The organism is Laspinema palackyanum D2c, from assembly GCF_025370875.1.
Classification (GTDB): Bacteria; Cyanobacteriota; Cyanobacteriia; order Cyanobacteriales; family Laspinemataceae; genus Laspinema; species Laspinema palackyanum.
The window spans coordinates 115,343-155,862 of sequence record NZ_JAMXFD010000014.1 but is presented as its reverse complement, the minus strand read 5'-3'; the positions used below and the strand labels follow the sequence as shown (position 1 = coordinate 155,862).

Here is a 40,520-nt window from a genome sequence, read left to right as displayed (position 1 = left end):
TGGGCTTCAGCTTCTAATCTGGTACGTCGGACTCCTCATTCATTAGATAAATTTATCACCACAAGTCCTGAAGAGCCTGGAAAATTTCGTTCCCCCCAGTTATTTAGAAAAAATTTGCATCATTATTAATGAAGCAGATAACCTCGCCCAAGACCGGGGAAGCGAAGCCGCGCAACACAGTAATAAAACTGAACATATCCTGAGTTTACTCGATGGCACTTTATATCAAAGCGTTTTAGATGTAGAGGGTATCAACGCTCAACAAAAATTGGTGTTTTTAATGACTTGTAACACAACCGAACGATTGGATCCGGCTGTCTTAAGAAAAGGGAGAATTGACTTAATCTCTGAATTTACCCATCCTTTTGTTTAAGGGATTGGCGTTGAACCCGGCCCTGAAAAAGTGGGGCCTTACTTGCCCTAAGCAAGCCAGACCCCACTCCCTCTAAATTCCCCAATCTCTAACCCTTTCTACGGGTTTTTATCCGGGTGTTACTTATTTTGGAGAAACCGTGATAGCAGGATTCTTGCAAAAATCTACTGCCTCAGCGAAGCCTTCTGTTCCATCTTCACTACGGGTAAAAACATCATAAAGACAAGGGTCTCCTTCAACCCAATCTTCATCGGCCCAATAAAATGGAGCCGTCTCCCCCGGATCGATGGGTGAATCACCTAAGATACTGTCGCCCCAATCGGCCTGCTCCGTATCATCAACATAAAGTTCGGTAATCGGGCTACCTGTATTATTGGTAACCGTAAATTCATATTGAGGGCTGGTTTCAGCGTGGACGGCTGTAGCAACTACAGGGAGAGAAGAGACCACACCAACCCATAAAAACCGCAAGAACTTATGAACCGTTAAATTTGAGGTCATTTACACCCTCCTTGAGGGCATTCTAAAAGTGGATTAAACGATATCCTATCATTCTTTTTCCATTTGTCAACCCCCTTTTTTTAAAGCAGTCAGGCTGGAAACAAACCATTTGGATCCTGTCCTGAGTTAAACCCTCAAATCAGAAACGTGCCTAAGTGGGCCTGGGAAGAGTTCTCGATAGGAACCTTATCCCCGTAAAAACCAGTAGACTATCTGGAAAATGCAGTTTATGCAGAAATTCCCCAGAATTTCTCTACTACCCTTCTAACCTCCAGGGAACTTTGATGAGCGAAACTTCTCACCTAATTAAACTCAGTAAATATCTCAGCTATCACTTAAGACACAATCCCGGGGAAATCGGATTAAAACTCGAACCCGGGGGATGGGTGGCGGTGGAAGCTTTATTAGCAGCCGCACAAGCTCACCAGTTCCCTCTCACCCGATCGCAACTGGATTTAGTCGTAGAAACCAACAATAAACAGCGGTTTTCCTTCGATGCCACCAGAACTCGAATTCGAGCCAATCAAGGCCATAGTATTCCCATAGATTTGCAACTGGAACCCCGTTGTCCCCCGGATATTCTCTATCATGGCACGGGACATCACGCCGTTGAGTCAATTCTGGCCCAGGGATTACAAAAAAGAGCGCGCCATCATGTTCATTTATCCCCCAATCTTGACACAGCAAGACAGGTAGGAATGCGCCAGGGTAAACCTGTAATTTTCACCATTAAATCTGCCGAAATGCACCAAAATGGATATTTATTTTACTCTTCTGATAATGGGGTTTGGCTGGTGGATGAAGTGCCGCCAGAGTATCTAATTTTGGGAAAAAACAAACCTCAATGAAATAGAGAAAACAGTGAAAGATTATCGCTCTCTATTACATCGTTAACTCAATAAAATTTCCGGTAAATCATTAAAGTTGTTTTGAAAACCATCCATGAAAAATATTCGTAACCTGCTCAAAGAATTGGCCATTCAAGAGGCTCAATTGCCGGGAAAACAGTTTCTCGCTCCAGCGGTGCAGGGGGGACGAGTTCGGCTGCGAATGGCGGGAATCATTTACACCTTTGAAATTGAGCCCAGAGGGTTTGAAGGGTGGGGAATTTTTGAGGCGACTGCACCGGGAAAAGCCCAGCTCATCGAACCCGCAGAGTTCTTGCAAATTGCTGAATATTTGGAGCAATTTCCCCAAGCGCGGTTATGGTTGGCTTATCCGTTGCGCGGTCAAACTTGGTTGGCTTATCCGATGAATGAATCAGACTGGATTCAACGCACAGGAACGGTGAAACCTGTGGTGGTTCATTTGGTGGGAGAAGGGGGAAAGTTTGACCCGGTTGTGGTGCGGTGGGATGGCAAAAATGGCTGGTTTGAAGCCTGCGATCGCCGTGCCGACCCATTCCCCACGGAACAGCTTAGAACCGAGTTAAAGCGCTTAACCCAGCCCAAAGACTTGAGCTTTAAAGGACTGACGCCAGAAATGCGAACCGTTTATGAACAAGTCTGCGGAAAAATCGCCGAGTTTAATCCTAAATGGCAACATTACCAGGATGAAAAACGGTTGCAAGCGGCGTTAAAAATGGGCGGAGGTGAGTTACAGAGCTTTCAGGAAACGGGGGATGAGTATTGGACTGTTCACTGGACAACCCGGAACGGGGAACAGCATACTTCGGCCATTTCTAAACAAGATTTAACGGTGTTTAGTTCTGGGATTTGTTTGAGTGGAAAAGACCGCGATTTTGATTTACAGTCCCTGATTGGGGTGATTGAAAATCGGGATGAATGGTTTGACTAATTTGATTCAAGTGTTTTTTTGTAGAGTGATTTAAACCATGTCGATGTATTTTCATGAACAACTGTATAGAACACCGGAAGTCATGGCGAAACTTCAGGGCTTTCCGGTGACGATTTGTGGGGCGGGTGCTTTGGGGGCGAATCTGACTGAAAGTTTAGCCCGCAGTGGTTGCCAAGGGTTGACGGTGATTGATCGCGATCGCATTGAGGAGCGCAATCTTTCCACCCAGCCTTATTATCGGTCCGATATTGGCGCATTTAAAGCGAAGATTTTAGCCAACAGTCTCTATCGGGCGGTGGGAATTAAACTGGAGGTTCAAACGAAAGAATTGACCGCCGAAAATGCCAGCAAACTCATCGAAAATCACAGCGGCTTAGTGATTGATACCTTTGACAATAGTGGGTCTCGAAAAGCCGTGGCAGATTACTGTGCCACTCAGGAAATCCCCTGTCTTCATGTAGGACTGGCTACGGATTATGCAGAAATTATATGGAACGAACTGTATCGCATTCCTTCCCCGGTTCAGGATGATATTTGCGATTATCCCTTGGCGAGAAATTTAGTCATCCTCACCGTGGCTGTTGCTTGTGAGGTGATTATTGAGTTTGCGATCGCCCAAGTGCGTTCTAGCTATACAGTCACCCTGGGAGATTTTGCAATTCAACCGTTTACAGTTTGAGAGTCAGCCTCGTTTAGGGACTTTACCTCAATCACCCAGATAGCACCATCCCCAGTCCCCGAAAAACCGGACTTAAGCCCCTGTTACCACCCCGATCCAAGCGGGGAGATAGGGGGGTAACGCGCTCATTGTGGCAACAGGGTGAATGATGATGGCCATCGACTGACCGCTTCAACAGCGTTTGTAATCTCTTAATCCAGATAACCCATTAACTCCGATTCCTTCGCCGGGTTATTATTGGCGGCGATCGGACGACCGTGAGGGCCCGGGGCTAATTTAGTGATTTGGCTCCCGGGATTTGTGCTATCCTGAACGCTCTGAGTTTGGGTATCCTTATCCTGCGCTTTAGGCACGTTTAGACTCCTCTTTGACTGTATTGATTTACTATTTTAGGCGATTTTAGACAACCCTGAATAAAAATCGGGTAAACTAAAGGACAGAAGTAAAACTAAAATCCGAAGTTGTGGGAGGTCACAGAAAAACCACCCCGATCCGGGTTGATGTTGCGCCATCCGCTCATCTCGATGAACAGTTCAGGGGAAATTCAGTCAAACTGACTCGGTTGAATTGGGTCAGTTTGCTGTCAAGTCAGGGTCGCAGCGCTCATCCATACAGGGATGATTTATTAAGAAGCCGACACCGGAAAATAGATGAGTTTATCGAGGGCAAAACATGAGTTTTTCAGGGTTCTGATTGAGTTCTTTACAGTTGGCTAACGGGCTATGGGAGCTATTTTTTCCAGATTTCGACTAAAAATTCCCCTGCAACTCGTATTAAATGTCCCCCTTGTCCTGCTATTAGTTTTGACGGTAGGACTGACCAATTCTCTATTTTTGCATCGAACTCATGAGGCAACGGATATGATTGCCCACGAGTTAATGATGAAAGCCGGGGCTAGGGTAGATTTGTACCTGGATAACTATTTTGGTCTAGCCGAACAGATTAATCGCAGTAATGTGAATGCCGTGGCATTTGAACGCCTCGATCCCCAGAATTTAGAGGAGATAGAACGCCAACTCATCTGGGAAATTTCCAGTTTCAATCAGATTCCCTATATTCTGTATGCCAATGAACAAGGGGATGTCAGAATTGCCCGTAATTTTGAGGGGAAGACGACCCTAGGGGTGATCAATCATTCTCCGAGTCAGACTTTTGATGAATATGAGATTGATGCTAATGGTCAACGCAGCCTAGAACCGCTACAACGAGAAGTGCTCTCGTCGGATTGGGATATTCGAGAACGTCCCTGGTATCTGGCCGCTAAACAGCAGCAAGGACCAGTCTGGACTCCTCCCTTTCAACTTTGGAATACCCAAGAGTTCGCGATTAATGCGAGTTGGCCGATTACGGACCCGGTTAGTCACACCCTGACCGGAGTTTTTGGGATTAATTTACCTCTGAGCCAGGTCAATCAGTTTTTACAACAAATTAAATTAGGGGAGTCGGGGATTATTTTCATCCTGGAACCGGATGGAAAATTAATTGCAAGTTCTGCCGGGGAATCCCCTTTAATTCAAAGTGTTCAAGCACTCATTCAGTGGAAAGAAGGCAGGGAAAGTTCTCCTCATTTTTGGCGATCAACCCGGGACTATTGGCTCTCGAAACTTCCGAATTGGAGTCAACATAAGTTACTGGAACAATGGGATTTTATGGAGCAAGGTCAACATTATTTTGCTCATAGCCAGCCCTATCAAAATGGAGAGAATAGCCTGGAGTGGCAGATTGTAACGGTGATCCCGGAAGTGGATTTAATGGGACCGTTAAATGAATCCTTTAAACAGAGCATGGGGTTGGGAGTATTCGCCGTCATGATAGCCGTGGCCTTGGGGACCTGGTTGACTCATTGGATTGCTCGTCCGATTGTGATCCTCAGTCAAACTGCCGCTACTTTAGCTCAGGGCGATTTGCAGCGAAATCTGGATGAAAATTTACCCATTCAGGAAATGGCGGGAATGGCGCGATCGTTCAATCAGATGTCGGCACAATTGCGGGAGGCATTTGCGCGTCTTCAGAGCAATTTGCGCGAGTCTGAAGCCCGATATGCTACGATTTTCCGTCACAGTCCCGATCCGATTATCATTACTCATCTCCAAAGTAGACGCTTGCTCGATGTTAATAAGGCTTTTTTAGAATTAGCAGGGTATGAATATGACGAAGTGATTAATCGCGGCTGGAGAGAGCTTAATCTGATTGTTAACCCGGAGGAATCTGATATCATGCGGCAACAACTGCAGGAAACCGGGGTGGTTAAAAATCAAGAATTGCACTGGCGTACCAAATCCGGAGAGATTAAATTTTCTCTGGTTTCTTGTGAAGTCATTCACCTGGATGGAGATCCGGTTATTCTTTCCATTTTGAAAGATATGACTGAACGCCAAGCCATTGAAACAGCCCTGCGCGAAAGTGAAAAACGATTTCGGGAGATTGTCCAGACGATTGGCCAGATGTTTTTCGTGCGATCGGCCACCACGGGAGAGTTTATTTATATTAGTCCGGCTTACGAAGAAATCTGGGGACGAAGCTGTGAAAGTTTGTATCAAGATGCTAACTCCTGGAAGGAATCCATTTATCCAGAAGACCGCCCCTTGGTGGAGGCTTCTCTCGCTGAACAATTTACCGGGAAGCCGGTGGAAAGAGAATATCGGATCCGGCGACCGGATGGGGAAATTCGCTGGATTTATGCTCAAATTAACCTATTGCACGATGCCGTGGGTAACCCGGATCGATTCATCGGGTTTGGGGAAGATATCACCTCTCGCAAAGCCTTAGAACTGGCACTGACGGCTTCTGAACAAAAGTTAAATGATATTCTTAATAGCTCGATCGCCGCGATCGTGCGAACTAAAATCTTGAGTAATCAAGAGTGGGAAATAGATTATTTATCTGCCGGATGTGAAATTGTCTTTGGCTATACTCCAGAAGAATTTTTGCAGGACAAATACATTTGGATGGCTCGCATCGTCCCGGAGGATATAAAGCAGGTAATTTTACCCTTATTTAATAGAATTTCTCAAGAAACAAGCAGCAGTTTTGAGTATCGCTTCCGGCACAAAGGGGGTAGTGTGCGCTACTTATCGACCCGATATACTTCCCGATTTGAACCCCAGGAAAACTGCTGGTTTGTCACTCAGGTCACCGTGGATATTACCGATCGCAAGCAGGCGGAAGCGGCCCTCAAACAGAGTGAAGAACAATATCGCCGGATTGTGGAAACGGCTAATGAGGGAATTTGGAGCATTGATGCCCAAGATTGTACCAATTTTGTCAATCCCAAAATGGCGGAAATCCTCGGATATACCCCGGAAGAAATGCTGGGAAAATCCCTCCTTGATTTTATGGATGAAGCGGGAAAACAAGAGGCCAGAGAAAAATTAGAACGGCGTAAACAAGGAATCATCGAGCAGCATGACTTCCTATTTTACGGCAAACAGGGCTCACCCCTTTGGACCCTGCTCTCGGCAACGCCAATTTTTAATGAAGCGGGAGAGTATGTGGGGAGTTTGGCAATGGTGACGGATATCAGCACCCGTAAACAAGCTGAACAGGCCCTAGCTCGCAAAACCCAGCAGGAACACCTCTTAAATCAGGTGATTCAAGCCATCCATCAATCTCTAGATTTAAGCACCATCTTCTCCACTGCCACTATGGGGATTGCCCAACTGGTGGACTTTGAACGGGCTTCAATCGTGCATTATATCCCGGAACAGGGAGTCTGGACTCATCTATATTCCTATAATAAATACTCGGAATTACCGGAAGAAGTCGCTGAAGATATCCCGGATGAAGGCAATCCTTTTGCCGCACAACTCCAACAACTGCAAGTGGTGGTGGTGGATACCCGGACCATTGAGGACCCGATTAATGAAGAAGTGGCTCGCGATCGCCAAGGGCTTTGGTTATTAGTTCCCATCGCCGTGAACGGCAGAATCTGGGGTTCTCTAAGTTTATGGACTCCCAAATACCTCCGGTGGCAAGAGGACGAAATCGAACTGACTCGTCGAGTCGTAGAGCCCTTGGGCATCGCCATTCATCAAGCCAATCTCTATCAGGAAAGCCAAGCTGCTCAGGCCGCTTTCCGAAACAGTGAATCGCGATTACGGTTAGCCCTAGAAGTTTCCAATACCATTGCTTGGGAACGAGACCTTAAAACTAATCAAATCGTCTTTTCGGCCACAACCTTTGATTCGCTTCCTCAAGTCATGTCCTACGCCGAATACCTCGCCCTAGTCCATCCCGAAGATCGAGAAGAATTGGATCAGCTAAATGAAGAAGCCATTCGCCACGAGGGAGGGTTTAAAACGGAATATCGCATTTGTTTTCCCCCGAGGGATCTAGGATGGCGGTGGATTCAGGTCCATGCTCAGGTTGTCCCTGATGTGACCGGAATCTCCAATCGCATGATCGGAATGTCCATTGATATGACCGATCGCAAGCAGTCTGAAGAAGTCTTAAAAATCACTTTTAATCGCCTGCAAAATCTGGCTAGAGCAGTACCGGGTAATATTTATTCCCTCGTTCAACATCCGGATCACTCCTTAGAATTTGAATATATTAATCAGGCGATTGAGGAAATTATAGAAATTCCCTTGCATCAAGTCTTTCAAAATGTAGAAAGCGCCATTATTGATGTAATTCATCCGGACGACAAAGCCGGATATTTTGCAGCGGTTCAAGCCTCCAGCGAAACCTTAAAAGTATTTAAACATGAATGGCGAATTATTACGCATTCGGGAAAAATTAAATGGCTCCAAGGGAACTCGCAACCAGAGCAGCGAGAAAATGGAGATATGGTCTGGCATGGAATTATTTTAGATGTTAGCGATCGCAAATTAGTCGAGGAAAAACTCCACCAGAGTCAAAATGCGTTAGTAGAAGCCCAACGCATCGCTCATTTAGGAAACTGGTCCTTGAATCTGCTCACTCAAAAGCTAATCGGATCTAAGGAAACCTTTCGGATTCTCGGATTTGAATCCGAACCCAATGACCCCACTTATCGAGAATTCTTACAGCGAATTCACCCCGAGGATTTACCCCAATTTCCCCAGAATTTTCCCGACATCCTTGCTCAAGAGTTCCCCCTCGAACATGAATTCCGGGTTCTTTTACCCGATGGCAGGGTCCGCTATATCCTCAGCAAAGGACAGCCGGTTTTCAATGAATTTGGAGAAAAAGTTGAACTTTTTGGCACATTCCAAGACATCACTGATGCTAAACTGGCAGAGCAGGAATTAAGGGAAAGTGAAGAAAAATTCCGACAAATTGCTGAAAATATTCGAGAAGTTTTCTTTATCCTGACCCAATCCGGCGAGATGATTTATATCAGTCCGGCTTATGAAGAAATTTGGGGGAGGAGTTGCGAGAGTTTATATCACAATCCCCAGGATTGGTTAGAATCGGTTCACCCCGAGGATCGCGAGGATATGCGAGACAGCTTAATTCGCCAAATTAGCGAAGGAACCGATTTCGATGAAACCTACCGCATCGTCCAACCCCACGGAGAAATCCGCTGGATTCGATCGCGGTCCTTTCCCATACTCAATCCCTCTGGGGAATCCTACCGCTTTGTCGGAATTGCCGAAGATATCACCGATCGCAAACAGGCAGAGGAAGCGATACAGTGGAGCGAATCTACCCTGCGGAGCTTCTTTAACAGTGCTTCGATGCTGATGGGAATTGTCGAACTCTATCCCAATGATATTCGGCATTTGACCGACAATCTAACCAGCGCCCAATTTTTTGGCACAACCACCGAAGCGATGAAAAATCGCTTCGCCAGGGAGATGGGTGTTCCCGAAGCGTCTCTGGAGATGTGGTTGAGTCACTACCGCGCCGCGCAAGACACAGGAATGCCCGTTAAATTTGAGTACAAGCATCTCACTCCCGGGGGTGAAAAATGGCTATCTGCCAGCGTTTGTCCCATTTTCGGAATCACGAGCGCTCACCCGAGATTTTCCTATATTGTCGAGGATATCACCGATCGCAAACAAGCTGAGTTCGCCCTCCAAGAACGAGAAAGGATTCTGCGAACCCTCGGGGACAATCTTGATAAAGGGCTGATTTATCAGTTGGTCCGAGAACTCGATGGACGCTATCATTTTACTTATATCAGTGCCGGAATTAAACGGTTAGTTGGACTGGAACCGGAGGCAATTATAGCGGACCCCGCCTTATTGCACAGCCGAATTTTTCCCGAAGATCAACCGTTAAACGCCCAGCTTACGGAAGAATCTTTTCAAAATTTGTCTCCCTTCCAAATACAGATGAGAAAGTACAACCATGAGGGAAAAATTCAGTGGTCACAACTGCGGTCAGTGCCGCGTCAGATGGAGGATGGACGCACCATTTGGGATGGCATTGAAATGGATATCACGGATCTCAAACAGATCGAAGATGAACTGCAACAGGCCAAAGAAAAAGCGGAATCGGCCAACCAAGCAAAAAGCGAGTTTTTGGCCAACATGAGCCACGAAATTCGGACGCCGATGAATGCCATCTTAGGATTTTGTGAATTACTTAAGGGGATGATGAACGAGCCACAACAGCAGTCGTATCTTCAGACTATTGCTACAAGTGGCCAAACCTTACTGGCCCTCATTAACGATATCCTGGATCTGTCTAAAATTGAGTCAGGGAAGCTGGAATTAAACTATGAACCCGTCTTAATTCGAGCGTTAGTGAGGGATATTCAACAGATTTTTTCCCAGAAGGCAGAAGCCAAGGGTCTGGGGATATTTATTGAAATTAGTGAATCGGTTCCGGAGGGGATTATCTTTGATGAAGTCCGCTTGCGGCAAATCCTCTTTAATGTGGTGGGGAATGCCCTGAAATTTACGGAACAGGGGTTCGTGACGATTCATGTGAATGCTGATTTTTCCAAGACCCGTGACCCGTTCCATTTGAGTTTAGAGTTGGCTGTGTCTGATACAGGGATTGGGGTAGCATCCGATCGCCAAGAGCATATTTTTGAGGCGTTTATCCAAAACGATGGTAAAACCACTCGTAAGTATGGGGGCACTGGGTTGGGGTTAGCCATTACCAAACGACTTACGGAAATGCTGGGAGGAACGATTGATTTAAGGAGTGAACTCCATTGCGGCAGTACCTTTATCTTTGTTTTTCCCGAGGTAGAAATTGCCAAGACCGAGATTGGCCAGTTCGAGTCGGCACCTGTAGATGAAAATTTAGAGCAGTTCCAACCGGGGACGATTTTAATCGTGGATGATGTCCCGTCGAATTTGGAGTTAATTGCGGGTTATTTTGGCCAAACAAAGCATCAACTGCTATTTGCGCGGGATGGCCGCGAAGCCATCGAACAGGCGATCGCCTCCCAACCTGATCTAATTTTACTGGATTTGTGGATGCCTGAGTTCAACGGCATCGAAGTGGCGCAATTTCTCAAGAACAACCCGGAAACCCAGCAGATACCGATTGTGGTGGTCACCGCTTCTTCGCGAGCCAGTGATGAGGCCGTTGTCAAATCGTTATGCCAGGGGTTTCTACGCAAACCGCTGATGCGCTCGGAACTGGTTTCCTTGTTAAAGAGTGTTTTACCCCAGGAAGAAGGGGAGAAAGCCCTGAGGCTTTGTTCCCCGAACAGGTCACTTTTGGAACCTCAACAACCCCTTGAACGGAAAGTGGTAGGAGAATTGCCAGTATTACTTGAACAACTGCGTCAGGAAGAAGAAACAACCTGGCCCATGTTGTCTCAAACCATGAAACGGCGTGACTTAAGAAACTTTAGCGATCGCTTGCACGATTGGGGGTTAGAATATCAGTGTCAGGCACTCTTAGACTATGCGACGACTCTCCAAACCCAGATAGCCGCCTTTGACTGGGAACGCCTGCCTAAAACCCTAGAAAAATTTCCCGAGGTTAGACGCTCATTATTATGAGGCAATCTTCTTAAGGGGCGGATTGTGAAGAGTGGAAAAATCGGGTCTTGGGGAATCGATTCCCCAAGGCTTGTTGAGGGGAGTCCTCCAAACCGAAACGGCATCCAGTCCGTTGTCTTCCCTAAACCAAAACTCCACTTGTTTAAGGGACTCCAAAGCCCAACCTCCCTCTAACTTTCCCCGATGATATGGCACCGCTTGGATGAGTGCCTTTCTTGTTTAATTCTTAACCGTAAAATCCCCAACTTTTATGTTGTTATTCCAACCCGAAGATTGTTTAATTTTAGTGGTAGATGATGTCAGGCAAAATCTCCAGGTCATTGGGGAAATATTAGAAGTGGCGGGGTATGAAACTACTTTTGCCCCAAGCGGTCAACAAGCTTTAGAGCGGGTGGAAAGCGCCCATCCGGATCTGATTCTTCTGGATTTGATGATGCCAGAAATGAGCGGATTAGAAGTCTGTGAAATTTTAAAAAATACTCCTAAATTTAGCGAAATCCCTATAATATTTTTAACTGCCAGTAATGAAGTCGAAAATTTACTCCAAGCCTTCAAAAAAGGGGCTAACGATTATATTACCAAACCCTTTCGTTCCGAGGAAATATTAGTCAGAATTGAAGCCCAGTTAACCAATCAAAAACTTAAGCAAAAGCTAGAAGAAAAAAATCAGGAACTTGAAATAGAAATCGGGGTTCGGCGACGGACGGAAGAAGCTCTGCAAGAGGCGGTAGAGTTAGCGAATGCCGCGAATCGGGCTAAAACCAGCTTTCTGGCCAACATGAGCCATGAGTTACGGACTCCTCTGAATGCAATTATCGGGTTCACTCAATTGTTGAGCCATAGTTCTAACTTAACTCTGGAACAAAAAAATAATTTAGGCATTATTCATCGTAGTGGAGAACATCTTCTTAATTTAATTAATGAAATTTTAGATTTATCTAAACTGGAAAATTATGACGATAATGTGCCGATTAATTTGATGGAATTTATCTTAAAAGATATGTTGGTCGAACTCGAAGAAATGTTTCGACTCAAACTCCGGGAAAAAGGGTTAAATTTGGACATTATCGTAGAGAGCCGGGTTCCCCTCGTCATCGAGAGCGATCGCCTCAAACTCCGGCAAATTTTAATCAACCTTTTGAGCAATGCGATTAAATTCACTCCTTCGGGAGAAATTAAATTGCGTGTGAATGCCCTCCTCGACGCGGAAAACACCTTTTTAAGTTTTGAAATAACCGATACCGGCAAAGGGATTAGTTCCGAGGAAATCAGCAAGCTATTCCAGCCTTTTGTCCAGACGGAAACGGGCATGGCAGCGGCAGAAGGGACGGGACTTGGGTTAGTGATTTGCCGTAAATATGTACGCTTGTTAGGGGGCGAGATTACGGTTAGTTCTGAACCTGATGTGGGAACAACCTTTAAATTTCAAATTGCCGTTAAGCCGGTGGAATCAACGGACCACTTGGGAGAGCAAACTTGGTCCCCCAGAGTCGTGGCGATCGCCCCCAATCAACCCACCTATCGGATTTTGGTCGCTGATGACCAAGCCACTAACCGGGAACTGCTGACTACGATGCTTTCATCCGTGGGATTTGAGGTGAGAGAAGCCACAAATGGTCAAGAATCTGTTGAAATTTATAACAGTTTTGACCCCCATTTAATCTGGATGGATCTACGAATGCCCATCCTCGATGGATGCGAAGCCACCCGAAAAATTAAAACAATTTCTCAAGGGGCACTCCCCACCATTATCGCAGTGACTGCCAGTGTTTTTGAAGAAGATAAAGCCGCTATTTTATCCGCTGGCTACGATGATTTTCTGATTAAACCCATTCAAGAGTCCAAAGTGTTTGAAATGCTTTCTAAGCACTTGGGGGTATCCTACGTTTATGAAGAAATGACTTCTATTTTAAGCGAAAAATTGCGCTTCAGAGAAAATCAATGGAAAAATTTAAGCAAATTATCCACTTCCCTGATTTGTGATCTCGAATATGCGACTTTAGCCCTTGATGATGAACAACTCAATCGGCTTGTTTCAGAAATTCCTTCGGAATGCGGCGAACTAGAGCAAATTATTCGAGAGTGCTTAGAAAATTTTGATTATAATACCATTTTGGAAGCCATAAAATCCGTTAAGTCTGAACGATTTGCTGACTCCCACCTCTCTAGCGAATGGATTGTTGAGATGACTCAGGCTATCTACAGGGCTGATGCCAGGGAGATTCAGCAACTGATTGTTCAACTCCCTCCCCACCATAGGACCTTAGCCGAACAGTTACAATATTATTTAGCGCATTTAGATTATCAAAATATTCTCCGGGCGATCGCCGAGCTTGAGGAAACCCCCCCTCCCAATTAATTCACCCCCTGATGTTTCCCGATTCATCTTTCTCTATCCCACCCCTATTCCACAATCCCCTCCTACTATTCATCATTTCCCATCTCAACATTAAACCCCCTCACCCCAATTCTCTAGTTCCCAAGTGGTGATGGAAGGTTGGGTTTGGGCGAGTAATCTGCCTCGCGCCATCACATATCGCACCGGAGGACGACGGCGTAATATCTCAAATTTACGGTCTGCTTCCCAGATGATTAAATTGGCCGGTTTGCCAATTTCTAACCCATAATCCTGTTCAATTTTTAGGGTTTTTGCGCCATGAGTCGTGACCATATCATAACAGGCATTGATTTCCTCAACCCCAGTCATCTGACAAACATGAAGCGCCATATAAGCCACATCAAGCATATTTCCCGTCCCTAAACTGTACCAGGGGTCTTGAATACAATCCTGTCCTAAAGAAACATTTAAACCATTTTGCCATAATTCTTTGACTCGGGTGATGCCGCGTCGTTTAGGATAGGTATCTGTCCGTCCTTGCAGGGTAATATTAATTAAGGGATTCGCCACAAAGTTAATCTGCGATAGCCTCAAAAATCCCATTAATTTATTGGCATAAGCATTATTATAAGACCCAAAAGCCGTCGTATGAGAAGCGGTAACTCGCTCACCGAAACCACTGCGAATGGCACAAGCGGCCACCACCTCCAAAAAGCGCGACTGATCATCATCAATTTCATCGCAGTGAATATCAATCAGTCGGTCATATTGTTGGGCCAATTCAAAGATGCGATGAACCGATCGCACTCCATCCTCCCGGGTTAATTCATAATGGGGAATCCCCCCCACCACATCTGCACCCAGTTTTAACGCTTCTTCCAGCAATTCTTCTGTCTGGACCTCTCCATAAATCCCATCTTGGGGAAATGCCACCACTTGCAACGTCACCCATTCTTGAATCGCCTCTCTCACTTCCAACATCGCCTGTAACGCGGTGAGGTCTGGCGTACTCACATCCACATGGGTGCGAACGAATAACACCCCCTGGGATGCCAATTGTTTCAAGGTTGCGATCGCCCGTTGCTTGACATCCTCCCGGGTCAATTGGGGCTTGCGTTCCCCCCAAATTTGAATCCCCTCAAATAATGTCCCGCTTTGATTAAACCGAGGTTCTCCCGCAGTTAAGGCGGAATCTAAATGAATGTGAGATTCCACAAACGGAGGACTAACCAGGTGGCCCTGAACATTCAGTTCCCGAGGGGCCTGCCCAGATAGGTGGGGGGCGATCGCCGCGATCCTCCCCTGTTCCACCTGAATATCTACCCGTTCCCCAGTTAATAAGCGACAGTCCCGCAAGATTAAGCGATCGCCCTCTACCATGTTTTATCCCTGGATTGGCTAATTTTTCTCTAATGATGCTTTATAGGGAGCATCTCGATTTTGAAAAGAGACCTAACCCCCCAGCCCCATTCCCTACAACGGAAGGGGGAGAAAGACGTAAATTCTCCCCTCTGAGTAATAAAAAAATTTCCTTATTCTCCCTCTGCTCTCTAGGAGAGGGTCGGGGAGAGGTCAAAAATATCCCAGGATTAATCATACCAATCTTGCCGAACCATCGGTTCAGTAATTAATACTAATAAGCCTAAAATGACAATTACTAAAGCAAAGATTTGTTTGAGATCCAGGAAATCATGAACCAGAATAGCTCCAAATAGAACAAACAATGCCGGGACACTGGCGATCGCAGTCGCCCCCCGAGTCACCCCAGCGAGTAAAATCCCATAAGCAGTGAACGAATAACCCACCAAGGTTAAAATCCCTAAAATGACACTCCCCACCATCAAACGGGGTAACTCCGACAGTGGCATCGAGATCGCCGTCCCGGGTAACGGGAAGATTAAACTCAGGGACGCGAATCCCAGCAGCGTTGCCAAGGCGATCGCACTAAAGGGGAGGGGATGAAGCGATCGGGTCCCTCGATAGGTCAACAGCAAATAACTGGCAAAAGCAATCCCCCCAACCATTGCCGCCAAAATTCCCAAGAACCCTTGGATTGGAGTTGCGGCAAACATAGCCGGAACTTTTAAGGCGAATAAACTGCCAATCGTGACAATCGTCATCGCTGTAATTCGGGTTTGATGGGGACGATATCCCCAGAATTTCCAGGCCCCAAGAGTTGTTAAAATCGGATAGATCAGGAAAAATCCCACCACTACCCCAGGGGGAATTTGCCAACAGCCGATGGCGATCGCCTCCCACGCCACAAATAGGGAAAATCCACTGAGAATGGCCAGCTTTAATACCTTGGGATTTTCTCCCCTGAATAGCTTCTTGAGGTCTTCTCCCAGTTGCGGATAATAAAATTTTCCCAGGATAGGGATGCCAGCAACGGAAGCAACTGCCTGTATCCAAAAAATCAACTGCCAATTCCCCTGCGTCTGGGGAAGCAATCCCCCCCATTCAATCGTCCCGAAGATGAATTTTTCCTGAAACATCATCTCGACGAAAATGGGAAATAAAGCTAACTGCACCGCAGCCAGCATCAGCAACCATAAACCCGACTGAATATAAGATAATCGCATAGTGAATTGGCACGATTTGAGTAATTTTTAGGACCTAAATCAAGGTAATTTAGTCCGGGTTAGCGCGGGTTATAACGAGTCTAAATCATTAGGACTATAGAATTCAGAAGTGGGAGCATCTTGCTCCTGCGGACTACAAGGGAGCCCGATGCTCCCACTCCCTTTAAATTTTTTCCAATCCATTTAGAATCGCTCTATCACATCGGGGTAAGGATTAAACCCAACCACAAAAATTCGGGTTATTGGAGCATCGGCACAGTAAAATCAAGACAACCGGGCTTCTTGATCAACTCATGCCCTAGTCCCCTGACGAGTTTATTTTAAATCCGGATTCCGGACTTGGACGCCGCTGCTACCCTGAAGAACCGCCCCTGTAAAGTCGGTGCCGTTGAGATTCGCACTGACTAAAATCGCATCTTGAAGATTCGTACCGCTGAGATTAGCATAACTGAGGTTGCTGCTAAACAAATTCGTCTCAATCAAAATGGCATTTTGAAGGTCAGCAGCGGTTAAATTAGCATCCATCAGATTGGCTTGGCTAAGAATAGCTTTTCGCAAATTGGCACCCATTAAATCCGCCCCCCGTAAATCTAACCCGGTGAGATCCGCCCCACTGAGGTCACAGTTGCGACATTCATTACCCGTTTGTAGCTGCAAAAGGTGCTCTGGGTTAGCACTGACAGCTAGAGTGGGAAATATCCCCAAGTGAATCAATCCGACTGCTGTTGCTATTGTGATTCGTTTTAACATGGCTTCACCCTGAATAGGAGGGAAACGAACTGAGTTTTTCCCTCTAAGTTAAATCGGTTTCATTGGGAAAAACCGGAGATTGTGCCAGTTTTTCATGGAGGCGGTTGCGCTTTTCGATCGCATCGGTACAGGTGGGATCAACTTCCAGGGCCACACCGTAGGAGCGCGCCGCTTCGGGATAGCGGTGCAATTTCTCCAAGCATTCTCCGCGCCGCAACCAAGCTGGGGAATGGGTCGGTTTCATTTGGATCACCGTATCATAGGCGGCGATCGCCTGGGGATATTGACCAATTTTGCTCAAAACTCGCCCTCGTTTCATCCAGGGTTCATAATGATTAGGCCAGATGGCGATCGCCTGGTCATAGGCCACAATTGCATCAATATACCGTTGCGCTAACGAGAGTAAATCCCCTCGTTTCATCCAGGCTTGAGCATCGTTGGGTTTAACTTCCAGCACTTTGGCAAAGGCATCGAGAGCTTCTGGATAGCGTTCGAGTTTTTCCAACACTTCGGACCGTTTGACCCAGGACCGATAAAGAAACATTGGTTCTTGGGTCACTTGGACAACTTTTTCATAAGCCGTGAGGGCTTCTTCATATCTTTGGAGTTGTTCTAAAGCCAGTCCTCGGTGATACCAAGCCTCGGGAAAATTGGGCTGAATTTGAATGGCATTGCTCAGAGCTTGAATGGCATCTTGATAGCGGCCTAGTCCATACAAAGCCATGCCACGACCCAACCAAGCGGTGGATAAATTGGGATTAATTTTGGTAGCTTGGTCAAAGGAGGTTAAGGCGACTTCATACTGACCGGCATCGGAGAGGGCAATGCCTCGATTCATCCAAGCCTCGGGCCAGTTGGGATGTAATTCAATAGCTTTATCAAAACAGCCGATCGCCGCTTCTACCCATTGATGCTTGAGGGCGCGGCCTTTATAAAACCAGACTAAGGGATTGCTGGGGGCGAATTGAATCACCCGATCAAAGGAGGCGACAGCATCGGTATAGCGTTGCAACTTGTCCAAGGCGACACCGCGATTAAACCAGGATGCGGCATTCTCCGGGACCAGTTGCAGGGTGCGATCGTAAGCGGTGACGGCTTCGGCGTAGCGTTGCAGGCGATCGAGGGCGACCCCTTGATTGAACCAAGCGGCGGGGTTTTGAGGGTCCAGGGTGATGGCTTGTTCCAAGGAGGTTAGGGCCAGCTCCGGGCGATCGAGGCCAAGGAAAGTCAGACCTCGGTAATACCATCCGCTAGAGAGTTTGGGTTTGAGTTTGACTACTTTATTAAAGGCAGTAATGGCGGATTTGTATTGTTGGAGTTCTAAGAGCGATCGCCCTCGGAAATACCAGGCTTCATATTGATTGCTATTAATTTGAATACTTTGATCCAAGGAGGCCAAGGCTTCTTGATATCGGGTTAAATGAAAGAGACAACGACCTCTGAAGGTCCAGCCCCAATAGTCATCGGGGTTAACTTGAATCGCCCCATCATAACCGGCGATCGCCTCTTCATAGCGATGTAAATTCATCAGGGCCGTGCCGCGTTTCAGCCAAGCCCGATGCATCGAGGGCTTTTTTTGAATCGCTTTGTCATAAAAGGCTACTGCCCCGGCATAATTTTTTTGTTCATACAGTCGGTTCCCTCTTTCATAGTCCGAACCCGCCCCCAGCAAGTGGTTGACCCAGGACCACACCGGGGCAATCGGTCTCGCCGGAGGTGAACTGTCCGGGGGCGATGGAGGTGGGGTTAAGCCTTCGGGGGGCTGCAATTCGTCAAATTGGGTCATAATCAACGAGGGCTAGGTTCTCAACATAAGGACAGGCGACGGGCGATCGCCCACAGACGGATCTCGATATTTTTTCCAGGCGATCGGCGATTAATCCAGGGTGATGAGCTTGAACGACTGACCACAGCTTAACCGACTGCTGATCTCTACTTAATTTTGACATATAAAGACCCCTTCCTCTGCTCTAGGATTCCCGTTCAGGAGCGCAAAGAGCAACCGGGTCGGTTTACTCATTTTTGGGTCTTGCCGTTAGGGGACCGATGCTCTCGTTCCCATCGATCGCCCTGTACAAGCCCCTAAAAAAAATATCCCCCAGATGGGAGATATTTCAAACAGTTAAGTTGTTGAGAATTTATACTCAGCCTCTAGCTGACCAGGCTGAGTCTCAAATTACTTTTCCTTAATGGGCAAGAACAGGGATGCTCTTGAATTCAGCAGTCAAACGGCTCAACATCGAACGTTGGCGTTTTTCACCTTTGACTTGCCGATCCATCATCAGACGGCGCGCTTGTTCCGGTGCCGAGGTGTTTGCGGACTGTGGTTCACCAGTGGTCAACGCAACTCCCCGATACTTCAGTTCCACGGTCGTTTGCTGGACCGGTGCTTTCTTCTGATTGCAAAATTTCCAATCTAACCCGCGATATTTACCAGCCAGTTCGCCTTCGGTAACATCAACTTCTGCGGGAGTATATTCGTAAGTGGTGCCACGATATGAAAGTTTCATGTTTTTCGCCTCCTAAATAGAGTCTTGTTTGTAGGTTGAGGCGCGTTCCTTCGGGAGTGACTCCCTACTTCCGTCCCTTGCCAGCTTCATGCCGTTCAGAGATGAACTGGCTTGTGGTGAGGGATGAACGATTTACTTTCTGTATTCATTGTTACCGTTTGAAAATGAAATGTCAAGGGTTTTTCAAGTTTTTTCTCAAAATTACTCCTTAAGGCATAGATGGCCTCTCTCTCGACTACGGCTCAAACCCTTGCAATCAGAGCGATTGAGAGGTTTTACAGCCCCAGACTTAGGCAAATTTGGGGGATTTAAACCGAGAAATAGGGATAGCCAATGAATTGCCCCACCTCAATAGAGGACTCTATATGGCAAATCCGGAGACTCCGCCCCCCGCGAAACCCTCCCGACTACAACGGGGTCATCTGCCTTCATACCGGGCATTGGAGTTGGGTGTGGGCTCCAAAAGCCCCGGAATTTAACCCTGGACTGAACTTAAGGAAGGAGAAACCTGATCGTGAGCTATCGAAATACAGCCCGTTATCTCTTGAGTGTCCTGATGGTGTTGGCCGGGGCTGCATCCCCCACCATCGGGGCGATCGAACAGCCTGTTATTCAGGAAGTAGAATCCAATCAAACCTCATTTTTCTGGAGGCGACAGTCCGCACCCGATCGCCTCGAAGGAGTCTGGGGGATTACGGAAGCGAGAACTCCCCGGGGTCAAGCTTACACCGGCAGTCTCGATATCACGGCGATCGGGAATATCGACAATCTCTATCAAGTCTCTTGGGAAACCTCCCAAGGCAATTATTCTGGGTTGGGGTTTTATGAAGAGGGACGGTTATTGGTAGGGGCCGGACTAGACGAGGGGATTTATGGCGTGGCCCTCTATCGAATCCAGAACGATGGCACCTTAGATGGCAAATGGACCCTCAGTACCGCTAATGGGGAGGTTGGCACAGAACTAGCCACCGGAGGGCGATCGGGTGAGTTAGCGGGTTCCTATCAAATTAGCAGTACAGACCCTGGAGAAGAGGGTGCTTCCTCTAGTGGAGAATTAACCATTACCGAATCCCGCGATATCTATCAAGTCACCTGGAATGTCGATGATGAAACCTATCGCGGAATCGGTTTGCGGGTGGATGATTGGCTAGTTGTCGGTTGGGGGACTAGCACTAACCTTGCCGTATTTGATTATGAATTTAAGGGTAACGAAGGGACTGCACGTTGGGCTAGAACCGGCAGCCGGGAACTGGGGATGGAAAAGATTTCCCTAGAAGATTAGACGGCCCTCTCCTCTACTGTACGCCCGGACTAGAGAACGACAGCAAGTCGTGACGTTGAACAATGGGGTCGGGGGAGGGGAGATCGGGTTAAAGTGATGTAAGCAGTCGATTAAAAACGATAGGCTAGAAAGTAAGACAAAGGCGTTCAGGCTAGTTTTTAGCTGGATCGCCTTTCGTTGATCATAGAATGAGTAGAAACTAAGAAATACCGATGGCGCAACAAAGCGAAGGCATCAAAATAGTCAGTGATAATCGCCAAGCCCGTTTTTTATATGAGATTCTGGAAACATACGAAGCGGGGATTGAATTAAAGGGGACCGAGGTCAAATCCATTCGGTCCGGGAAGGTGAATATCCGAGATGGGTATGTCTTGTTTCGGGATGCGGAGGCGTGGCTGCTGAATGTGAATGTTTCCCCCTATCAGACGGCCAGTCTCTATTTTAACCATGAGCCGACCCGGACTCGGAAGCTGTTGCTGCACCGGGATCAAATCCGCAAGTTGATTGGGACGGTGGAACAAAAAGGCTTGACAATGGTACCGACAAAGATGTATCTCAAGCGTGGGTTAGTTAAGGTAGAGATTGCTCTTGTTCGAGGCAAGCAACTCCACGATAAGCGAGCGGCGGTGAAAGAACGGGAGCACAAGCGGGAGATAGAACGGGCGTTAAAGCAGTATTAGCGGTTCTAGCAAGCTGCTTCCCACTCCCGCACTATCTACTGCAAAGGCGAATCGCCAATGATGACCCCCGCTCCGATGAGCGGGTTGAGGGTCTTCTATCTGGAATATCTGCGTTTGCGTCGGCGTGCAATTTCTTTGCGCTTACGCTTTTCTAGGGGAGTTTCAAAGTGACGCTGACGCTTCATATCTGCATAAATTCCCTCTTTTGCAACTTGGCGCTTAAAGCGGCGCAGTGCAGATTCGATCGCTTCATTTTCGCCGACAACGACTTGAGTCATCCGGTATCCTCCTGAGTATCAACAATAAGATGGGCGGGTGAAATATGCTTTACCCCAACTCGGGTAAGCTTGATATTCCAGTCACGGAAATAGCCGATGGGGGCGATCCTCCCCTGGAGAGCCGTTTGCGAGGGTGGGGTTCACAATCGAAGGCTCACAGATAGGAGCACAAAGCCGTCCAGTCGCGCTTTGTCCGAAACTGGCTATCTGTTATGAATTGGCTTTAAAACCCGATAGTGTTTGTTGGCTTGTCTGTATCGCAACAAACACGACAATCAAACTTTATCTGCGAAATATATTTTAACACAGAATGGCTCGGGTTCAGGAAAAATCCCTGATTGCCAGTCCTTAGCAAAGGCGATCGCCTCGGCTAAATTGTTCTGGGCCCTTAAGGTGAGTCCAAGCGGGCGATCGCCTCACGCCTTCAGAGAAATCGGATTGTAGCATGAGAATGGGGATGACGTTTCCCTGGTTATTTTTCTAATCCGGAAAACCTTCGGGTTCTGTACAACAGGGGTCCTTGGTCCCTTGGTCCTTGGTCCTTGGTCCTTGGTCCCTTGGTCCTGGTCCCTTGGTCCGGGTACCTGATGCCTGGTGCTTTTACTAAAAAATATTAAAACAGTGGCCCCCTTTGAATATTTCCGGGTTAAAACTCGTAAAATTAATATAAATAGTTTGAGGGGGGGTAATTGGTAAGTAAATTAACTTGTAGCACCTAGGATAAGAACCCCAAGGCAACGGGGTGATGTTCGGGATTCTTGACTCAAAATTTTTCGGGGCAGTAGTTAGCTCATGCCTGGGAGCAGGGGTTTAGTCTCCCCCCACAATCCGGATAGCTCCGATTAAAATTACCATGCTAATGAAGGGTAGAACTCAGCAATGATTCGTAGAAAAGTCAAACACAGTGCAGTGGTTATATTAGACCGAGAAAATTTATTAAACCGGATTGCGAGTCGGATTCGTCAATCTTTAGAATTACATGAAATTTTAGAAACTACCGCCCGAGAAATTAGAGCTTTTTTAAATACCCATCGGGTAAAAATTTATCGATTTGAAGAAGATGGCAGCGGAGAGGTGATTGCGGAATCGATTCAAAGCGATCGCTTGCCCTCAATGTTGGGACTACGGTTTCCCGCTACGGATATTCCCGTGAAGGCGCGAGAGTTATTTCTAACAGCCCGTCAACGGGTGATCGTCGATGTGGCATCGGGACGCAAAACCACTGAAGAACTCGATTTTTCAGACAATGGAGAAAGTATCAGTCGAGGAGGGATCCGCTATTGGCCCGTAGACCCCTGTCATACGGAATATCTGACTAATATGGGGGTATCTTCTTCTTTATCCATTCCGATTCTCCACCAACAGCATCTGTGGGGATTGTTGGTTTCCCATCATGCTAAACCCAGACGATATTCAGAACGAGAAATTGAAATCGTTCAATTACTCGTGGATCAAATGTCAATTGCGATCGCCCAATCCGATTTGTTAAATCGCACTCGCAACCAAGCTCGCGATGAAGCGGTCCTGAATAAAATTAGCGGATTGCTGCATTCGCCTTTAGACATCAAAAAAATTCGCCAAACTGTTCTAAAAGAAACCGTACTCGCATTACGGGCCGATGCAGGCCGACTTTATATCAATCCAGACATGACGGGGGCAGTGGCTCAAATCTATACTTATGGCGTTCAACCTAGTATTGCTTGGATTGAAGAAACAGACTGTTGGCAACAGTTGATTAACAAGAGTGAGCAAATTGCGCCTCCCGAGACCAAGCCAGGAACTGAGCAGAAGGAAAATATCTCTCCCTCAGAACGGGCCAGCCTTGAGGGATATGAACTCGATTTACCCTCTCCTTTAAACGGAAATAGGGAATCCCACTCCTCCCCCCACTCTATCGTTTATTTGCACAGTGTCAGTATAGGCAATCTTTATAAAACACCAGCTTTCAGCCCCTTGGCCTTCGCTTTTCAAGGGACTAAAATTCGGTCGATTTTGATTGTTCCCTTAAAATATAATAAACAATATTTAGGATGTTTAACCTTGTTCAGAAATGAAATTGAAACGGAAACTTTATGGGCTGGACGAAATGATTTAGACGAACGAAACCAGAAACCTCGGGCTTCTTTTGAAGCGTGGCGAGAGATTAAAAAAGAACAGACCAAAATCTGGAAGGTTGAAGAAATTAAACTGGCTGAATCCGTGGGGACTCATCTCTATATGGCTGTCATGCAAAGGCGAGTTGAAAATTTGATTCGTCACGAAGCCTCTCACGATCGCCTAACCGGGTTAGCTAATCGTCTACTCTTTAGCGAGCGCCTTTCTTTGGCCCTCGCCGATACCCAACACCGGGCGGAAATGCTGGGGGTGATTTTTCTGGATTTAGATGGGTTTAAAACCATTAATGATACCCTGGGTCATGCACTTGGAGATTTGCTCCTCAAAATTGTCGCCGAACGGTTAAGTCGTTCTCTGCCCGAAGAAGATATGCTGGCGCGTTGGGGTGGGGATGAGTTTACGTTTTTAATTAATCATTTGAGCTCCGCTGAGGATGTGGCAGAAATTAGCAACAAAATTTTAAAGTGTTTTCAGGAACCCTTTCGGTTGGAGGAGCAAGATTTTTATGTAAAAGCCAGTTTAGGAATTGCCCTAGCTCCTTACGATGGAGAAGATGTAGAAACCCTGTTGAAAAATGCTGATGCAGCCATGTATCGGGCCAAGCAACAAGGGAGGAACAACTATCAGCTTTACACCCCGGCGATCGGCACGAAAGCCTGTGAAAGACTCCTGTTAGAAACGAGTTTACACAAAGCCTTAGACCGAGATGAGTTCCGGATGTACTATCAACCTCAAATTGATTTAAAAACGGGACGAATTATCAGTATGGAAGCGCTGATTCGCTGGCAGCATCCAGAACTGGGGTTAGTTCCCCCCAGTGAATTTATTCCCCTGGCAGAAGAAACGGGCCTGATCTGTCCCATCGGGAAATGGGCGATCGAAGCCGCTACCCGGCAAAATTACCAGTGGCAGTTAGCCGGACTTCCCCCGATTAGGATGGCGGTGAATTTATCAGCCCGTCAGTTTCATCAACAAAATTTACTGCAAGAAATCGCCCAAATTTTAAGGCAAACCAAACTCCCTCCTGGCTATTTAGAGTTGGAAATCACCGAAAGCATTGCCATGCAGGATGTGGACTTAACCATTTCTCTCTTGCATGGATTCCATGAAATGGGAATCGCCATTGCCTTGGATGATTTTGGCACGGGCTATTCCTCATTATCATCCCTGAAGCATTTTCCTTTAGATCAATTAAAAATTGATCGCTCGTTTATCCAAGAAGTGACCACTGAGTCCCCTGATGCGGCTATTATTGAGGCGATCGTCACCCTCGGGCATGGTTTGAATTTAGAGGTGATGGCTGAAGGGGTGGAAACCTTAGAACAGTTGGAATTTTTGAAGTCGGCAAATTGCGATGCGGCCCAAGGCTATTTATTTAGTAAGCCAGTTCCCGAGGAAATTGCCACCGAACTCTACCGGCAGTCTACATTTTCCTTTCATTTGAGTTCATAGTTTACCCACAGAGAATTACCTGCACCCATGACCGCCGGGGCTCCAGTTGGAGCCGGTTTTCTCCCCGGGTCAAACCCGGGGAGTTCTTTGTCTGCTTTTAGGGGCGATCGCCTCCTCATCTCAAAACATCGAGTTTCACCTTTCATTTGGATTGCAACTTGAGGTTTCTACCCTATAATATAAAAGACCTACAGCCCCCAAAGGGGTAGAGTTTGCCTTACAACCCTTGCCTCCCAGAGCCGTTGAATCGGTTTGACCTGGTTACAATTTCACAGCACTACCCCAGTGCGAACCTGCATGAAGCCGGTTTAAATGATGCTTTAAAACCGGCAGGCTTGGGCATTTTAACCCTAAGCAACTGGTGAATTTTCCATTCTAATAAATTCTCACCGAATACTCTATCCTATAGGATTGAACGAATATGGGTGAAAAATTTTATTTTCCCAAACTTGATGCCATTCGGGGAGCGGCCTGTTTTTATGTCTTAATTCATAACTTCATTTACGGTTTGTATAGCCTAGACCTAGTTCCAGATTTTGTAAAACTAATATTTGCTGCTGGACAAGAAGCCGTTATTGTTTTTTTTATTTTAAGTGGATTCCTGGTCAGAATTTCCTTGTTCCGTCACCCCAACTTGTCTTTTTGGAACTACTTAATTAAGCGATTTAGAAGAATCTATTTTCCTCTAATAATTTCCATGCTGCTTTCGATGCTAATTGTGGGTTTGAACGGAAACCTACTGCAGAGACTATCTGGACTGGACATTCTGGGTAATTTTCTGTTACTCCAGGATTTTGGGAGCGTGAAGCCCGGGACTTGGTTTTACCCTTTCTTAGGGAACCTACCCCTCTGGTCATTATCTTACGAATGGTGGTTCTACATGATGTTTTATCCGCTCATTCATTGGGTTGTCAATCCCACAAGGCGGATTTACTATATCCTCTTATTTTCCGCAGCTTCTTATGGAACCTATGTACTCTTACCCAATCAAATTTCCTTGATTTGTTCCTATTTTATTGTGGGATGGGTGGGAGTAGAAATGGCAAACATATTTTTAAAAGATAGGACATTTACGTTTAAAAATATGCGACCCGTCTTACTTGCCCTGTTAGGGATGGTGCTGATTTCAGCCATTCCTTTGTTGGGGGAATCTCAATTCAAGCCCGGTTACTATCCTTTTTTAATGTTTCGGCACTTCTTGGCGGCGTTGGTCCTGTTGACGGCTGGGCTATATTGGTATCGTAATCACCTGATTTATTTTAATCAAATCTTGGGCTATTTCTCCATCTTAGCTCCCATTTCTTATGGACTTTATATCTTTAGCTATCCAATTTTAGTTCAATGGGGTTTAAATGCTAATTTCCCGAAACATTGGGCGTTTTATGGATTAAATTTAATGATATTAATTGGCCTTGCTTATCTGACGGAGCGGAAGTGGCAACCGGCGATCGACCGCTGGTTTAAATAAGCCGATCGCCCGTCTTGCTACCCCTTCCCAACTCTCCCCTAAAACCGACTTTTTAGCCAATCTAACCAACCAGAACCCCGGCGGTTTATCCTCCCAGTCGGCTGATTCGCAATCCATTGATTTAACTCTAAAGCAGTGGGAAATGGCACCGGGCTACTATAGCGCGATCGCAACGGTTTCGCTAAAGCATTATCATCTTCCCGTAACCCCTCATAAAAAAATAACACCTCTCCCGGAAGCCCACAAGCCCGATTGTAGTCGATCGCGCTTAACAAATATTCCGGACTAATCCGATATTCCCCTAACTTAATCAAAATCCCCGGTGAAATTCGCGGTAACTGTTCTGAAAAACAAGGGCTTTTCACCATCTGATTAACTACCCGTTGATAACTCTGAAAATCCCGGCGATAAATCTGAGGATGCATCAAATCCGTCAGTCCTCGGTTTAGCCAGGTTTGCGAGTCTTGCAGGTACTCATTCAAACACCAAGGATAAATATTCGGGGAAAGGGAAACTAACAAACGGGGATTAATCGCTTTAATTTGTTGATAGAGTTGTGATAAAAATTCCGTCAGTAAATCCGCACGCCACTTCAACCACTGGGTGTCTTGACAATTGGACGGGGGATCGCACTGAAAGCTTTGGCGGTAAAGGTTGCGGGTAAATTCATCATAGCCCCCTTCCCGGGGAAATGCGGGGAGGCGATCGTCCCCTTGGATGCCTGCGATCGGGTAATTTTGGACCACTTCCAGGATTAACTTTAACAAGAAGTCTTGGACCTCTGGGTGCAATGCATTCATCCACTCAAACCCATTTTTGTTGAGGAGATTTCCTGACAGGTCCTTGGCCGCCCATTCCGGTTTTTTTTGCAGCAACATTCCCCCATTGGACTGATAGGAACTAGCGAATCCATATTCAAACCAGGGAATTACGGCAATCCCCGATGAGTTGGCCGCTTCGATGAGTTCAGCTAAAGGGTCTCGACCTTGATACAGGGGATCGATTTCCATGCCAAAGGTCTGCTTTAAAACTCGACTGGGATAAAGGGTGAATCCTTTGGTCCAGACGACGGGAAAGACCACATTAAATCCCGTTTCGGCGAGAAAGGCAACTGCTTCATTAATTTTTTCTTTGGATCGGAAGACTTGACTATCAGTAGTGGTCATCCAAACGCCGCGTATTTCCATGATATTTTTGTTTAGGGGTAAGGCTGAAGGAAGTATCGAGATAAAAACCCCATAGGTCAGTTTGAACCTACGGGGTTAAAAGGAATGGAGGAGAGGAGGTTAATCCCTAAAACCCAGTCCTAAGCGATCGCTTTTTCTAGGTGGGGTTCTATGAGGGTCTCTGTCAGCAGTTCCTGATAAAGTTCGCCCAGTTGTGTGGCGACTCCATCCCAACTAAACAGGTTTTCCACCCGTTGACGGGATGCTTCGGCGAGGCGATCGCCCCAGGTGGGATTGGACAGAATCCGATCAATTGCTTCAGCAAATGCGGCATCCTCCTGGGGTGGACAGAGTAATCCCGTTTCTTCCGCTTTCACACTAAATTGTAATCCCCCCACATCACTGGCAATCACCGGAGTGCGACTCGCCATTGCTTCGATCGCCACTAATCCAAAGGGTTCATAGTGACTGGGGACCACACAGATATCGGCGGCGGCGTAATACTGCGGCAGCAACTCATCGCCGATCCGTCCCGGGAAATAGGTCATCTCCCGTAAACCCAACTCGTCCACGATCGCCTCAATGCGATCGCGCTCAATGCCATCACTTTGACCAGGACGAGAACCCCCGGCAATCATTAAACTCAGGTTGGCATTCTCTCGGGACTGCGATCGCGCCACAGCGCGAACTAAGGTTTCGATTCCCTTGCGCGGGTCAAACCGACCCACATATAAGACCACTTTTTTTTCAGGCGCAATTCCCAAGGCCGATCGCGCTTCCTGCTTTTGAATCGAACCGAAGCGGTGGATATCTGTCCCACAGGGAATAACCTCGATAGTCCCCTTCTGAGATACCAGAGTTCGGATATGGTCTTGTTCCTGGGGAGAGGTTGCAACAATCCGTTCTGCAGTTTCCAGGACTGCCTTTTCTACTCCTAACCGGGTGGTGGCGATCGTCGGAATAGTGGCGATCGATTTATACTTCACAGCGCCCAAGGAGTGGTAAACATGGACTTGCTTCACCCCTTGTTTTTTCTTGAGTTCCATTCCCACCCAGGCGGAGAGCCAGTAATTGGTGTGAACTAATTTATATTCTATTCCCGCTTGTTGTTGAAACTGGATCAATGCCTCAACAAAGGTGGGTAAATACTCAAAAATTTCTTGCCTGGGCACGAAGGATTCTGGACCCGCCACTAATCGAATTGTGCGGCAATTGGGTGCGTGTTCTACTACAGTTGGGTCTTCTGCATTAGCCTTGCGGGTAAACATATCAACTTGCCACCCTTGCTGGGCGAGTGCCTCACCGACTTGACGGACGTAAACGTTTTGTCCACCCGCCTCTTCTTTCCCGATTTCTACGGCAGGGTCGCCGTGAACTGAAATTAGGGCAATGTGTTGGTTAGCTTTTACGGCCATAGTTTTGTTTTCACCGGAATTCGACAAACAGCACAAAGCAGTCCGACGCGATCGCCTGCTCCTGCCTGATTATTTAGAATCGCGAATGTTGCAGCTTTTACCCGAATCTAGCCTTGACATTCGTTGAAAATGGGGTTTTCGATCATCAGCGATCGCGGGCATTAGTTTGATCACACTGGGTTAAGCAGCAATACCGCTTCTTACCTGATTACAGCTCACTTTTTTCCCTCCCGGGTTAACGTGAGAGACAATTCGCTACTAGATAGGGTTACTCTTCATAATCCAACCGACTTGAGGGCTTGGGCGAGTTGAGTCAGGTGACTCACTTTGGATTGAAAGTTTCAATAGTTTATCATCTTTTAATCTTTTTTGAAAATCTCCCCCAGAAGTCTGGCTATATTTGTCTTTAAGGGACAATAAACCGGCAAAAAAGCATGGATTTCACGCCAATTTCCTTAGACCTGCCTGGTTCAGGGTACAGCATTGAGAAGATCACCCGGGTTTCTTGACAAAATTCTTACGGGCTTTGTAATCTGGAGGCTAAAGGCACCTCCAAAAAATAAAACCCGCAAAACGAACGTTTGTAGTAACCCCTTTAGGGGTTTCTTTAAAAATGACTCCTAAAGGAGTCACTACGAACGTTTATACGATTTATTTCTTGGAACACCCAAAAAACCCGGTTTCTGATTCCAGGGTTCTAATCCTGTACCCGCGTCCGAGATAAAACCCTGAACCGGGCCCCGCCTGTGCCCAGGTCCTCCCGTCCTCATTTCAGAACCTACTGGGGACACCAGCCCTTGCGGAGGTTTCAACCCCCAACGGTTATGGCCACGGGTGCAATATCTCAGGTCTTATCCAGTTTTTTCAAAAAAATTGGAAAATTCCTCGCCAAAGGTCTTTTCAGACCGAAAAAAACCTGCTATGATGTCTCAAGACACCTTGGAGAGGTGGCTGAGCGGTTGAAAGCGGCAGATTGCTAATCTGTTTTACGATTTTAATCGTAACGAGGGTTCGAATCCCTCCCTCTCCGTTCTCAAACAACCAGACTCACGAGCGTTAACTCTCGGCAACTCTGAGTTGCTCTCATCTTACTCTGCATGGGAATGGGTTAGTAGAGAGCGAGTTATTTTGAAAATCCCCCAGGCCTTGCCAAGGTCCTGGGGGATTTTTGATTAGGGGTGGTTTCGGTGTTGGTAATCCTTACCAGCGATAACCTACGCCGATATAGCCAACGGGGAAGGGAATTACATCGTCAAAGAAGTACAAACCGGCACCAATATTGCCCCCGGCATACCAGCCGTTATCCCACTGATAATCCCCACCAATGGTGGCGTAGGGTAAGACTAAAGCAAGGGTTCCCACGCCCCAGGATCCAGTAAACTGCCCGGGAACCGCAGGTTGAAAGTATTTTTTGTAGGAGACGCCGAGTCCCACGTTAATACCCAGGACGCTATCAATGCCGGGACCGTCCATCCTGACCCAGCCAAAGTTGGGTAAATCCAAACCTGCGCTGTAGCGATAAGTGGGAAAACGAGCCTGAGCCAGATCCGATTCCGAGGGGGATTGTGCTTCGGTGTTTTCCGGAAGGATAGCTGCACCCCTTACGAAATCCCCTTTATTAAAGTCAATGGATAATTCCAAATCTTCAAGACTGGCGCGGTCAGTTTCGGTGAGTTGCTCGATCGCCGTTTCGTCTTCTTCCTGAGTCGGTTGTGCTTCCCGATCCATTTCCGATTCCGGGGGGAATTGCGCTTCGCTGTTTTCCGGAAGGATAGCTGCGTCCTTTACAAAGTCCCCTTGATTAAAGTCAATGGACAGTCCCAAATCCTCAAGACTGGTGCGGTCAGTTTTGGTGAGTTGCGGTATCCAAGTCTCACCGTCTTCCTGAGTCGGTTGTGCCTCTAGGTCCCTGAGCCAGTGTATCTCCTGACTGGGTTGTTCGGGGAGACTGAAATCTTGCGCTGTAGCAGGTAATGCCTGCTGGATCCCTAACCAAGGTAATACCATCAAAGCACTATATCCTGCCCATTTTTTCCTCACACCCATCATAGCCCTCCAAATTCATCAATAAATGTGAATTATTTTGCTTTGTTTTTGCATGAGTTCGGGTTCAGGGAAAGTGAAATTGGCGGGAAAGGAATTGGCGATTGAACGCAATGGATTCTTCAGAACAAAGCACCGAGATTTTCCCAATGAATCAGACTGTTCCATAAACCGCGAAATCCGCAAACTAAAAGCAAAAACTCCTAGCCATCTGCCCTTCCAGGACAAGGCTGGGATAACCGAGAAGGGCAGATGCTAAAACATTGCTAATTTAATCCATCTCACCCTCAGATGCAATCTTCCCGGAGATGTATTTTGGGGGTTGTGTGAACAAAATTTAACAAATAGGAGAGGGCGGAATAGTCCACTTTTACCGAAAATGGAGGGAAAGGGCGATCGCTAATTGGATAAGGAACTTAACCGAAAGGGGTTACAGCAGAGGCATTTAGAACCGATACCCTCCCCCCACAAAGATCCCGACTTCAACCTCCTCGACATACCCAACATTTAAGGCAGCGTTGGCAACAAAGCGGTCAAACAAGACTCGATCAATTCCCACGGTGCCAAAAAATCCAATGAAATTATCCTCATCCGTAGAAAGCGCGATACCACTGCCAATATAAGGAGCAACATCGACTTGTAAAGTATCGTCCGTAGCCGCAAAGGGAAAGTCAATGGTGACCGGAACCATCACCATCAAGTGTTCTCCAAACAAGAGGGAAGGACGCACAGACACTTGCTCCGCGAGGCCAATTTTACTCGTCAAGGCAAAACTGCCTCCTCCCAAGGGACTAGCATCATCACTTAACCCAATATTAATGGCAGCACCGATATAGTTACCCACTCCCCGACTGGTTCGACCCAGTTCGATATCGCGATCTCGTTGAGCCAAAACCGGATTATTTTCCGCTTCAGTAGCAGGGTTGTGGGGAACCGTTTGCGGACTGGGAACTCTGAAATAATGGGGGGTAGTAATTGCTGTAGTTCCCGTTAATAATTCCGCAAAATTATCCGATTCAGCCGCGAGTAACGGGGGTGGATTGACCCCTTCTGACGGGACCTCCCAAGAGAGTGGTCCAACAGAGGTATCCTCCGGCAACGGACCGATCGCCTTTAAGCCCAATTCCCTAGCGACATCGCCAGAGAATGACTCGGCCATTGCTTTTTTTGGACCACTCCCACCCGGGAGAGTAATCAGAGCGAATAGAAAAACACCAGTTGCGATCGATAGAAACTTCACAGTGACTCCTAATAGTTACTTCAATGTTAAAGGGGGGAATTATTTATTCTGAAAATGAGAATTCAGCCTTAACGGATGAATCCCCCTCCACAGACTCATCCAGAACCCGAACCCACGCCAAACCGAGGCGATCGGCTTGAGCTTTCACCCAGAAAAATCCTCACCCCCCAAAAACGCCAAAACCAACCCAGTTTTACAGCGAACCCACCGCCTGGGCGACTTGTTGGGAAACAAAGGGCAAAATGGCTTCATTTTTGCTGTGCGCCTTCCCTTCAGTAAAGACCACCAATAAATAAGGGCGCTGTTCCGGTAATTCAATATAAGCCGCATCGTGGCGCACTGTACTGGTTAAACCTGCTTTCGACCAAATCCGTGCTTGGCGATCGAGACCCGCACCCAAAAACCCCGTGACTTGATTTTCCGGGTCCTCCGCCAGGTCCTCGGGTTCTAGCGATCGCTTCATTAACTTCATCATCGCCGTGGTCGCCTTCGCTGAAACCGCCACCCCACCGACAATACTATGCAGCAGGCGTGCCGTTGCATTGGTGGTCAGCATATTCCGATTTTCCATTAACTCTCCCAGGAAAACCCGCTCCCGACCATAAGCCCCATCACACCAGGTTTTGTGATTAACATTAATCGATTCCAATTCCGGCCATCCCAGAGACTGAAAATAGCGATTGACTAAATTGCGCTGATGCTTCCAGGTTTCAAACGGTCCCGAGGACAATTCTGGACCACTGGTAGTCCCAGTTAGCACATCCACCACCAGACTCGTGGCATCATTGCTGGAGTCCACAATCATATCTCGGATGGCCCGTTCTAACTCCGGGGAAGTCTGAATCATCTCTTTTTCCATCCATTCATAAACCGCGACGAGATAGAACAGCTTGACCACACTCGCCGGATAAATCCGTTCCACGCCGCGATAGTTAAATCCGCGCACGGGATGGTCCCAAAACGCATCGGGACTCAGGGCACCGCCGGTATTCACCGAAACGGGTGGGTCATAAACCACCCAAGTCATTGCCAGTTGGTTGCGGTTTAATTGGGGGAATTGCTCCCAGGTTGCCGCTAAAATGCGATCGCCTAAGTTTTCGAGTTGCTCGTCTTTGCGGAAAAATGTCATGGTTCTCTCTGAGGTTGTTTAATTCAAACGTTAGAAGTCAGAATCAATTATTCTCGCTTCTAGCGACTTTCCTGCGGCAGTCGCGTTACTGTGCCTTAACAATTAAGCATTTATTTCTAAAACTATGGTCTTGGTGAGTCAGCTTCAATTTAATCTAGCTTCTAAAGGGTCCGATGCACCGCAATATCGCTGCCGAGTGGATCTGAATCTGTATGATTCCCCGCAGTGTGAGGCCCTGGCAACCCAGGCATCCGAGGGCCGTCTGCTGAGAATTGTCCTTCCTCCGACGGAGGGGGCTGTGGGGGTCAAGTTATGTGAAGATGACTATCCCGGATGGCTGGCCCTCACGGATTTGGAGAATCTGGACTTAGCCGAGTCCCCTTACCAGGCGATCGCCCTTGACCGGACCCACATAGAACCCCAAATCCCCGCCATCATTGCCTTTACCCACCAGGCAATGAGCGTTCCCAATGAGTACCTCTGGGGAGGGACCGTCGCCCCCAACTATGACTGTTCTGGATTAATGCAGGCTGCCTTCCGGGTCGCTGAAGTTTGGTTACCTCGGGATGCCTATCAACAGGAAGCCTTTACCCAACCCATTCCCCTCGACGAATTGCAGGCGGGGGATCTCCTCTTTTTTGGAACGCCAGAAAAAGCCACCCATGTTGGCCTTTATCTCGGGGAGGGTCGTTATATCCACAGTTCCGGAAAAAAAGTGGGACGCAACGGCATCGGCATCGATGTCCTCGGGGAAAACAGCGATGATCCTGTCAGTCGTAACTATTATCAACAACTCCGGGGTGCAGGGCGAGTTTTAAGGAGTTATTTGCCACAAGACTCCGAAACCTAAAGCGTCGAAATCTTAACATTCTTTAACAAACTGCGGAAAAATCAGTAGCATGAAAGAGGGGGTCGGCAGATTGCGGCCTCCTTGGGTATCGGGAGAGGATGAGAGCCCAGGGACAAGAAATCGGGTGTTTGGCCCTTTCTTTGTGGCTTTCTGGGCAGAAATTTTGTCAAAAAATCCAGTTGGTCTTCCCGTTACTGGACCCATGCCCTAGCTCACTCATTTGTTGCAGTGGAAGAAAAGGAACTAAGGTTTTGAAGGTATTTTTAGAGATAGAGCCGCAGCGTCGCCATAGCCTGTTGGGATTATTTGCCGCAGGCTTATTGTTTTGGGCTTCTCTGGCTTCATTGCTGCCCACACTGCCGCTTTATGTCGAGCATATCGGGGGGACGAGAGGACAAATCGGCCTGGTGATGGGGGCATTTGCCCTGGGTTTACTGCCTTCCCGAGCTTGGTTAGGACCCCTGAGCGATCGCCGGGGTCGCAAAATTGTGTTACGGTTGGGGACCACGGTGGCAACGATCGCCCCTTTGGGATATCTCTTCGCTGATTCCATTCCCCTATTGATGGCATTACGGGCATTTCACGGCATTAGTGTCGCTGCTTTTACCACCGCTTACAGTGCCTTAATCACCGATTTAGCCCCCGATCGCAATCGAGGCGAATTAATTGGATATATGAGTGTGGTCACTCCCCTAGGGGTTGCGATCGGACCCGCCCTCGGAGGGTTTTTACTGGAAGCTGCCGGTTACCCTCCCCTGTTTGTTATGGCATTTGGATTGGGACTGCTCAGTTTCTTGTTGCTCTACTTCGTCAGTGAACCTTTACGGGAAGATTTAACTTCCCCTGCACTGGGTAAAGACTCAGCAACTCCCAACGCCAAAGCGGATTCATTTTGGCGGATGTTATGGAGTCCTCGCGTCCGAATTCCCTCTCTGGTGATGCTGCAAATCGGGTTAGTTTTTGGAGCGGTGGCGACCTTTGTCCCCTTGTTTATTAAGGAAACCGCCAGTGATTTTAATCCGGGATGGTTTTATACCGCAGCGGCGAGTGTAAGTTTTAGTATGCGTCTGCTCACGGGTCGCGCCTCGGACCGTTACGGACGGGGATTATTTATTTCCGGGGGTTTACTGGCCTACTGTCTGGCAATGGTGCTGCTGTGGACGGCCCAGGATAGCCGGGATTTTTTACTGGCTGGGGCGGTGGAAGGATGTGGCGCAGGGACGTTTCTGCCGATGATGGTGGCCCTGGTTGCAGACCGCTGTGCACCCCAGGAACGGGGGCGATTGTTTGCCATGTGTATTGGCGGGTTTGATTTGGGGATCGCTTTGGCTGGGCCGATTTTGGGGGTGATGGCGGAAGATTTAGGCTATCGAAATATTTTTGCGATCGCTTCGGTGATGGCCTTCGTAGCATTGGGGATTTTTCTTACCCAGTCCAATATGAACTTACGCCAATCGGTGAAGTTTGCTTTGGGTCGCGATCGCGACCTGTATGCCCTGCAAAAGTCATCCTGACCGAGGAACAAAAAATTTTGGGTGCTGAGTTATCCTAAGCTAACTCAACACCCAAAATCTGTTTAGATTGTAATAAACGGGCTAGGAGGGATTCGAACCCCCGACACCGTGGTCCGTAGCCACGTGCTCTAGTCCACTGAGCTACAAGCCCTTACCGCTTAATAATACTAACACAGGCTTTTGGAAAATGAAACCCCCTTTTCAAAAAAATTCTGAAAATTCCCCAAACCCTTATCAGCTAAGTCATTTAGACGCTGAAGGACAAGCGCGGATGGTGGATGTGTCGGAAAAAGCAGTCACCCATCGGCAGGCGATCGCCTCGGGACAGGTCCGGATGGATCGGGCGACGTTTGACCAGATTCAAGCCGGGAATGCACCGAAAGGAGATGTTTTAGGGACGGCAAGACTGGCGGGAATTTTAGGAGCCAAACAAACCTCGGGGTTGATTCCGTTGTGTCATCCCTTACCCTTGCACAAAATTGATGTAGAGATTTTGCCCGACGAGGAGCTTCCCGGATATCGGATTCTCGCCGAAGTCAAAACCAAAGCAGAAACTGGGGTAGAAATGGAAGCGTTAACGGCAGTTTCCGTGGCGGCACTGACCCTTTATGACATGGCCAAAGCGTTATCGAAGGCGATCGCCATTGAGAGCATTCGCCTAGAGAGCAAGACTGGGGGAAAATCGGGAGACTATCAAGCGAATTAAAACGCTTTGGGAGTGGCATAAGGTTTGAGAACCTGCTCACCGAGGGTCACGAGTTGTTGGGAGCCTTCAATCATCAACAAATACCCGCCCTGGCGGAGATGATGATGATAAACGCCCACCGTGGAACCCTCGCCCAAAAAGCCGATTAACCCGCCCACCATTCCGCCCAAAACAGCGGCGATCGCCACAACCCCCGGAATGAGCAACAGCGGGTTAAAACCCAGGGGGTTAATCAGTCCCAGGTGTAAGGCCAAAACCAATGCCGACCCCACCAGGAACCCCATTGTGGCAAACACCATCAAAAACCGGCGAGCTTGGTCCACCGCAATTTGCATGGGTTCTAATAAACCTACACGAGACGGAGAACTGTACCCTTCACCGACAATCGCCAGATGTTCCGGGGAAATCCCGTGATACTGTAAGAGTCGATAGGCGTCAAAAGTCGCTGCTTCATTAGCTAAGGGAATGATTGCCAGAGCGGTCTGGCGATTGCGAGAATGTTGCCGGAATAAGCGCGAAGGAATCACAAAGCTGCTGGGGTGGTTGGGGTGGTGAAGGTTGCTACTTGCATTTTATCCTGTGTTTTTTGAACTAAGACTGGGGAAAAAATCTTCTTCCTCCCTGGGAATCGGGCAATTCGTCCGGTAATCCCTCCGGGAACTGCATGGAACAGCCCCCTAGTTTGGAAGCTTGTTAATAAATCTTGGCTAAAAACCGAGGACCGGCAACGGCAATGAAGGGCGATCGCTCATTCATCCGAGGTAGCGAAGACTTACAATTTTAAAAGTACAAGCCCGGACCAAAACCCGAGCAACTTCATTTCAAAAAAAAGGTAATCTATGCCACCTCGTTGGCCTCGTCAACCCGATCGCAGCGAACCGGATTACCGGAAACTCGACGATCGCATGAATTTCGCCGTCCATGTCGCCCTATTTGCGGCCAGCAATTCCGGGCTCTGGTTTTTCCGGGCATGGCAATCTTCCCCCTGGCCCTGGACCCCTTGGCTCACCAGCGCTTGGCTACTGCTGCTAATCGCTCATGGGGTTTATATTTTCGCAATTGCAAACTATTCCGAAGAATCTAATGGCTAATTCCAGTAACACTGAAAAAATAGAAGCCCTGGCTGCTCAGATTGCCGATCGCGTTTATATCGATGTCGCCAAATGGCGGCTGCGCTTAGATGACGCTCATCTCCACACCCTCGTGGCTGAACAACTCTATCCCTTAGTCAGCAACAATGCACCCGTCAATGAATCCGATGTGGTCCAAGTCCTCGCCGGAATCAATGTCAATCTCGGGGGAGGAAGGCGACAAATTCCCCTGGTTGATCTGATTCCCACCGGAGAACAAATGGATCTCCTCAGCATTTTAGAAGAGTTTCAGCGCGAACTTTAGTTTTTAGGCATTGACGACAACCCCTAGAACCCGACTCCACAAGAGCTTAAACCCAAGTGGGGCGCTTTAGGAAAATATCCCTCGGGGGCATTCTGGGCCCCTGGGTCAGTTTCCAACCGGGGCAATATTTCTCCGGTCTAGCTCACGGTTTCGCCCTCCGGAATCCAGCCTCACCAGGAAAATGAGATTCATGAAAACACCCTCTAAAGTTTATTTTATCCGGCATGGGATCGCCGAAAACCGGGCAGATCATGTCCCTGACGAGAAGCGCCAGCTCACCAAGGAGGGGATTCAAAAAACCCGGAAAGTCGCCAACCGTCTGCATCATTTGAATATTCATTTCGAGCTGATTTTGACCAGTCCTCTGCTGAGGGCAATGCAAACGGCGGATATTCTCCAAACCGCTGGTTTGGGGCATCAGATTAAAGAATCCACTTCCCTGGTCCCGAATGGCGATATCAATAACTGGCTGAACTGGTATCAACAATGGCGTCAAAATGGCGGCCATTGTTTGGCCCTCGTCGGACATCAGCCGGATCAGGGCAACTGGGCAGAAATTTTGGTGTGGGGAGAAGCCAAAGAAGGACTGCTCCTCAAAAAAGCTGGGGTGATTGGGTTGGTCATCCCTGAAACTGGGGATCCGGTGGGCAATAGCTCTCTATTTTGGCTGACCTCCCCCAAATTATTGCTATAAATTAATTGCTGATTGGTTATGGATGATGGGTTACCTAAATCATCAATTCATCACTAACCAGTCGTCCGTCCTCCGGCGTGATTTCTGCACCCCAAGCTCTGAAAGCATTGAAATCCAAACCTTTTATCCCCTTACCTGCGGTGGATGTTCAGGGGCTGCTCTATAAAGGATTTTTGTAAAAGCAGGAACAGTCCAAGGAGATCTGATAAGTTAGCTTGAAGATATTTAATTACAGCGAAGGCTAAACCTATGACTGTCGCGGACGAACTAAAGACCGGTTTTGAATTTAAGCCCGGGTTAGAAGGCGTTCCGGTCACCCTATCCAGTATCAGTTTTGTGGATGGGAAGAAAGGAATTTTGGAATATCGCAATATTCCCATCGAAGAGCTGGCCCTCAAAAGCACCTTTCTGGAAACCTCCTATTTATTGATCTGGGGTGAACTCCCGACCCAGGACGAACTCGACGCATTTGAGAACGAAATTCGCTACCACCGCCGCATTAAATATCGCATTCGGGACATGATGAAATGTTTTCCCGAAAGCGGTCACCCGATGGACGCCCTGCAAGCCTCAGCTGCTGCCCTCGGCTTATTCTATTCCCGTCGGGCTTTAGACGATCCAGCCTATATTCGCGCTGCTGCGGTCCGGTTGTTGGCAAAAATTCCTACAATGGTGGCGGCATTCCAAATGATGCGGAAAGGGAATGACCCGATTCAACCTCGGGACGATCTGGACTATTCGGCCAACTTTCTGTATATGCTGACCGAACAAGAGCCAGATCCCCTAGAGGCTAGTGTGTTCGACATCTGCCTGACTCTTCATGCAGAACATACCATCAATGCTTCGACATTTTCAGCAAGGGTGACGGCTTCCACCTTGACGGACCCTTATGCGGTGGTAGCTTCAGCGGTGGGAACTCTGGCTGGTCCTTTACATGGGGGGGCCAATGAAGAAGTGATTGATATGTTAGAGGCCATTGGCTCGGTTGAAAATGTCCGACCCTACATTGAAAACTGTCTGAAGACTAAATCTAAGATTATGGGGTTCGGTCACCGGGTCTACAAAGTTAAGGATCCTCGAGCGATTATCCTCCAAAGTCTCGCTGAACAATTGTTTGAGAAGTTTGGCCGGGATAATTATTATGACATTGCTGTAGAGCTGGAGCGAGTGGTGGAGGAAAAACTCGCTTACAAAGGCATTTATGCCAATGTGGACTTTTACTCGGGTCTGGTTTATCGGAAGTTGGGGATTCCTACGGATTTGTTTACGCCAATCTTCGCGATTTCCCGGGTGGCAGGATGGTTGGCTCATTGGAAAGAGCAACTGGGTGAAAACCGGATTTACCGTCCGACCCAAATTTATACCGGAACTCATAACGCGCCTTATATTCCGATCGCCGAACGTTAAAGCGATCGCCACGGAATTAGGTCGAGTCTGGACTGGAGGGACCTCTACTCACGGGTTGGGTCTGAGTCCCGATTTTTCTTTTAAGGAGAATCATCCATCTAGGCGCGATCGCCACCATTGCCCTTGGATTGTCATAATCTGAGGGCTTTTTGTTGCCTAACTCTCCGCTTCTCTACCTCTGATCAGGCCCTATTCTTTTACAAAAGGGAGAATAATCCAATTTTTTTATTGCTGGAGGGGGGGAATTGACCTCTTTCTCCCCCT

General features: G+C 47.6%; 33 protein-coding genes, 2 tRNA genes and 1 riboswitch. Of the genes, 19 read left to right on the top strand and 16 right to left on the bottom strand.

What is annotated here, in order from left to right:
- The first annotated feature begins 46 nt into the window (after window positions 1–46).
- The gene (locus tag NG795_RS17170) at window positions 47–373 is read left to right on the top strand and encodes an AAA family ATPase (protein ID WP_367289869.1); all 327 of its coding nucleotides are present in this window, start codon (window positions 47–49) and stop codon (window positions 371–373) included.
- 123 nt (window positions 374–496) lie between these two features.
- Here NG795_RS17170 and NG795_RS17165 read toward each other — a convergent pair whose 3' ends face one another.
- Window positions 497–874, bottom strand: a complete 378-nt coding sequence (locus NG795_RS17165; RefSeq protein WP_367289866.1) for a hypothetical protein — start codon at window positions 872–874, stop codon at window positions 497–499.
- Window positions 875–1,158: 284 nt separating this feature from the next.
- Here NG795_RS17165 and NG795_RS17160 point away from each other — a divergent pair, with 284 nt between their 5' ends.
- The 3 genes from NG795_RS17160 to NG795_RS17150 all read left to right on the top strand — a co-directional run bounded on the left by NG795_RS17160 (window position 1,159) and on the right by NG795_RS17150 (window position 3,350).
- Window positions 1,159–1,722 (top strand): RNA 2'-phosphotransferase, encoded by a 564-nt coding sequence (locus NG795_RS17160; protein WP_367289865.1) that lies wholly within the window; start codon window positions 1,159–1,161, stop codon window positions 1,720–1,722.
- A gap of 94 nt (window positions 1,723–1,816) precedes the next feature.
- Complete coding sequence (locus NG795_RS17155; protein WP_367289864.1) at window positions 1,817–2,671, top strand: hypothetical protein; 855 nt, start codon at window positions 1,817–1,819, stop codon at window positions 2,669–2,671.
- 37 nt (window positions 2,672–2,708) lie between these two features.
- Window positions 2,709–3,350 (top strand): ThiF family adenylyltransferase, encoded by a 642-nt coding sequence (locus NG795_RS17150; protein ID WP_367289863.1) that lies wholly within the window; start codon window positions 2,709–2,711, stop codon window positions 3,348–3,350.
- 191 nt (window positions 3,351–3,541) lie between these two features.
- On the opposite strand, the gene NG795_RS17145 is transcribed toward NG795_RS17150, so the two are convergent.
- Entirely contained in the window at window positions 3,542–3,703 is a 162-nt protein-coding gene (locus NG795_RS17145) for a hypothetical protein (protein ID WP_367289862.1), read from the bottom strand.
- Window positions 3,704–4,072: 369 nt separating this feature from the next.
- Here NG795_RS17145 and NG795_RS17140 point away from each other — a divergent pair, with 369 nt between their 5' ends.
- Complete coding sequence (locus NG795_RS17140) at window positions 4,073–11,242, top strand: PAS domain S-box protein (protein ID WP_367289861.1); 7,170 nt, start codon at window positions 4,073–4,075, stop codon at window positions 11,240–11,242.
- A gap of 250 nt (window positions 11,243–11,492) precedes the next feature.
- Entirely contained in the window at window positions 11,493–13,601 is a 2,109-nt protein-coding gene (locus NG795_RS17135) for a response regulator (RefSeq protein WP_367289860.1), read from the top strand.
- 90 nt (window positions 13,602–13,691) lie between these two features.
- On the opposite strand, the gene codA is transcribed toward NG795_RS17135, so the two are convergent.
- The 6 genes from codA to NG795_RS17105 form a co-directional block, all read right to left on the bottom strand.
- Window positions 13,692–14,960 (bottom strand): cytosine deaminase, encoded by a 1,269-nt coding sequence (gene codA / locus NG795_RS17130; protein ID WP_367289859.1) that lies wholly within the window; start codon window positions 14,958–14,960, stop codon window positions 13,692–13,694.
- A 209-nt stretch (window positions 14,961–15,169) separates the two neighbouring features.
- Window positions 15,170–16,162, bottom strand: coding sequence for an EamA family transporter (locus NG795_RS17125; protein ID WP_367289858.1), 993 nt, complete (start codon window positions 16,160–16,162; stop codon window positions 15,170–15,172).
- A gap of 315 nt (window positions 16,163–16,477) precedes the next feature.
- Complete coding sequence (locus tag NG795_RS17120) at window positions 16,478–16,912, bottom strand: pentapeptide repeat-containing protein (protein ID WP_367289857.1); 435 nt, start codon at window positions 16,910–16,912, stop codon at window positions 16,478–16,480.
- A 43-nt stretch (window positions 16,913–16,955) separates the two neighbouring features.
- Window positions 16,956–18,698 carry a tetratricopeptide repeat protein gene (locus NG795_RS17115; RefSeq protein WP_367289856.1) on the bottom strand — a complete coding sequence of 581 codons (1,743 nt, stop codon included), beginning with the start codon at window positions 18,696–18,698 and terminating at the stop codon, window positions 16,956–16,958.
- Entirely contained in the window at window positions 18,685–18,861 is a 177-nt protein-coding gene (locus NG795_RS17110) for a hypothetical protein (protein ID WP_367289855.1), read from the bottom strand. The genes NG795_RS17115 and NG795_RS17110 overlap by 14 nt, the downstream gene beginning before the upstream one ends.
- Before the next feature lie 237 nt (window positions 18,862–19,098).
- Window positions 19,099–19,422, bottom strand: coding sequence for a DUF4278 domain-containing protein (locus tag NG795_RS17105; protein ID WP_367289854.1), 324 nt, complete (start codon window positions 19,420–19,422; stop codon window positions 19,099–19,101).
- 39 nt (window positions 19,423–19,461) lie between these two features.
- A riboswitch (Glutamine riboswitch) is annotated at window positions 19,462–19,554 on the bottom strand.
- A gap of 382 nt (window positions 19,555–19,936) precedes the next feature.
- On the opposite strand from NG795_RS17105, the gene NG795_RS17100 reads away from it, so the two are divergent.
- Together NG795_RS17100 and smpB are read left to right on the top strand one after the other, a co-directional pair.
- Window positions 19,937–20,704 carry a hypothetical protein gene (locus NG795_RS17100; protein ID WP_367289853.1) on the top strand — a complete coding sequence of 256 codons (768 nt, stop codon included), beginning with the start codon at window positions 19,937–19,939 and terminating at the stop codon, window positions 20,702–20,704.
- A gap of 212 nt (window positions 20,705–20,916) precedes the next feature.
- Window positions 20,917–21,384 carry an SsrA-binding protein SmpB gene (gene smpB, locus NG795_RS17095; RefSeq protein ID WP_367289852.1) on the top strand — a complete coding sequence of 156 codons (468 nt, stop codon included), beginning with the start codon at window positions 20,917–20,919 and terminating at the stop codon, window positions 21,382–21,384.
- Between the two features lie 95 nt (window positions 21,385–21,479).
- Here the strand turns inward: smpB and rpsU are convergent, their stop codons facing one another.
- Window positions 21,480–21,662: a 30S ribosomal protein S21 gene (gene rpsU / locus NG795_RS17090; RefSeq protein WP_015149204.1), complete on the bottom strand. Its 183-nt coding sequence runs from the start codon at window positions 21,660–21,662 to the stop codon at window positions 21,480–21,482.
- A gap of 879 nt (window positions 21,663–22,541) precedes the next feature.
- On the opposite strand from rpsU, the gene NG795_RS17085 reads away from it, so the two are divergent.
- Both NG795_RS17085 and NG795_RS17080 read left to right on the top strand, forming a co-directional pair.
- Window positions 22,542–25,229, top strand: coding sequence for an EAL domain-containing protein (locus tag NG795_RS17085; RefSeq protein ID WP_367289851.1), 2,688 nt, complete (start codon window positions 22,542–22,544; stop codon window positions 25,227–25,229).
- 421 nt (window positions 25,230–25,650) lie between these two features.
- Window positions 25,651–26,697, top strand: coding sequence for an acyltransferase family protein (locus NG795_RS17080; protein WP_367289850.1), 1,047 nt, complete (start codon window positions 25,651–25,653; stop codon window positions 26,695–26,697).
- A gap of 38 nt (window positions 26,698–26,735) precedes the next feature.
- On the opposite strand, the gene NG795_RS17075 is transcribed toward NG795_RS17080, so the two are convergent.
- Together NG795_RS17075 and NG795_RS17070 are read right to left on the bottom strand one after the other, a co-directional pair.
- Window positions 26,736–27,884 (bottom strand): glycoside hydrolase family 10-like protein, encoded by a 1,149-nt coding sequence (locus tag NG795_RS17075; protein ID WP_367289849.1) that lies wholly within the window; start codon window positions 27,882–27,884, stop codon window positions 26,736–26,738.
- 119 nt (window positions 27,885–28,003) lie between these two features.
- A complete protein-coding gene (locus NG795_RS17070) occupies window positions 28,004–29,278 on the bottom strand; it encodes a glycosyltransferase family 4 protein (RefSeq protein WP_367289848.1) in 1,275 nt (424 codons plus the stop codon).
- A 4-nt stretch (window positions 29,279–29,282) separates the two neighbouring features.
- Between NG795_RS17070 and NG795_RS17065 the strand changes: the two genes are divergently transcribed.
- Together NG795_RS17065 and NG795_RS17060 are read left to right on the top strand one after the other, a co-directional pair.
- Window positions 29,283–29,405 carry a hypothetical protein gene (locus tag NG795_RS17065; RefSeq protein ID WP_367289847.1) on the top strand — a complete coding sequence of 41 codons (123 nt, stop codon included), beginning with the start codon at window positions 29,283–29,285 and terminating at the stop codon, window positions 29,403–29,405.
- Window positions 29,406–30,219: 814 nt separating this feature from the next.
- Window positions 30,220–30,308: transfer RNA gene (locus tag NG795_RS17060), tRNA-Ser, on the top strand.
- Window positions 30,309–30,478: 170 nt separating this feature from the next.
- Here the strand turns inward: NG795_RS17060 and NG795_RS17055 are convergent.
- From NG795_RS17055 to NG795_RS17045, 3 genes are all read right to left on the bottom strand, one after another.
- Window positions 30,479–31,288, bottom strand: coding sequence for a hypothetical protein (locus tag NG795_RS17055; RefSeq protein WP_367289846.1), 810 nt, complete (start codon window positions 31,286–31,288; stop codon window positions 30,479–30,481).
- Window positions 31,289–31,766: 478 nt separating this feature from the next.
- The gene (locus NG795_RS17050) at window positions 31,767–32,480 is read right to left on the bottom strand and encodes a hypothetical protein (protein WP_367289845.1); all 714 of its coding nucleotides are present in this window, start codon (window positions 32,478–32,480) and stop codon (window positions 31,767–31,769) included.
- 274 nt (window positions 32,481–32,754) lie between these two features.
- Entirely contained in the window at window positions 32,755–33,690 is a 936-nt protein-coding gene (locus NG795_RS17045) for a serine hydrolase (RefSeq protein WP_367289844.1), read from the bottom strand.
- A 124-nt stretch (window positions 33,691–33,814) separates the two neighbouring features.
- Here NG795_RS17045 and NG795_RS17040 point away from each other — a divergent pair, with 124 nt between their 5' ends.
- Both NG795_RS17040 and NG795_RS17035 read left to right on the top strand, forming a co-directional pair.
- On the top strand, window positions 33,815–34,540 hold the full coding sequence (locus tag NG795_RS17040) for a C40 family peptidase (protein ID WP_367289843.1): 726 nt from the start codon (window positions 33,815–33,817) through the stop codon (window positions 34,538–34,540).
- Between the two features lie 251 nt (window positions 34,541–34,791).
- Entirely contained in the window at window positions 34,792–36,054 is a 1,263-nt protein-coding gene (locus tag NG795_RS17035) for an MFS transporter (protein ID WP_367289842.1), read from the top strand.
- 77 nt (window positions 36,055–36,131) lie between these two features.
- Here the strand turns inward: NG795_RS17035 and NG795_RS17030 are convergent.
- A tRNA-Arg gene (locus NG795_RS17030) sits at window positions 36,132–36,205 on the bottom strand.
- A gap of 36 nt (window positions 36,206–36,241) precedes the next feature.
- Between NG795_RS17030 and moaC the strand changes: the two genes are divergently transcribed.
- The gene (gene moaC, locus NG795_RS17025; RefSeq protein WP_367289841.1) at window positions 36,242–36,760 is read left to right on the top strand and encodes a cyclic pyranopterin monophosphate synthase MoaC; all 519 of its coding nucleotides are present in this window, start codon (window positions 36,242–36,244) and stop codon (window positions 36,758–36,760) included.
- Here moaC and NG795_RS17020 read toward each other — a convergent pair.
- On the bottom strand, window positions 36,757–37,287 hold the full coding sequence (locus NG795_RS17020; protein WP_367289840.1) for a hypothetical protein: 531 nt from the start codon (window positions 37,285–37,287) through the stop codon (window positions 36,757–36,759). The genes moaC and NG795_RS17020 overlap by 4 nt on opposite strands.
- Before the next feature lie 312 nt (window positions 37,288–37,599).
- On the opposite strand from NG795_RS17020, the gene NG795_RS17015 reads away from it, so the two are divergent.
- The 4 genes from NG795_RS17015 (at window position 37,600) to NG795_RS17000 (ending at window position 40,256) form a co-directional block, all read left to right on the top strand.
- The gene (locus NG795_RS17015) at window positions 37,600–37,851 is read left to right on the top strand and encodes a 2TM domain-containing protein (RefSeq protein WP_367289839.1); all 252 of its coding nucleotides are present in this window, start codon (window positions 37,600–37,602) and stop codon (window positions 37,849–37,851) included.
- Window positions 37,844–38,155: a DUF3181 family protein gene (locus tag NG795_RS17010; protein WP_367289838.1), complete on the top strand. Its 312-nt coding sequence runs from the start codon at window positions 37,844–37,846 to the stop codon at window positions 38,153–38,155. The genes NG795_RS17015 and NG795_RS17010 overlap by 8 nt, the downstream gene beginning before the upstream one ends.
- 190 nt (window positions 38,156–38,345) lie before the next feature.
- Window positions 38,346–38,849 (top strand): phosphohistidine phosphatase SixA, encoded by a 504-nt coding sequence (gene sixA, locus NG795_RS17005; RefSeq protein ID WP_367289837.1) that lies wholly within the window; start codon window positions 38,346–38,348, stop codon window positions 38,847–38,849.
- 249 nt (window positions 38,850–39,098) lie between these two features.
- Window positions 39,099–40,256 carry a citrate synthase gene (locus NG795_RS17000; protein WP_367289836.1) on the top strand — a complete coding sequence of 386 codons (1,158 nt, stop codon included), beginning with the start codon at window positions 39,099–39,101 and terminating at the stop codon, window positions 40,254–40,256.
- Window positions 40,257–40,520 lie beyond the last annotated feature (264 nt).

Coding starts and splice junctions, on each gene's coding strand:
- NG795_RS17160 (WP_367289865.1), top strand. CDS start 1,159: ATGAGCGAAACTTCTCACCTAATTAAACTCAGTAAATATCTCAGCTAT.
- sixA (WP_367289837.1), top strand. CDS start 38,346: ATGAAAACACCCTCTAAAGTTTATTTTATCCGGCATGGGATCGCCGAA.
- NG795_RS17135 (WP_367289860.1), top strand. CDS start 11,493: ATGTTGTTATTCCAACCCGAAGATTGTTTAATTTTAGTGGTAGATGAT.
- moaC (WP_367289841.1), top strand. CDS start 36,242: ATGAAACCCCCTTTTCAAAAAAATTCTGAAAATTCCCCAAACCCTTAT.
- NG795_RS17015 (WP_367289839.1), top strand. CDS start 37,600: ATGCCACCTCGTTGGCCTCGTCAACCCGATCGCAGCGAACCGGATTAC.
- NG795_RS17085 (WP_367289851.1), top strand. CDS start 22,542: ATGATTCGTAGAAAAGTCAAACACAGTGCAGTGGTTATATTAGACCGA.
- NG795_RS17110 (WP_367289855.1), bottom strand. CDS start 18,861: ATGTCAAAATTAAGTAGAGATCAGCAGTCGGTTAAGCTGTGGTCAGTC.
- NG795_RS17010 (WP_367289838.1), top strand. CDS start 37,844: ATGGCTAATTCCAGTAACACTGAAAAAATAGAAGCCCTGGCTGCTCAG.
- rpsU (WP_015149204.1), bottom strand. CDS start 21,662: ATGACTCAAGTCGTTGTCGGCGAAAATGAAGCGATCGAATCTGCACTG.
- smpB (WP_367289852.1), top strand. CDS start 20,917: ATGGCGCAACAAAGCGAAGGCATCAAAATAGTCAGTGATAATCGCCAA.
- NG795_RS17155 (WP_367289864.1), top strand. CDS start 1,817: ATGAAAAATATTCGTAACCTGCTCAAAGAATTGGCCATTCAAGAGGCT.
- NG795_RS17165 (WP_367289866.1), bottom strand. CDS start 874: ATGACCTCAAATTTAACGGTTCATAAGTTCTTGCGGTTTTTATGGGTT.
- NG795_RS17070 (WP_367289848.1), bottom strand. CDS start 29,278: ATGGCCGTAAAAGCTAACCAACACATTGCCCTAATTTCAGTTCACGGC.
- NG795_RS17140 (WP_367289861.1), top strand. CDS start 4,073: ATGGGAGCTATTTTTTCCAGATTTCGACTAAAAATTCCCCTGCAACTC.
- NG795_RS17105 (WP_367289854.1), bottom strand. CDS start 19,422: ATGAAACTTTCATATCGTGGCACCACTTACGAATATACTCCCGCAGAA.
- NG795_RS17080 (WP_367289850.1), top strand. CDS start 25,651: ATGGGTGAAAAATTTTATTTTCCCAAACTTGATGCCATTCGGGGAGCG.
- NG795_RS17120 (WP_367289857.1), bottom strand. CDS start 16,912: ATGTTAAAACGAATCACAATAGCAACAGCAGTCGGATTGATTCACTTG.
- NG795_RS17125 (WP_367289858.1), bottom strand. CDS start 16,162: ATGCGATTATCTTATATTCAGTCGGGTTTATGGTTGCTGATGCTGGCT.
- NG795_RS17040 (WP_367289843.1), top strand. CDS start 33,815: ATGGTCTTGGTGAGTCAGCTTCAATTTAATCTAGCTTCTAAAGGGTCC.
- NG795_RS17150 (WP_367289863.1), top strand. CDS start 2,709: ATGTCGATGTATTTTCATGAACAACTGTATAGAACACCGGAAGTCATG.
- NG795_RS17000 (WP_367289836.1), top strand. CDS start 39,099: ATGACTGTCGCGGACGAACTAAAGACCGGTTTTGAATTTAAGCCCGGG.
- NG795_RS17050 (WP_367289845.1), bottom strand. CDS start 32,480: ATGGCCGAGTCATTCTCTGGCGATGTCGCTAGGGAATTGGGCTTAAAG.
- NG795_RS17045 (WP_367289844.1), bottom strand. CDS start 33,690: ATGACATTTTTCCGCAAAGACGAGCAACTCGAAAACTTAGGCGATCGC.
- NG795_RS17115 (WP_367289856.1), bottom strand. CDS start 18,698: ATGACCCAATTTGACGAATTGCAGCCCCCCGAAGGCTTAACCCCACCT.
- codA (WP_367289859.1), bottom strand. CDS start 14,960: ATGGTAGAGGGCGATCGCTTAATCTTGCGGGACTGTCGCTTATTAACT.
- NG795_RS17075 (WP_367289849.1), bottom strand. CDS start 27,884: ATGGAAATACGCGGCGTTTGGATGACCACTACTGATAGTCAAGTCTTC.